General features: G+C 72.8%; 47 protein-coding genes and 2 pseudogenes (1 of these 49 only partly in view). 27 read left to right on the top strand and 22 right to left on the bottom strand.

Annotation, left to right across the window (positions count from 1 at the left end):
• On the top strand, window positions 1-696 hold the 3' portion of the coding sequence (locus NQO67_RS40675; protein WP_255955602.1) for a PAS domain-containing protein. It extends 450 nt beyond the left edge of the window; 696 of the gene's 1,146 nt are visible here — the last part of the coding sequence; the start codon falls outside the window, past its left edge; its stop codon occupies window positions 694-696.
• 101 nt (window positions 697-797) lie between these two features.
• On the opposite strand, the gene NQO67_RS40670 is transcribed toward NQO67_RS40675, so the two are convergent.
• Together NQO67_RS40670 and NQO67_RS40665 are read right to left on the bottom strand one after the other, a co-directional pair.
• The gene (locus NQO67_RS40670) at window positions 798-1,676 is read right to left on the bottom strand and encodes an RNA polymerase sigma factor SigF (protein ID WP_255955601.1); all 879 of its coding nucleotides are present in this window, start codon (window positions 1,674-1,676) and stop codon (window positions 798-800) included.
• A 239-nt stretch (window positions 1,677-1,915) separates the two neighbouring features.
• Window positions 1,916-2,086 (bottom strand): hypothetical protein, encoded by a 171-nt coding sequence (locus tag NQO67_RS40665; protein WP_255955600.1) that lies wholly within the window; start codon window positions 2,084-2,086, stop codon window positions 1,916-1,918.
• A 186-nt stretch (window positions 2,087-2,272) separates the two neighbouring features.
• Here NQO67_RS40665 and NQO67_RS40660 point away from each other — a divergent pair, with 186 nt between their 5' ends.
• The 3 genes from NQO67_RS40660 (at window position 2,273) to NQO67_RS40650 (ending at window position 3,905) form a co-directional block, all read left to right on the top strand.
• Entirely contained in the window at window positions 2,273-2,674 is a 402-nt protein-coding gene (locus NQO67_RS40660) for a DUF2795 domain-containing protein (protein WP_255955599.1), read from the top strand.
• Window positions 2,675-2,761: 87 nt separating this feature from the next.
• Window positions 2,762-3,250: a CBS domain-containing protein gene (locus NQO67_RS40655; RefSeq protein ID WP_255955597.1), complete on the top strand. Its 489-nt coding sequence runs from the start codon at window positions 2,762-2,764 to the stop codon at window positions 3,248-3,250.
• Window positions 3,251-3,362: 112 nt separating this feature from the next.
• A complete protein-coding gene (locus NQO67_RS40650; protein ID WP_255955596.1) occupies window positions 3,363-3,905 on the top strand; it encodes a type 1 glutamine amidotransferase domain-containing protein in 543 nt (180 codons plus the stop codon).
• Between the two features lie 299 nt (window positions 3,906-4,204).
• Here NQO67_RS40650 and NQO67_RS40645 read toward each other — a convergent pair whose 3' ends face one another.
• Window positions 4,205-4,468 (bottom strand): DUF6158 family protein, encoded by a 264-nt coding sequence (locus tag NQO67_RS40645; RefSeq protein ID WP_255955595.1) that lies wholly within the window; start codon window positions 4,466-4,468, stop codon window positions 4,205-4,207.
• A gap of 191 nt (window positions 4,469-4,659) precedes the next feature.
• Here NQO67_RS40645 and NQO67_RS40640 point away from each other — a divergent pair, with 191 nt between their 5' ends.
• The 3 genes and pseudogenes from NQO67_RS40640 to NQO67_RS40630 all read left to right on the top strand — a co-directional run bounded on the left by NQO67_RS40640 (window position 4,660) and on the right by NQO67_RS40630 (window position 7,548).
• Window positions 4,660-5,781 carry a baeRF2 domain-containing protein gene (locus NQO67_RS40640; RefSeq protein WP_255955594.1) on the top strand — a complete coding sequence of 374 codons (1,122 nt, stop codon included), beginning with the start codon at window positions 4,660-4,662 and terminating at the stop codon, window positions 5,779-5,781.
• Between the two features lie 154 nt (window positions 5,782-5,935).
• Window positions 5,936-6,568: pseudogene (locus NQO67_RS40635) on the top strand (phosphatase PAP2 family protein); the annotation flags it as partial.
• A 170-nt stretch (window positions 6,569-6,738) separates the two neighbouring features.
• Window positions 6,739-7,548, top strand: coding sequence for a class I SAM-dependent methyltransferase (locus tag NQO67_RS40630; protein ID WP_255955593.1), 810 nt, complete (start codon window positions 6,739-6,741; stop codon window positions 7,546-7,548).
• A 91-nt stretch (window positions 7,549-7,639) separates the two neighbouring features.
• On the opposite strand, the gene NQO67_RS40625 is transcribed toward NQO67_RS40630, so the two are convergent.
• The 3 genes from NQO67_RS40625 to NQO67_RS40615 all read right to left on the bottom strand — a co-directional run bounded on the left by NQO67_RS40625 (window position 7,640) and on the right by NQO67_RS40615 (window position 11,797).
• Window positions 7,640-8,389: a GvpL/GvpF family gas vesicle protein gene (locus NQO67_RS40625; protein ID WP_305126883.1), complete on the bottom strand. Its 750-nt coding sequence runs from the start codon at window positions 8,387-8,389 to the stop codon at window positions 7,640-7,642.
• A gap of 172 nt (window positions 8,390-8,561) precedes the next feature.
• Window positions 8,562-10,433 carry a transketolase gene (locus tag NQO67_RS40620; protein WP_374119290.1) on the bottom strand — a complete coding sequence of 624 codons (1,872 nt, stop codon included), beginning with the start codon at window positions 10,431-10,433 and terminating at the stop codon, window positions 8,562-8,564.
• Window positions 10,434-10,480: 47 nt separating this feature from the next.
• Window positions 10,481-11,797 (bottom strand): NAD(P)/FAD-dependent oxidoreductase, encoded by a 1,317-nt coding sequence (locus NQO67_RS40615; RefSeq protein ID WP_255955592.1) that lies wholly within the window; start codon window positions 11,795-11,797, stop codon window positions 10,481-10,483.
• Between the two features lie 279 nt (window positions 11,798-12,076).
• Here NQO67_RS40615 and NQO67_RS40610 point away from each other — a divergent pair, with 279 nt between their 5' ends.
• Entirely contained in the window at window positions 12,077-12,430 is a 354-nt protein-coding gene (locus tag NQO67_RS40610) for a VOC family protein (RefSeq protein WP_255955591.1), read from the top strand.
• A 242-nt stretch (window positions 12,431-12,672) separates the two neighbouring features.
• Here the strand turns inward: NQO67_RS40610 and NQO67_RS40605 are convergent, their stop codons facing one another.
• The 8 genes from NQO67_RS40605 to NQO67_RS40570 form a co-directional block, all read right to left on the bottom strand.
• Window positions 12,673-14,673: a DUF5107 domain-containing protein gene (locus tag NQO67_RS40605; protein WP_255955590.1), complete on the bottom strand. Its 2,001-nt coding sequence runs from the start codon at window positions 14,671-14,673 to the stop codon at window positions 12,673-12,675.
• Window positions 14,674-14,929: 256 nt separating this feature from the next.
• Window positions 14,930-15,478, bottom strand: a complete 549-nt coding sequence (locus NQO67_RS40600; protein WP_255955589.1) for a GNAT family N-acetyltransferase — start codon at window positions 15,476-15,478, stop codon at window positions 14,930-14,932.
• Window positions 15,479-15,649: 171 nt separating this feature from the next.
• Entirely contained in the window at window positions 15,650-16,657 is a 1,008-nt protein-coding gene (locus NQO67_RS40595; RefSeq protein ID WP_255955588.1) for a S66 peptidase family protein, read from the bottom strand.
• Window positions 16,654-18,666 carry a S9 family peptidase gene (locus NQO67_RS40590; protein WP_255955587.1) on the bottom strand — a complete coding sequence of 671 codons (2,013 nt, stop codon included), beginning with the start codon at window positions 18,664-18,666 and terminating at the stop codon, window positions 16,654-16,656. Before NQO67_RS40590 ends, NQO67_RS40595 begins: the two co-directional genes overlap by 4 nt.
• A 121-nt stretch (window positions 18,667-18,787) precedes the next feature.
• A complete protein-coding gene (locus NQO67_RS40585; protein WP_255955586.1) occupies window positions 18,788-20,212 on the bottom strand; it encodes a M20/M25/M40 family metallo-hydrolase in 1,425 nt (474 codons plus the stop codon).
• Window positions 20,205-21,041 carry a M55 family metallopeptidase gene (locus NQO67_RS40580; protein WP_255955584.1) on the bottom strand — a complete coding sequence of 279 codons (837 nt, stop codon included), beginning with the start codon at window positions 21,039-21,041 and terminating at the stop codon, window positions 20,205-20,207. The genes NQO67_RS40585 and NQO67_RS40580 overlap by 8 nt, the downstream gene beginning before the upstream one ends.
• Before the next feature lie 221 nt (window positions 21,042-21,262).
• Window positions 21,263-23,650 carry an MFS transporter gene (locus tag NQO67_RS40575; protein WP_374119289.1) on the bottom strand — a complete coding sequence of 796 codons (2,388 nt, stop codon included), beginning with the start codon at window positions 23,648-23,650 and terminating at the stop codon, window positions 21,263-21,265.
• 857 nt (window positions 23,651-24,507) lie between these two features.
• Window positions 24,508-24,951, bottom strand: coding sequence for an SRPBCC family protein (locus NQO67_RS40570; protein WP_255955583.1), 444 nt, complete (start codon window positions 24,949-24,951; stop codon window positions 24,508-24,510).
• A gap of 221 nt (window positions 24,952-25,172) precedes the next feature.
• Between NQO67_RS40570 and NQO67_RS40565 the strand changes: the two genes are divergently transcribed.
• The 3 genes from NQO67_RS40565 to NQO67_RS40555 all read left to right on the top strand — a co-directional run bounded on the left by NQO67_RS40565 (window position 25,173) and on the right by NQO67_RS40555 (window position 28,943).
• Complete coding sequence (locus tag NQO67_RS40565) at window positions 25,173-26,240, top strand: Rv2578c family radical SAM protein (RefSeq protein ID WP_255955582.1); 1,068 nt, start codon at window positions 25,173-25,175, stop codon at window positions 26,238-26,240.
• A 565-nt stretch (window positions 26,241-26,805) separates the two neighbouring features.
• Window positions 26,806-28,479 carry an alpha/beta hydrolase gene (locus NQO67_RS40560; RefSeq protein WP_255955581.1) on the top strand — a complete coding sequence of 558 codons (1,674 nt, stop codon included), beginning with the start codon at window positions 26,806-26,808 and terminating at the stop codon, window positions 28,477-28,479.
• A 62-nt stretch (window positions 28,480-28,541) separates the two neighbouring features.
• Entirely contained in the window at window positions 28,542-28,943 is a 402-nt protein-coding gene (locus NQO67_RS40555) for a RidA family protein (RefSeq protein WP_255955580.1), read from the top strand.
• 55 nt (window positions 28,944-28,998) lie between these two features.
• Here the strand turns inward: NQO67_RS40555 and NQO67_RS40550 are convergent, their stop codons facing one another.
• Window positions 28,999-29,568 (bottom strand): adenylosuccinate lyase, encoded by a 570-nt coding sequence (locus tag NQO67_RS40550; protein ID WP_255955579.1) that lies wholly within the window; start codon window positions 29,566-29,568, stop codon window positions 28,999-29,001.
• 567 nt (window positions 29,569-30,135) lie between these two features.
• Here NQO67_RS40550 and NQO67_RS40545 point away from each other — a divergent pair.
• From NQO67_RS40545 to pssA, 10 genes are all read left to right on the top strand, one after another.
• Entirely contained in the window at window positions 30,136-32,013 is a 1,878-nt protein-coding gene (locus NQO67_RS40545) for a 3-hydroxyacyl-CoA dehydrogenase family protein (protein ID WP_305126881.1), read from the top strand.
• Between the two features lie 159 nt (window positions 32,014-32,172).
• Window positions 32,173-32,982 (top strand): TetR family transcriptional regulator, encoded by an 810-nt coding sequence (locus tag NQO67_RS40540; protein WP_255955578.1) that lies wholly within the window; start codon window positions 32,173-32,175, stop codon window positions 32,980-32,982.
• Between the two features lie 154 nt (window positions 32,983-33,136).
• Window positions 33,137-35,983 carry an AAA family ATPase gene (locus tag NQO67_RS40535; RefSeq protein WP_255955577.1) on the top strand — a complete coding sequence of 949 codons (2,847 nt, stop codon included), beginning with the start codon at window positions 33,137-33,139 and terminating at the stop codon, window positions 35,981-35,983.
• 589 nt (window positions 35,984-36,572) lie between these two features.
• Window positions 36,573-37,946 carry a crotonyl-CoA carboxylase/reductase gene (ccrA, locus tag NQO67_RS40530; protein ID WP_374119288.1) on the top strand — a complete coding sequence of 458 codons (1,374 nt, stop codon included), beginning with the start codon at window positions 36,573-36,575 and terminating at the stop codon, window positions 37,944-37,946.
• Between the two features lie 13 nt (window positions 37,947-37,959).
• Window positions 37,960-40,095 carry an ethylmalonyl-CoA mutase gene (locus NQO67_RS40525; RefSeq protein WP_255955576.1) on the top strand — a complete coding sequence of 712 codons (2,136 nt, stop codon included), beginning with the start codon at window positions 37,960-37,962 and terminating at the stop codon, window positions 40,093-40,095.
• Window positions 40,092-41,078, top strand: coding sequence for an HpcH/HpaI aldolase/citrate lyase family protein (locus NQO67_RS40520; RefSeq protein ID WP_255955575.1), 987 nt, complete (start codon window positions 40,092-40,094; stop codon window positions 41,076-41,078). The genes NQO67_RS40525 and NQO67_RS40520 overlap by 4 nt, the downstream gene beginning before the upstream one ends.
• A 7-nt stretch (window positions 41,079-41,085) precedes the next feature.
• Window positions 41,086-41,649 (top strand): MaoC family dehydratase, encoded by a 564-nt coding sequence (locus tag NQO67_RS40515; protein WP_255955574.1) that lies wholly within the window; start codon window positions 41,086-41,088, stop codon window positions 41,647-41,649.
• A gap of 4 nt (window positions 41,650-41,653) precedes the next feature.
• Entirely contained in the window at window positions 41,654-42,868 is a 1,215-nt protein-coding gene (locus NQO67_RS40510; protein WP_255955573.1) for an acyl-CoA dehydrogenase family protein, read from the top strand.
• A gap of 170 nt (window positions 42,869-43,038) precedes the next feature.
• Entirely contained in the window at window positions 43,039-43,704 is a 666-nt protein-coding gene (locus NQO67_RS40505; protein WP_255955572.1) for a phosphatidylserine decarboxylase, read from the top strand.
• Window positions 43,691-44,545, top strand: a complete 855-nt coding sequence (gene pssA / locus NQO67_RS40500) for a CDP-diacylglycerol--serine O-phosphatidyltransferase (protein WP_255955571.1) — start codon at window positions 43,691-43,693, stop codon at window positions 44,543-44,545. Before NQO67_RS40505 ends, pssA begins: the two co-directional genes overlap by 14 nt.
• Before the next feature lie 69 nt (window positions 44,546-44,614).
• Here the strand turns inward: pssA and NQO67_RS40495 are convergent, their stop codons facing one another.
• The gene (locus tag NQO67_RS40495; protein ID WP_374119287.1) at window positions 44,615-45,835 is read right to left on the bottom strand and encodes a glycerate kinase; all 1,221 of its coding nucleotides are present in this window, start codon (window positions 45,833-45,835) and stop codon (window positions 44,615-44,617) included.
• A gap of 296 nt (window positions 45,836-46,131) precedes the next feature.
• Between NQO67_RS40495 and NQO67_RS40490 the strand changes: the two genes are divergently transcribed.
• Both NQO67_RS40490 and NQO67_RS40485 read left to right on the top strand, forming a co-directional pair.
• A complete protein-coding gene (locus NQO67_RS40490) occupies window positions 46,132-46,596 on the top strand; it encodes an NUDIX domain-containing protein (protein ID WP_255955609.1) in 465 nt (154 codons plus the stop codon).
• Between the two features lie 107 nt (window positions 46,597-46,703).
• Entirely contained in the window at window positions 46,704-47,429 is a 726-nt protein-coding gene (locus NQO67_RS40485) for an SIR2 family NAD-dependent protein deacylase (RefSeq protein WP_255955570.1), read from the top strand.
• A 92-nt stretch (window positions 47,430-47,521) separates the two neighbouring features.
• Here the strand turns inward: NQO67_RS40485 and NQO67_RS40480 are convergent, their stop codons facing one another.
• From NQO67_RS40480 to NQO67_RS40465, 4 genes and pseudogenes are all read right to left on the bottom strand, one after another.
• On the bottom strand, window positions 47,522-48,022 hold the full coding sequence (locus NQO67_RS40480) for a methylated-DNA--[protein]-cysteine S-methyltransferase (protein ID WP_308295743.1): 501 nt from the start codon (window positions 48,020-48,022) through the stop codon (window positions 47,522-47,524).
• Between the two features lie 131 nt (window positions 48,023-48,153).
• A pseudogene (locus NQO67_RS40475) lies at window positions 48,154-49,701 on the bottom strand (AlkA N-terminal domain-containing protein); the annotation flags it as partial.
• Window positions 49,702-49,786: 85 nt separating this feature from the next.
• Complete coding sequence (locus tag NQO67_RS40470) at window positions 49,787-50,275, bottom strand: SRPBCC family protein (RefSeq protein WP_255955568.1); 489 nt, start codon at window positions 50,273-50,275, stop codon at window positions 49,787-49,789.
• The gene (locus NQO67_RS40465; RefSeq protein WP_255955566.1) at window positions 50,272-50,685 is read right to left on the bottom strand and encodes an ArsR/SmtB family transcription factor; all 414 of its coding nucleotides are present in this window, start codon (window positions 50,683-50,685) and stop codon (window positions 50,272-50,274) included. The genes NQO67_RS40470 and NQO67_RS40465 overlap by 4 nt, the downstream gene beginning before the upstream one ends.
• Before the next feature lie 391 nt (window positions 50,686-51,076).
• Between NQO67_RS40465 and NQO67_RS44470 the strand changes: the two genes are divergently transcribed.
• On the top strand, window positions 51,077-52,018 hold the full coding sequence (locus NQO67_RS44470; protein ID WP_255955565.1) for a pentapeptide repeat-containing protein: 942 nt from the start codon (window positions 51,077-51,079) through the stop codon (window positions 52,016-52,018).
• 51 nt (window positions 52,019-52,069) lie between these two features.
• On the opposite strand, the gene NQO67_RS40455 is transcribed toward NQO67_RS44470, so the two are convergent.
• Entirely contained in the window at window positions 52,070-52,603 is a 534-nt protein-coding gene (locus NQO67_RS40455) for an O-acetyl-ADP-ribose deacetylase (protein ID WP_255955564.1), read from the bottom strand.
• Between the two features lie 74 nt (window positions 52,604-52,677).
• Window positions 52,678-53,406, bottom strand: a complete 729-nt coding sequence (locus NQO67_RS40450; RefSeq protein WP_255955563.1) for a TetR/AcrR family transcriptional regulator — start codon at window positions 53,404-53,406, stop codon at window positions 52,678-52,680.
• A 109-nt stretch (window positions 53,407-53,515) separates the two neighbouring features.
• Here NQO67_RS40450 and NQO67_RS40445 point away from each other — a divergent pair, with 109 nt between their 5' ends.
• From NQO67_RS40445 to NQO67_RS40435, 3 genes are all read left to right on the top strand, one after another.
• The gene (locus tag NQO67_RS40445; RefSeq protein ID WP_255955562.1) at window positions 53,516-54,175 is read left to right on the top strand and encodes an NADPH-dependent FMN reductase; all 660 of its coding nucleotides are present in this window, start codon (window positions 53,516-53,518) and stop codon (window positions 54,173-54,175) included.
• Window positions 54,172-55,584, top strand: coding sequence for a DHA2 family efflux MFS transporter permease subunit (locus tag NQO67_RS40440; protein ID WP_255955561.1), 1,413 nt, complete (start codon window positions 54,172-54,174; stop codon window positions 55,582-55,584). Before NQO67_RS40445 ends, NQO67_RS40440 begins: the two co-directional genes overlap by 4 nt.
• Before the next feature lie 198 nt (window positions 55,585-55,782).
• Complete coding sequence (locus NQO67_RS40435; protein ID WP_255955560.1) at window positions 55,783-56,550, top strand: D-Ala-D-Ala carboxypeptidase family metallohydrolase; 768 nt, start codon at window positions 55,783-55,785, stop codon at window positions 56,548-56,550.
• The last annotated feature ends 255 nt before the right edge of the window (window positions 56,551-56,805 follow it).

Genomic DNA, 56,805 nt, shown 5'->3' with positions numbered 1-56,805 from the left:
CAGCAGCAGGATCCCGAGGCACGGGTGCGCGCCACGCTCACGGCGCTGCGGCCCACCAACGAGCCCCGGATCGTCGTGCTGGTGGTGTTGCAGCCCGCGGACGCACGGTCGGGCGTCCTGCGGGGCGCGACGGCGGCCGACGCGGTCGGCCAGGTCCTGCCCGACCTCAGCGAGGCCACCCGGCACGCCGCGCTCACCGACCTGCTGGACGGCATGACGTCGGCCCTGCTCACCGCCCCGGCGGGCGATCCGGACGCGGTGCTGGAACGGGCCGCCCGGGTGCTGCACGGCCGCTTCGCCGACTGGGTGATCGCGGAGGCCGGCGCCGCGCACCTGCGCCGTGTCACCGTGCTGGGCGCACCGGACGGCGACGCCCTGGCCGGCTCCCTGGTCAAGCAGGACCCCGCCGGATGCCCGCTGGTCCTGGAGGCCGCCCGGGGCGGCTCCATGGCCCTCAAGGTGCGCCCTGAGGACCCGGAGGAGTTCGGACGTGACGCGTCCGGCGACCCGGTGCTGCTCCGGGCCAATGTCACCTCGCTGATCTGCGTCCCCCTCACGGACGGCCGGGACGGCACGGTGCAGGGCGTCATCACGCTGTTCCGCACGGCCGCCCGGCCGGTCTTCTCGCTGGCCGAGGCCCAGACCGTCGACCTCATGTCCCGCCATGTCGCCTTGGCGATGCGCCGGCAGGCGTAGCCCGCTCGGGCCGTCCCGTCCGAGGTCGTCGGCACGGATCGGGGCGCCCGGGCGCCGGAGCGTCCCGGGGGCCCGTCCGTGGTGCCACGATCACCGCGCCGTCACGCGGCTTGCGGCAGAGGCACCTCGTCCCGCTGCGCCGCCGTCTCGTGCCGGTGCGCTGCGGGTGTCCCCGGCGCGCCACCCGGCAGCGCCCGGTCGTGCAGGATGTCCTCCCGCAACCGCCCGCAGCTGCGGCTGATCAGCCGCGAGACGTGCATCTGGGAGATGCCCAGTTGCTCGGCGATGCGGCTCTGCGTCATGTCGCCGAAGAACCGCATGTACAGGATGGCCCGTTCCCGCTCCGGCAGCGCCCGCAGCCGCGGCTTCACGGCCTCCCGGTCCACGACGACGTCCAGCGCCGGATCCAGCGATCCGAGCGCGTCCCGCAGCGCATAGCCGTCCTCGCTCCCCGGCAGCTCGGCGTCGAGGGAGAGCGCCGTGAAGCTGTCCAGCGCCTCGAGACCGATCCGGGCGTCCTCCTCGCTCATCCCGGCCCGCTCGGCGATCTCCGGCACGCTGGGCAGCCGTCCGGAGACCGACTGGGTCAGGTCCTGGCAGGCGAACCGGACCCGATTGCGCAGGTCCTGGACGCGGCGCGGGACGTGCAGGGTCCACATGTGGTCGCGGAAGTGCCGCTTGATCTCACCGGTGATGGTGGGCACGGCGTAGCTTTCGAACGCGCAGCCACGCGCCGGGTCGTAGCGGTCGACGGCCTTCACCAGACCGAGTGCGGCGACCTGCCGCAGATCCTCGTAGGACTCGCCGCGGCCGCGGAAGCGGCCGGCGAGTCGGTCCGCCATGGGGAGCCAGGCCTCGACGATCTCGTCACGCAGGGTGTCGCGCTCGGGACCGTCGGGCATGCCGATCAGCCGCCGGAAGGCGTCCGCGGTGTCGGGGGCGTCGTCATGGGGGTGCTTCGTACGGGTGTCGGTGCGCATGAGCGTAACCACTCCCTTGAATGCCGGTGGACGGTCATCGTGGGAGTGCGTGCCGAGCGCTGACGGGCCGTACGGGACACACCCGGGGTGCGGAACACCGCTCTCCCACGGACGTGCCTCCTGTCCGAAGCACTTCACTTCCTGTGCCCTCGTGGGCCCGGCTCAAACCTGCCGGTGGCTTCCGCCGCGCCTGCGGCCATGTGCTGCGTGCCTGGTCAGACGGGTTCCCCGGGTGTGGGTCAGCCGTGTCCCGACCGGGCTCCGGCTGCCGCGGCCCCGCTGGGCACGGCCGCCGTTTCGGGTTCCTCGGGTTCATCCGACAGGGGCGGGAGCATCAGCTCCTCGTACCGGCCGAGTGCCACCAGTACCACCAACAGTCCAAGCGGGATGAACACGGCGAGGATGGCCATGGCCCTGTCCTTCTGGGGTGCGTTCCAGGGGGTGTCCAAGGGGGGTGTAGCGCTCGGGTGTCCGGGAAGGCCCTGAATAAACCGCATAAATTGGGCCGAACTCGCAAGTCGTTCCTGCACGGCCGTGTCGTCCCGGCGTCATCGGGTACGCGACGGTCGCCCGTCCCCGAATCCGAGGAGGCAGACATGCAGCGAGGCAGTGACCGGCTAAGCGTCTACCGCGACGACGAGATGAAGGCCGAGCTGCGCGGCTGGCTGCAATCAGGGCACCCCACCAGGACCGAGGAGTGGCACGATCCGGAGCCGTTCGCCGAGGACGACCCCGAGGTCGCGGCCGGTCCGGTGACTCCGCAGCGCTCCCCTGCGCCGGTCGACCGGCTGCACTACGAGCTGGCACGCAACCTGGGCCGTTCGCCGTTCCCGGCCGGGGCCCGCCGGTTGCGGTCCGCCCTGGAGGAGCGGCACGCACCGGACGCCCTCGTCGAGCGGATGCAGGACCTGCCGGCCGACGCCACGTACGGCAACGCATACGAACTCGCCGAGGCCTTGGTCCAGGAGAGTGAACGCGGCGGGGAAGCAGAGGCATAGGCACCCGTTCGATGGGTACTGCAAGCTGCGTCGTGATGCACACACCGCGCCCCTCACGCGGTAGGGAGACGCAGAAGGACCATCACCATGGCTGATTTCGTCAGGGAGATCATGACGCCAGGTGTCGTCGTGGTTCCGCCGGACGCCTCGCTTGTGGAGGCAGCACAACTGATGAGGGCCCAGGACATCGGTGACGTCCTGGTGGCCTCGGAGCGCAATGTGCTGGGCGTGCTCACGGATCGTGACATCACCCTGCGGGCGGTCGCGGACGGCGCGGACCCGCTCACCGTGAGCGCACGAGCGGTGTGCACGCCCAACCCCGTGGTGGTCGGCCCGGACGACGAACTGTCCGTGGCCGTCGGGCTGATGCGCGAGCACGCCATCCGCAGGCTGCCGGTCGTCGAGGACGGCCGGGTGGTCGGCATGGTCAGCCTGGGCGACATCGCCATGGCGCAGCAGCCGGAGTCGGCGCTGGCGGAGGTCAGCCGCGCGGACCGGCACGGACGGCATCAGGGTGTGGGGCGCCCCAGAGGCAGCGCCACCGACTTCGCCGGGCCGCACGCCGGGGGTTGGTGAGTCCGAGGACCCGTCCTGAGCCGTTCACGCGGTGCCTGCGCCGGGCCCGCACGGCCCGGCGTGCAGGCGCCCGCACCGTATCTGAATCCGATCGTGGAAAGGCGTGTCACGCATGCGTATCGCATTTCTCGTGGCCCCCGAGGGGGTTGAGCAGGTCGAGCTGACCGAGCCCTGGAAGGCCGTCAAGGACGCCGGTGACGAGCCCGTGCTGGTGTCGACCGAGGCCGGCCAGGTGCAGGCGTTCAACCATCTCGACCGGGCCGACACCTTCCCGGTGCAGGAAGTCGTCGACGACACGTCCGCCGACTCCTTCGGCGGCCTCGTGCTGCCCGGCGGCGTGGCCAATCCCGACTTCCTGCGCATGAACCCGCGCGCGGTGTCCTTCGTGCGTGACTTCTTCACGCAGGGCCGCCCGGTGGCGGCCATCTGCCACGCGGCGTGGACGATGGTGGAGGCCGACTGCGTAAGCGGGCGGGTGCTGACCTCGTGGCCGAGCCTGAAGACGGACATCACCAACGCCGGCGGCACCTGGGTCGACGAGCAGGTCCACGTGTGTGAAGCGGGGAACAACCTGCTGATCAGCAGCCGCAAGCCGGACGACCTCAAGGCGTTCTGCGAGACGTTCGTCAGGGAGTTCGGCCGAGCCGCGGTCTGACGGCGCAGACCACCGGCCGATGGTGCGGAGACGAGATCCGCGCCGGAGCCGCGCGCGGTGGCGCCGAAGGCGCACACAAGGGGCGCGGGGAACTGCGCGACCAGCCACCTTCGGCCGGTGGTCCGGACACGACAGAAACAACCCCTCCGGGCCGGTGACGACCCGCAAACAGCCCCTCCGCGCCGGTGACGACCCGCAGGGTCGCGTCGTGGCCGGTCGCGCAGTTCCCCGCGCCCCTCTTCGGCGGCTTCGCCGCCCCCCGCGGCGGAGCCGCACGATGTCCTACGGGCGCCCCGCCGTCACGAGGCGCCCGACGCCTGCGGTCGGCGTGCGGCGCCCGCGGCCTCCCGTTCCCGTGCACCGGCGCGGGTGCGCCCGGCGGCGACCGGGCGGCGCGGGTGGCGACGCAGGTACTCCCCCTCCAACTGGGCCATGCGTTCGTTGTGTGCGTGCAGGGCGTCGTTCGAGCCGTGCAGCAGGGTGTCGTGGCGGGTGCGGTGGATCGCTTCCAGCTCCTTCATGAGCTGCTGGTCGTCGAGGCGCCCCGGGTCGACTCCTGACATGTGACACTCCACTCGTTGGGTCTGGCGCTCGTCGGATGGTGGCGCCCGTCGGGCCGGGCGCGCGATCTGTCGTTCGCTGTGGCGTGTGAGGGTCCGTTGTGGCGCATGGGTCGTCGTGTTGTCGTCCAGGGTTCGGGTACCCGCCCGGGAGCGTACGACGACATGTGATGAACGGCGTCCCGGAGGCACTTATGGATCTCGCCTTTCTCCAGCCACTCTACGAACGTCCCGGCCCATGGGCCTCGGTGTACGCCGACACCTCACGGCACACCGAGAACACCGCCGTGGAGCGCTCACTGATCGCGCGGGACGTCCGGCGGCAGCTGCTGGAGCAGGGTGTCGACGAGCCGACCAGCGATGCGGTGGGCACGGCCCTGGAGGAGCTGCGGCACTCGACGGAGCCGGCCGGCCGTGCCCTGTTCGCCACGCAGGGCCAGGTGGTCCTCGACCCGCCGCTCGCCGCCGCCCCGCAGGGCACCTGGGGGACGTGGTCGGCCCTGCCGCGCACCGCGCCGCTGCTCGACCTGGCGGGCGAGGACCCGCTGTGCCTGGTGGCCTACGTGGACCGGCGCGGCGCGGAGTTGGAGCTGCGCGGCGCGCGGGGTGGCGAGGCGGCCGGAGAGATCGCGGGCAAGCAGTGGCCGGTGCACCGGACGCGGACGGCTGACTGGTCGGAAACCCACTTCCGGCTGCACGTCGAGGAGACCTGGGAACAGAACGCCGGGCAGATCGCCGAGGCGATCACGGCCACCCATGAGGAGACCCGCGCCGATCTCGTGGTGCTCGTCGGCGACGACCGGGAGCGGCGCGCGGTGCGTGACAGGCTCCCGCAGCGGGTGCGCGAGTGCACCAGCGAGACCGAGCACGGCAAGGGCAGCCGGCTGCTCCCGGACGAGCTTGCGCGGCTGCGCGCCGCGTACGTGCACGCCCGCGCGGCGGACGAGCTGGACCGCTTCCTTCAGGCCCGCGCCCCGGACGCCGAGGGCCGTTCGGGTGCCGTGGAGGGCGTTCCGCAGCTGGTCGAGGCGGCCCGGGAGCACCGCATCTCCGAGCTGCTGATCCGTCCCGACGGGCCCGACGCGCACCGCGAGGTCTGGGTGGGCGAGGACCCGGACCAGCTCGCGGTGCGGCGCACGGAGGGCAAGCCGCTGGGCGAGCCCGACCCCTGGCCGGCACGGGCCGATGACGCGCTGATGAGGTCGGCGGCGACGACCGGGGCTCAGGGTCTTTCGCTGAGCGCCGCAGGGCCCACCGAGGCACCGGCGGGGGGCCTCGGCGCGCTGCTCCGTTGGAAGGAACCGGCGGCCGGGTGATCATGCGCGATCCCCGCGGGAACCGTTCCCGCGCGCACCGGAGGACCCCCAGTCCATGACCGCCCACGGCGCCGAAGGTCGCCCCGCCGGCGGCGCGGCGCAAAGTGCCGCGTCCGAGCGGATGGCCGCCCTCAACTGCGGGTATGCGTGGGGGATGTGTGCTGACGTCGATGATTCCGATGCCCCGGCCGCCTCGATGGGACGGGCGACGCTGGGCCGGCTGCTCGCCGTGGACGTGCGGACCTTCGAGGCCCTGGCCGGACGGCACTGGCCGGGCGCCGACCGGGTCCTGCCACGGCTGAGTCGGGCGGCGAACCACGGCGTGCTCTGGTTCACGGTCGCCGCATGCATCACCGCCACCCGGACCCCGCGCTCCCGGCGCGCCGCCGCCCACGGCGTGGCGTCGCTGGCGCTGGCGTCGGCCACGATCAACACCTTCGGCAAGCGCTCGGTGCGCCGCCCGCGGCCGTTGCTGGACGCGGTGCCGCTGGTCCGGCAGTTGAAACGGCAGCCGGTCACCACGTCCTTCCCGTCCGGCCACGCGGCGTCGGCCGCCGCGTTCGCGACGGGCGTCGCGCTGGAGTCGGGGCGCTGGGGCACGGCCGTCGCCCCGCTGGCCGCCGCCGTGGCGCTGTCCCGGGTGTACACCGGCGTGCACTACCCGAGCGACGTGCTGGTGGGTGCCGCGCTCGGCGTGGGAGCCGCGTTCGCCGTCCGCGGTGTGATCGCGGTGGCCGAGAACCGCCCGCACCGGGCGGGACCGGAACCGGAGGCCGGGACGGCGCCGCAGTCGTCCGCATGAACGGCACCGCAGCCGTTCACAGAGTCGTCCATATAACAAGACAGTGGTCTCATCATGCGGTCGGATCCCGTACGGTGCTGTGCAGCGACAGGCCGGCGGCCCGCGAGGTGGCCCCGGCCGGAACGGGGCGGGGTGCCGCCCGGGAGGAGACCGGTATGCCGAAGGAGACCGCCGTCTACACGCACGGCCACCACGAGTCGGTGCTGCGCTCGCACACCTGGCGCACCGCCGCCAACTCGGCGGCCTACCTCCTCGATTCGCTCAAGCCGCACATGGCCGTCCTGGACATCGGCTGCGGTCCCGGCACCATCACCGCCGACCTGGCCGCGCTGGTGCCGGACGGCCGCGTCACCGCCGTGGACCGCGCCCCGGACGTCCTGGAGCGGGCCCGTGCCACCGTGGCCGAGCGGGACCTGACCAACGTGGACTTCGCGGTGGCCGACGTGCACGACCTGCCCTACCCGGACGACTCGTTCTGCGTGGTCCACGCCCACCAGGTCCTCCAGCACGTGTCGGACCCGGTCCAGGCGCTGCGCGAGATGCGGCGGGTGTGCCGGCCCGGCGGGTTCGTAGCGGTCCGGGACGGCGACTACGCGACGATGACCTGGTATCCGCTCACCGAGGGCATGGACGACTGGCTGGACCTGTACCGCCGGGTTGCCCGGGCCAACGGCGGCGAGCCGGACGCGGGACGCCGCCTCAAGGCGTGGGCGCTCCAGGCCGGATTCACGGACGTCCGTGCGACCGCGAGCACCTGGTGCTACACCACCGACGAGGAACGCGCCTGGTGGAGCGAGCTGTGGGCGGAGCGCACCCAAGCCCCCGCCTATGCCGACCGTGCGGTGCAGGGCGGCCATGCCGACGCCGGGCGACTGGAGCGGATCTCGGCGGCCTGGCGGCGCTGGGGAGTCGAGCCGGACGGCTGGTTCGCGATGCTGCACGGGGAGGTCCTCTGCCGGGCGTGACGCCACGGTGCCGGGCCTGACATGACGGTGGGAGGGCGCAGCCTGTGCCCCCTCGGGGCCCCGGGGCGCTCTCCCCCACCGGCAGCGCCCGTCAGTCGCCCGGCCGGCCCGGCCCCGTGGGCTCGCCCGCGTCCTGCGGCGGCGCGGAGAACGAATAGGCGGCCCACGGCCCGGAGAGTTCCACCCGCAGACCCGGCACGGTGCCCTTGACCTCGTCCACCTGTGCCACGAAGTCCCCGGCGGCCGCCCGGTCCACGAGGTACGCGGCATCGAGCACCAGGACGCCGGCCGGGCCGACCAGCTCCGGTGGCCCTGACCGGATCGACCAGGGGCGGTTCGGCGGCTCCAGCCGTGCTTCGCCCGCCGTCCGGCACAGCCGCTCGTGCAGCCGCCTGCCCAGTTCGCCGGCCTCCTCCCGGGTGCCGTCCCGTTCCGCGCGCTCCACGAAGAGCTTGACGCCCCACTCGACCTGCCCGGCGAGGCGGTCCAGGGTGCGCCGGAAGGACGCCTGGTGGGCCTCGATCAGGGTGCGCACGGCGCTGTCGTCGCGTACCACGGTCATCGGCCGCAGCGGCAGCGGACTGGTGACCGTGGTGAGCGCGGCGACGACCCGCTGGTGGGCGCGGACCGTCGTGGCCACCCAGCCGGGGTCGGCGAGCCGCGCGGCGAGCCCGGCCGGCGCGAAGTCCCTGGCCGGTACGACGCCCGTCACGGCGACCAGGCCGGCGTGCGGCAGTACCTTGACCGGGGTGTCGGCGACCCCGAGCAGCTCGGCCTGCAACGGCGCGCCGAAGGGCCGGCAGACCGCGTACACGTACCGCCGTGTGTGCACCTCGCCCATGGGTCGGCCTCCCGCTTCCCGGCTTGCGCTCCCGACGCCTCCGTGCACCCTTCTTTCCCACCCGGCCGGCCGGAATGCGTCGCCGGCGCGTCCGGGCGGGACGGGCCAGGTTCCGGGAGGGACCGTTCCGGAAGGGCCCGGGCGGGTCGGCGGGGGCGCCCGCCTCCGGGGGTCAGCCCACCATCGCGTTCTCGATCAGGAGCCGCGCGCCGGCCGCGATCGCCTCCGCGTCGATGCCGGCGGCGTGCATCTGCTGGTCGGGAGAGGCGGAGCCGGGCATCGTACGCACCGCGAGGCGCACCATGCGCGGCATCGGCCGGCCGTCGTCGAAGGCGTCCAGCACCGCGTCCCCGATGCCGCCCTCCTCGTGGTGGTCCTCCACGGTCAGCAGGCAGCCGGTGTGTTCGGCGGCCTCGCGCAGGGCGTTCTTGTCGACGGGCTTGAGGGAGTACAGGTCGATGACGCGGCAGCGTATGCCGTCCTCGGCGAGCGCGTCGGCGGCCGACAGCGCCTCGAAGACGGTCACCCCGGCGGCGACGATGGTGAGCCGGTCCTCGCTGCTGGAGCGCAGCAGCTTGCTGCCGCCGACCGGGAACGTCTCGTCGGGCCCGTAGATCACCGGGGTGGCGCCGCGGGTGGTGCGCAGGTAGCCGATGCCGGGGCGGTCGGCGAGCTGGGCGACGAGGTGCCCGGTCTGGTTGGCGTCGCACGGGTACAGGACGGTGGAGCCGTGCAGCCCGCGGAACATGGCCAGGTCCTCCAGGCCCATCTGGGAGGGCCCGTCCTGCCCGATCGCGACACCCGCGTGCGAACCGGCGACGTTGATGTCGACGCCGCTGACCGACGCCATCCGCAGGAAGTCGTGGGCGCGGGTCAGGAACGCGGCGAACGTCGACGCGTACGGCAGCCAGCCGCGCGCGGCCATGCCCACCGCGGACGCCACCAGCTGCTGTTCGGCGATGTAGCACTCGAAGTAGCGATCCGGGTGCTCCTTGGCGAAGAACTCGGCACGGGTGGAGTCGCCGACCTCGCCGTCCAGCACGACCACGTCGCCCCGTGCGGTGCCCAGCGCGGTCACCGCGGCACCGAAGGCGTTGCGGGTGGCGACCTGGTCGCCCTTGTCGTACGTGGGCAGCTCCAGGTGGCCGCTACGGGCCACGTGCCGCTGGTGCACCGCGGGCGGCGGCTGCACCGAGACGTGCAGGTCGCGCATCCCGCCGAGCTCCTCGATGGCCTCGGCGGCGTCGGGCAGCGGCTTGCCGTGCATGCCCTCGCGGTTCTCCACCGAGGCGACGCCCTTGCCCTTCAGGGTGCGGGCGAGGATCACGGTGGGCTGGCCGACCGTCGAGGTCGCCTCCGTGTAGGCGAGGTCGATGGCGTCGGCGTCATGCCCGTCGACCTCGATGGTGTGCCAGTCGAACGCGGCGAACCGGCGTGCGTAGGCGTCCAGGTCGTGGCCGTGCCGGGTGGGGCCGCGCTGGCCGAGGCGGTTGACGTCCACGATCGCGATGAGGTTGTCCAGGTGCTCGTACCCGGCGTGCTCGGCCGCCTCCCAGATGGAGCCCTCGGCCATCTCGCTGTCGCCGCACAGCGCCCACACCCGGTAGTCGGCGTGGTCGAGGCGCTTGCCCGCGAGGGCCTCCCCGACGGCGGTGGGCAGGCCCTGACCGAGCGATCCGGTGGCCACCTCCACCCACGGCAACCGGGGCGTGGGGTGGCCTTCGAGCCGGCTGCCCTCCTTGCGGAAGGTCAGCAGCTCCGCCTCGCTGATCGCGCCGGCGGCCTTGTACGCCGCGTACAGCAGCGGTGAGGCGTGGCCCTTGGAGAGGATGAAACGATCGTTGCCGGGGTGCTCGGGGCGGTCGAAGTCATAGCGCAGATGGCGGGCGAGCAGCACGGCCATCAGGTCGGCGGCGGACATCGAGGAGGTGGGGTGCCCGGAGCCGGCCGCGTCGGCTTCGCGCACGCTGTCCACCCGCAGTTGCTGCCCGAGGTCGAACAGTTCGTGCATGGTCAGGTCATGGGTGAGGCCGAGGGTGGTCATATCAATCATCCTTCGGGTCGGTCGCTCGAATCCGGTGGTCCTTCGGGTCAGTCACTCGGTCCGCCGGGTACCCGGGCCAGCTCCGGCGAGGCCGACTCCAGCGGCACGGAACCCGATCGCACCAGGCCCAACTGGACGCCCTGGCGCGGCAGCACCGCGTCCAGCAACCAGTCGGCGGCGACCCGGACGCGGTTGCCCGGCATCGCGGCGAGGTGGTAGCCGCGGGTGATGGCCCCGGCCAGCGGACCCGACAGGGTCACGCCGAACGGGTTGGCGACGCCCAGGGCGCCGCCCAGGTCGACGGTGAAGCCCAGGTCGCGGTGCCGGTACGGGACCCGGGTGCCGTGGCCCAGCGAGGCGGCGACGTTGCGTGCCGCGGTCTTCCCCTGCCGCCAGGCGTGCTGGGCCGTCATCGGGGCGGCCCGGTCCGGGTGGTTGGGGTCCGGCACGGCGGCCGCGTCGCCGCAGGCGAACACCTCCGGATGGCCGGGCACGTTCAGGAACTGGTCCACCACCAGGCGGCCCCGCTCCAGCGGCCGGTGCAAGCCCTCCATGAGCGGATCGGGCCGCACGCCGACACACCAGATCAGGGACCTGGTGTCCACGAACTCGCCGCTGTCCAGCAGCACACCGTCGGCGGTGGCCTCCTTCACCGAGGTGCCGGGGCGCACGTCCACGCCCCGCTTGCGCAGCACCCGGTCGGCGGACTGAGACATGCGCTCGTCCATCTCGGGCAGCACGCGCGGCGCGATGTCGAGCAGCAGCCAGCGGGGGCGTATGCCCTTGCGCAGCGGGTTGTCGCGCACCAGCGCGTCGGTGAGCATCGCGCCCTGCGCGGCGACCTCGGTACCGGTGTAGCCGGCGCCCACGACCACGAAGGTGCAGCGTGCGGTGCACATCGCGGGGTCGTCGGCGGCGGCCGCCAGCTCGATCTGCCGGGTCACGTGATCGCGCAGGTAGAGGGCCTCCGGCAGGCCGCGGAAGCCGTGGGCGTGCTCGGCCACGCCCGGGATCGGCAGCAGCTTGTTCACGCTGCCCACGGCCAGTACCAGCCGGTCGTACGGCAGCTCGCCGCTGCCGCCCTCGAGGTCGGCGTAGCGCACGACGTGCCGCTCCAGGTCGACCCCGTCGGCCTCGCCCAGCACATGCCGGACGTGCGGCAGGGTGCCGGCGAGCGACACGGTGGTCCTGCGCGGTTCCAGCACGCCGGCGGCCACCTGCGGCAGCAGCGGCAGGTAGAGGAAGTAGTCGGTGGGATTCAGCAGGGTGATGTCCGCCCTGCCCCTGGCCTGCCTGCTCAGGCAGCGGGCGGCACGGTAGCCGGCGAAACCGGCTCCGACGATCACGATGCGGGATCGGCTCACGATTCGCCTCCGGCACGGGTAGAAGCCACGGCGCCGCCGGGCACCGGCCCAGGGCGTTTCGAGCCTTGCGGCACCCACGCCCTGGGCCGCGGCGCCCGGCAGACTTTCCGCGTAACCCCTCCTACGGCGCCCAAACGTCGCCCGCCGCTACGGGACCCGTCGTCTCCCCGACCGCCGGGCGGGCCCCGCCCCCGCCTCGTCCGCCTCGCCGGACCATGTGACGCGATCGTCCTACCGGAAACGATCACGCCGGGCCGGCGTCGCAACTAGGCTCCGGCTATGGACATCCTGGGAACCACGCTCCGGATCTGCGTCGAGGACCTGGAGGCCTCGGTAGCGTTCTACGAGCGGCTGGCGGGCAGCAAGGCACTGAGGTTCGAGCGCGGCGGTGTGTCGGTCGCCGCGGTCGGCTGTTTCCTGCTGATGAGCGGGCCCGAGCAGGAGCTCGAAGTGCTGCGCAAGGTCACCGCGACGATCGCCGTCAAGGACGTCGACGAGGCCCGCGACATACTCGCCGCCTCCGGCGCCCACATCGTCGCCGGCCCCCTGCCGTCCCCCGCGGGCCGCAACCTGATCGCCATGCACCCTGACGGCTCCGTCTTCGAGTACGCGGACCGCCGCGCAGTGGTCTGAGACCACGGCGCGAACGTGACGTGACGGTTGGGGTGCCCCCCGGCTCCCTAGGGGCGCGGGGAACTGCGCGACCAGCCCCGACGAGACCGTCGGATCGTCACCGACCGAAAGGGGCAGATCCTGTCGCGCCCGGACCACCGGCCGGTGGATGGTTGCGCGCGCAGTTCCCCGCGCCCCTAAGGGAGCCGGGGGCACCCCCGGGACGCCACGCGAGGTACCCCTGAAGCAGGGCAAGCCCGGCGTCAGCCGGCGCCCATGCGGAAGTCGTACCGGGCCGGCAGCGGCGCGTCGCCGACCCGGCTCCACATCTCGCCGAGCACCTCGTCGCCCTCCCGCAGGTCGGCCACCTCGAATCCGGCGTCGAAGACGGCTCGCGCCTCCTCGGCGCGGCCCTCGGCGGTCAGGAGCTCCACCTCGATCAGGCGGAACCTGCCGCGGGCCCGTGTCGTCTCGTCCAGCCGTTCCCACACGGCACGGGCCCGCCCGGTGCGTCCCGCGGCGAGCAGCGCGGCGATCGCCTCGCGGGCCAGCGCCGCACCGACCACGGTCCACCCGGCGCCCTCCTGCCCCTCGCCGCGCTCGCCGCCGCCGGCGGGACGGTGCGCGTGCAGGTCGTCGAAGGCCTCGTCGTAACGGTCCGCCGCGCGCTCCGCGTGGCCTGACGTGGCGTCGGCGACGGCCAGGCAGCGCAGCAGCGGCCAGCGGGTGCCGGCCGCCGCAAGGCCCCGCTCCCAGCTGCGCACCGCCTGCGCGCGGTCGCCCGCGTGCCATTGGGCGATGCCGAGGTGGTACTCGGTCAGCGGGGTGGCGGGCGCGGTCTCCAGCATGTCCCGCCAGTGCGGGGAGACCAGGGCCGGGCCGGGGTGGCCGCCCACCGGCTCCGCGGTGGGGAACGCACCGGCCTCCAGCAGCCGCTGCCACGGCTCCTGCTCGGCGCCGAGGGTGTCCTCGTCGAAGGGGGTGCCGGGCAGCTTGAAGCGGCCGCGCAGCACTTCGAGGGCGCCCCAACCCGAGCCGGTGGCCAGCCGCTCCCCCGGCTCGGTGTCGGCGCACGTCCGCCACGCGTCGTACGCGGCGTCGACCTCGGTGCGCGGCAGCGCGGCGGACAGCCGGTCGACGACCTCGGCGCGGGCTCCCGCCCAGTCGGTGCCGTGCACCGCCGCGGGATCGGCGGACAGCGGGCCGTACGCCTCCAGCCAGGCGAACTCGCTCGCCGGTTCCAGGCGCAGGTGCTCCAGCTGGGTGCGGGCGAGCCCGGCCTGGATCTCGGCGTAGCCGCCGGTGCCGGGCTCGGTCAGCCACTGCTGCCAGCGCCGTCCCCCGCGGCTCGTACCCCAGACGAAGAGCTTGCGCCCGCGCAGCAGGTCCGTGGAGGTCTGGACGAGGCCGTGGCCCTCGGCGTCGAGTGCGGCGATCCAGCGGCGCTGCCCGTCCGGCACGTCGTAGAAGAAGTCGGCGGAGTGCTCGCTGTGCAGCGGATAGCTGCGGTCGACACCGTCGAGCACGGGGACCGGGACGCGGCGCAGGGTGCGCTCGTAGCCGAAGTTGTAGGCCTCCTCGGCGGGTGCGAGGACGCGGTGCCACTCGGGGACGGCGATGTTCGACCACCAGTAGGTGGGCACCGGTCGCTCGTGCGGGTTGCGGATGCGGACACCGGCGTACAGGAAGTCGGAGCCCTCCGGGAGCCACAGGTCGACCTGGAAGGGCAGGTCCCGCAGTCGCTCCCACTCCCACAGCCGCAGCATCTCCCCGCCGTCGGGCGCCGGCACCCGCGCGGCGTGCAGCGGGGCGACGGAGAGCGTGCCGTGGCCGGTGGCGCCGATGTTCCACTCGATGCCGCCGGAGAACCAGGCGTCATTCAACGCGAAGTTGGCGGGTTGGAGCACCGGGTTGCGGTAGAGCAGGGCACGGCCGGTGGGCTTGTGGACCATCGAGTGGACTCGGCCGCCGAGGCCGGGCAGTACGGTGACGCACAGCCGGTCGTTCTCCAGGACGATGGCCGGCAACGCGGTCTCGGTGCGGGTGCGTCCGTAGCCGTCGCGCAGCGGCGTGGGCAGCACTCCGCGCAGCGGCTCGTAGCGCAGTTGGCGTGCCATGTCACGCGGGAGGCCGGTGAGCGACCGGGTGTCGATCCTGTGCAGCTCGGCCCGCGGGCGCAGCGGCGGCAGCGGGTTGGGCGGGCCGGGCGGCGCCGCCGGCAGGGTCAGGGCCGAACAGCGGATCGTCGTGGCGGTCGTCGGCACGTGGCCTCCCCTTGTCGTTCACTCGGACTGTCCGCGCCGATCACCCGGTTGGCCTGCTTTCCCGGCTGGGGGTCCGGGGGTCGTCCCCCGGGAGAACGCAGTACCTGTGTGGCCGGTTCGCCTGCGGGCGCACGGCGCGCCCGCCGTCACCCGGATGACCATGACAGCAGGGTGCATGCGGTCCTGACCAGGGGATCCGGAGACATGGGTGGGTCAGGATTGCGCAAAAGCACGGCCTGGACCTGCGGGGTGGGCGTCAGCTCGGCCGGGGCATCTCGGCGGTGAGCGCCCACCGCTCGTGGTCCCGCCACGCCCCGTCGACGTAGAGGAACTGCGGCGAGTAGCCCTCCAGGCGGAACCCGGCGCTGCGGGCCAGCGCGATGGAGGCGGTGTTGGCCGGCTGGGCGTTGATCTCCAGCCGGTGCAGGCCCAGGGTGCCGAAGGCGTGCTCGACGACGAGTCGCAGGCCGTCCCGCATCAGCCCGCGGCCCGCGGCGTGCGCGAAGGCGCCGTAGCCCATGGCGCCGCTCCAGAAAGCGCCTTCGACGACGTTGTTGATGTTGATGAAGCCGGCGAGGTCGCCGGTGGCGCGTTCGCAGATGAGGAAGCCGTGCCTGGTCGGGTCGTCGATGAGCCGGCTCGCGTAGGCGGCGTAGGCGTCGAGGGTGCTCGGCGGGTACAGCCAGGGTCGGTGCAGTGTCGTGCTCTCCCGTACCCGGGCGGTGAACTCCGGGCCGTCGGCGGGGCGGAAGTGCCGTATGCCCACGTGGGTGGTCTCGGCGAGGTAGCTGGGGTGCGGGGGCATGTGATCACGGTACGCGGTGCGGTGGGGCGTACCGTGCAGCGGCACCGGCCGGACGGGACGGTCCGCCCCCGTCCGCCCCGGTCCGGTCCGATCCGGTCTCGCCGGTGTCCCGGTGCCGGAAGGGCGCTCTTCGGGCCCGTCCCCCGGTACCCCGGGACGGGCCCGTCCGGTTCAGACGAGTGCCGGCTCCTCCAGGGTCAGTGTCACGCCCGCACCCTCGGCCCCGGCACCGTCGGCCGGGTCCGCAGTGTCCGCCGCGTCCGCGCGCAGCTCCGCACGCATCCCGAACGCGACGGTGACCGCCCCCTCGCAGTGGCCCATGCCGAAGTCGGTGACGACCGGTACGCCGAGGGGGGCGAGCCGGTCGGTGAAGAGGGCGTCGACTTCCGCGCGCGGTCCGCAGTCCTTCCAGGAGCCGAGCACGATCGCCGCCACACCGTCGAACCAGCCGGCGCGCAGCAGTTGGGTGAGGTACCGGTCCAGACGGTATGCCTCCTCACCGACGTCCTCCAGGAAGAGCACCCCGCCACGCGCCGACGGCCGGGCCCACGGTGTGCCGAGGTCGGACACCAGCAGCGAGAGGCAGCCGCCGAGGGTGACACCGGTGGCGCGGCCCGGCACCAGCACCCGGCCGCGCGCGGTGGTGCGGACCGTCTCCGGTGCGAAGAGGGTGGACTTCAGGTGCTCCTGGGACCGGGTGTTCTTGATGAAGTCGATGCCCGCCGCCATCGGGCCGTGCAGGGTGACCAGCCCCATCCGGGTGGCGAAGGCTTCGTGGAGCGCGGTGATGTCGCTGAAACCGAGGAACACCTTGGGGCCCGCGGCCCTCAGCGCGTCCCAGTCGAGCAGGTCCACCATGCGCTGCACGCCGTAGCCACCGCGGGCGCACACCACCGCGTCGATCGCCGGATCGCACCAGGCCCGCTGGAAGTCGGCCACACGGTCGGCGTCGGTGCCGGCCAGGTACCCGAACTCGGGGTGCACGTCGAGCACATGGCGGCCGACGACGGGGTCCAGGTCCCAGCCGCGCAGCACGTCGAGGCCGGCCTCCAGGCGCTCCTCGGGGACCGGTCCGCTGGGCGCCACCACGGCCACCCGGGCACCCGGACGCAACCGGGGCGGCCGGGTCAGCGGGGTCAGGGCGGCCGGCTGCGGTGCGGCGGTCTCGTGGGACGTCATTTGGTGAGCTCCAGGGTGGGGATGCCGGGCGGACGGAGACCGAAGACCTGGGCGTACAGGGAGAGCTCGGCCTCCAGGGCACGGATCATCGTGTCCGCGCGCCGGAAGCCGTGCTGCTCCCCTTCGAAGGCGATGTACGCGTGCGGCAGGCCCCGGCCGGCCAGCCGGGCGAGCAGGCGCTCGCACTGCGCCGGCGGGCAGATCACGTCGTCGAGCCCCTGGAGCAGCAGGAACGGCGCGTTGATCTGCTCGGCATGGCGGACCGGCGACCGCTGCGCGTAGCGCTCCGGCACCTCGGCGAGGGGTCCGACGAGCGACTCCAGGTACTGCGACTCGAAGTCGTGGGTCTCGCCGGTGCCCCAGCCGGTGAGGTCGAGGATCGGGTAGATGATCGTCCCGCAGGCGTAGACGTCGGTGGCGACCAGCGAGGCGGCGGCGGTCCAGCCGCCCGCGCTGCCGCCGCGGATGGCGAGCCTGGCGGGGTCCGCGGTGCCCTCCGCGGCCAGCGCCCGGGCCACCGCGGCGCAGTCCTCGACGTCGACGACGCCCCACTGCTCGCGCAGCCGGTTGCGGTAGGCACGGCCGTGCCCGGTGGAGCCGCCGTAGTTCACCTCGGCGACGCCGATGCCGCGCGAGGTGAAGTAGCCGATCTCCAGGTCGAGCACGAGCGGGGCGCGGTTGGTGGGTCCGCCGTGCACCCACACCACGTACGGCGGCAGCTCGCCGTCGGGCGCCGCGTGCTGCGGGTGGTGCGGCGGGTAGATGTGGGCGTGGATGTCGCGGCCGCCGGGTCCGGTGAAGGTGCGGATCTGCGGCTCCGGGTAGTACACCGGGTCGACCGGGTCGTGGTGCGCGAAGCCGATGACGCGGGTGGTGCCGGCGTCGGCGTCCAGCTCGACGACCTCGTAGCCGCTGCGCGGGCTCGCCGCCACACCGACCACCCGGGCGCCGTGCGCGTCCAGCGACCACGCCCATTCGGTCCAGGGGCCCGATGCGTCGACGACTCCGCCGCTGGCCGGGTCGAGGATGCCGAGCGTGGTGGCGCCCCTGCCGTGCACGACGGCGATCGCGCCGCCGGGCAGCGGGGCGAACCAGCGCAGCCCGATCCGCCACAGCGGCCCGGCGAACTCCTCTTCGCGCGGGCAGAGCGGTATGGCCTCCGAAGGCGTGCCGGCGGCGCCGGGCTCGGCCCGGTACAGGTTCCACCAGCCGGTGCGGTCGCTGCTGAACAGCAACCGCCCCTCGGCGTCCCACTCGACCTGCGCGACGGCCTCGTCGGGGCCGCCGGCGAAGGGCTTCGGCGAGCCGAAGCGGCCGTCCCCGTCGACGTCGGCGAGCATGATCTGGGTACCGTCCCAGGGCATCAGCGGATGGTCCCAGGCCAGCCAGGCGGCCCGGGTGCCGTCCGGCGACAGCTTGGCTGCGGTGATGAACCGGTGGCGGTCGTCGGTGAGTTCGCGCACCGCGCCGCGGTCGTCGGCGGCCGAGCCGTCCAGCGGTACGGCCGCCAGCAGCCGTCGCACGTCGGTGGGTGCCGGGCCGGTGAACTCCTCCAGGACGCACCACACCTCGCCGCGGTCCAGGTGCACGGTCGGCTCGGCCCAGCGCAGCCCGTCGCCCACCCGGCCCACCGGTGTGAGCGGCCGGGGCTCGGCACCGGGCACGTCCGGCTCGTAGGCGTACAGGCGCTGGTCGGCGAAGTCGGTGAAGACCACCAGGGGGCCCTGGTCGCCGGGCCGCTCGGCGCCGGCCCAGGGGATGCCGCCGTACTCGATGACGCGGGTGCGCACGTTCCACGGCGCCGGCAGCACCGACTCCGGCGTGCCGGTCCCTTCGGCGGTGTCCGGGCGGCGCCGCACCAGGGCGCGCCGGCCGCCCTCCGCCGGCCGCGGTTCGGTCCACCAGATCTCGGCTCCGACGAAGCCCACGTACTCGGGGCGCCCGTCGTGCGCGGCGGCGAGCCGCGCATCGATCGGAGACGGCCACGATCCATACGGCAGAGTCCGCATCATCTCCCCTTTTTCCGGCCCTGCCCGGCCCTTCCGGGCATCGACCGGTACGTGTGCTGTCGGTGCGTCGGGCGCGTCGCCCGCATCGTCGGCGGGACGGCCGACGCCGCCGGGTGCGCGCTCACGCGGTGCGCAGGAAGCGGTCGAGCACCCGGACGCCGAAGTGCAGTGCCTCGATCGGTACCCGCTCGTCGACGCCGTGGAACAAGGCGTGGTAGTCGAAGCCCTCGGGGAGCTTCAGCGGCGTGAAGCCGTAGCCGGTGATGCCGAGGCGGGAGAACTGCTTGGCGTCGGTGCCGCCGGACATGCAGTACGGCACGACGTCCCCCTCGGGCGCGAACTCCTCCAGCGCGGCGCGCATCCGGGCGAACGTGGGCGTGTCCACCGGGGCCTGGAGGGCGACCTCGCGGTGGGCGAACTCCCAGTCGACGTCGGGACCGGTGAGCCGGTCGAGGGTGGCGCGGAACTCGTCCTCGCCACCCGGCAGGTACCTGCCGTCGACGAACGCGACGGCCTCCCCCGGGATGACGTTGACCTTGTAGCCGGCCTCCAGCATCGTCGGGTTGGCGCTGTTTCGGGTGGTCGCGGCGACCAGCGCGCCGAGCGGGCCGAGCTGGGCCAGCAGCGCGTCGACGGCGTCGCCGAGCCCCTCGGGGCCCTCGGCGCCCTGCGGATCACCGGGGTCGCCCAGGTCCGCCTTGATGTCGTACAGCGCGGCCAGTTCGGTGAGGGCGGCGCGGACCGTGGGGGTGAGCCGGACGGGCCAGCGGTGCTCCCCGATGCGGGTGACCGCGGCGGCGAGCCGGGTGACCGCGTTGTCCCGGTTGACTCGGGAGCCGTGTCCGGCGCGGCCACGTGCCGTCAGCTTCAGCCAGGCGGTGCCGCGTTCACCGGCCGCGACGGGGTAGATCTGCCGGCCCCGCCCGTCGTGCACGGTGAAGGCGCCGGACTCGCTGATGCCTTCCGTGCAGCCTTCGAAGAGGGCGCCGTGCTGCTCGGCGAGGAAGCCGGAGCCGTCCGCCGCGCTGGCCTCCTCGTCGGCGGTGAACGCGATGACGATGTCGCGGCGTGGCCGCAGTCCGGCGCGCGACCAGTAGCGGGCCACCGCGAGGATCATCGCGTCCATGTTCTTCATGTCGATGGCGCCGCGTCCCCAGACGACGTCGTCGTCGATCTCGCCGGAGAACGGGGGCACGCTCCAGTCCTCGGCCTTCGCCGGCACCACGTCGAGGTGGCCGTGCACCAGCAGGGCCGGGGCGCCGGGGTCGCTGCCGGGGATACGGGCGACCACGTTGGCGCGGCCCGGGGTGCGCTCCAGCAGCGTCGACTCCAGGCCCGCGCCGGCCAGTCGTGCGGCGGCGTACTCGGCTGCGGGCCGCTCCTGGCAGGAACCGCCGCCGTAGTTGGAGGTGTCGATCCGGATCAGCTCGGAGGTGAAGCGCACCACCTCGTCGAGCGCCTGCTGATCGACGGCGGGCGCCGGGCCGCCCTGGGTGGGCCCGGCCTGCTCGCCGGTGGTGCCGCTCGTCACGGGCTGGTCAGCCATACTGCTCCTCCACGGCAGCCGAGGCGATCGTGGTGACCGCCTTGAAGGTACGGATGCCTTCGTACATGGTGGGACTGGTGTAGGCGGTGCGCCGCTCGCCGGTTCGGGTGACACCGGGGACCACGGTGACGGCCGCCGCCAGGTGCTCGGCGTCGAACTCCAGCTCCACCGTGTACGGGCCGGCGTCCCGCGCGGGCTCCCGGCGCACCGCGAGCGCCGCCGCCTGCTTGGCCGCCGCGTGGATGTCGGCGGCGGTACGGGCCGGGGTGCGGCACACCGCGGCGTACCGCGAGACGTAGTCCTTGACGGCGACCTTGAGCGCCTCGGGCGCGTACCCGATGGCGTCCTCGCAGGTCAGGTCGTCTCCGGTGACGAGCACGACGGGGACCCCGTACTCGGCGACCAGGGCGGAGTTCAGCACGCCCTCGCTGGCGCGCACGCCGTTCAGCCAGACGCCGGTGATGGAGTTGGCGAGGTAGGTGTGGGCGAGCACGCCCTCCGTGCCGGCGCCGGTGTGGTAGCCGACGAACGCGATCCCGTCGACGTCGCCGTGCTGGACGCCCTCCACCATGGACAGCGACTTGTGCCGGCCGGTGAGCATCTGGGCACGCTCGTCGAGGTTCTCCAGGAGCAGGTTCCGCATCGACCAGTGCGCCTCGTTGATGAGCACCTCGTCGGCTCCGCCGTCGTAGAACCCGCGGACGGCGGCGTCGACGTCGGAGGTGAACAGGGCCCGGCAGCGCTCCCACTGCGGTGTGCCGGGCAGCACGTCGGCGGGCCAGGTCACGCCCGTCGCGCCTTCCATGTCGGCGCTGATGAGGATCTTCACGCGGCCCATCCTCCCGGTCCGGGCCGAATCGGCCCGCTGGCATCCGCCCTGTGGTCCAGATGCCAGTGTGGTCTAGACGTCAGTAGTGTCTATCCGAGTAGATCACTGATCCGGTGCCGATCTCCAGGCCCCCGGAGCAGACCACTCGCCGCGTCGTGGTGCCGGCGTGCGGGGGCAGCGTAGGGAGCCGTTTCGGGACGGGTCCCGACCCGGTCGCGTGCTCAGTCCTCGTGTCCCAGGTGCAGGTCCCGTTCCGTGCGGTCGCCGCCCGCCACCTGGAGCACCGTGGCCACCGGTGGGTACCCGGCGGCGATCACCGTGTACTCCCCGGACGCCAGGTCCACGAACCGGAACGTACCGTCGTCCCCGGTGGTGAGCGTGTCGACGGCGGTGCCCCCGGCGTCCAGCAGCGTCACCCGCGCCTCGGCGACGGGCCGGCCGCCCGAGGCGCGCACCGTGCCGCGCAGCACCGCGCCGCCGGCCAGTTCGATGTCCTGCCGGGTCGCGCGGCCGGCCTGCACGGTGATGGGCAGGGCGGTGGGCCGGAAGGCGGGGGCGCTGGCGGCCAGCGTGTACTCGCCCGCCACGAGGTCGGTCATCAGGTAGCCGCCGTCCCGCTCGCTGCGGGTGCCGGCGACGACCTCGCCGTGCACGTTCGTCAGCGTGACGACGGCATCGCGGACCGGGACGGCGTCGGGCGTCAGCACGCTGCCGGCGAGCCGGCCGGCGCCGCCGAGGACGATGTCGAGCTCGACGGGACGTTCGCCGACGGTGACGGAGACGGCCCGCGGCTGGTGGCCGCCGGCGGCGGCGATCAGCACGTAGGCGCCGGCGCCCGGGGTGGACAGCACGTATCGCCCGTCGTCGCCGCTGGCGCCCCGGCCGGTCTGCCGGCCTGCGCCGTCGAGCAGGGTCAGCGCGGCGCGCGGCACCACGCTGCCGTCGGCGTGCCGCACCGCACCGGACAGCGGCGCGCCGGCCGGGTGCGGCGCACGCGAGCCCGGCACGGCCGCCTCTGCGCTGCTCCCGTGGGCGGGATCGGCACCGTTCCAGGACGCGACGCCCCGGACGGGCGGGGCGGCGGCGGGCGTGCCGAGCGGGGCGCTGGGGGATGCGGCGCTGGACATCAGGGGGGTCTCCTTGAGGAAGAAGGCGATGAGCAGGCCGAGCACGAGCATCGGCACGAGGTAGAGGAAGATCCGCGGCATGGCGTCGGCGTAGGCACGGACGTAGCCGTCGCGCAACGGGGCGGGCAGGGCGTGGACGAGCTGCGGCGTGAGCGAGTCGACGGCGGGCGCGGCGCCGTGGTGCACGCCCGAGCCGGCGGGCGCCGGACCACCCGCCGCACCCGGTGCCGGACGTCGCCCGGCGAGGGCGCGTGCCAGCCGGTCGGCGAGCAGGGTCCCGAAGACGGCGGCGCCGAGGCTGCCGCCGATCTGCCGGAAGTAGGTCGCGGCGGCGGTGGCCACGCCGAGGTCGGCGGGGCGTACCGCGTTCTGCACGGCCAGGACCAGCACCGGCATGACGAGGCCGAGCCCCAGGCCGAGCAGCGCCAGCCAGGCGCTGTAGGTGAGCCGGCCGGTGTCCGGACCGATCCGGGACAGCAGCCATATGCCGGTACTGGAGAGGATGCCGCCGAGGATCGGGTACGGGCGGTAGCGGCCGGTGCGGCTGATGAGCTGTCCGGTGACGACGGAGGCGCTGACGATGCCCGCGGTCAGCGGCAGCATCAGCAGCCCTGAGTCGGTGGCTCCGGCGCCGTCGGCCATCTGGAAGAACGTCGGCAGATAGCCGGCGGTGGCGAAGAGGGCGGCGCCGGTGATCAGGGCGAGGAGCGCGGCAGCGGCGAAGGTCGGATCGCGCAGCAGCCGCAGCGGAATCAGCGGTTGGGCGGCGAACCGTTCGACGACGAGGAAGAGCAGCACCGCGCCGCCGCCGGTGGCGGCGAGCACGAGCACGGGCCGCGAGTCCCAGGCGTACCGCGTGCCGCCCCAGCTGGACAGCAGCACCAGACACCCCGAGGCGATGGTGAGCAGCACCGCGCCCGCACCGTCGAACGCTCCCCTGTCCCGGGGCTTCTCCAGACGCAGGACGAGCCCGACGACGGCCAGGGTGATCAGGCCGAAGGGCACGTTGACGTAGAAGCACCAACGCCAGGACATGTGATCGGTGAAGAAGCCGCCGAGCAGCGGACCGGCGACGGAGGCGATGCCGAAGGCGGCGCCGACCACCCCCATGACGCGCCCCCGGGCCCGAGGCGGCACCAGGTCGGCGACGATCGCCTGCACCCCGATCATCAGACCGCCGGCGCCGATGCCCTGCACCGCGCGAAAGACGATCAACTGGTCCATGGTCCGTGCGGCGCCGGCGAGCCCCGAACCGGCCACGAAGACCGCGACGGCGCACAGGAAGACGCTCTTGCGGCCGACGAGGTCGCCGAGCCGGCCGTAGAGGGGGAGGGTGACGGTGGAGGTGAGCAGGTAGGCGGTGATCGCCCAGGACATCCGGTCGACCCCGTGCAGCTCTCCGACGATCTTCGGCAGCGCGGTCGCGACGATCATCTGGTCGAGGGCGGCAAGCAGCAGGGCGAGCAGCAGACCGAAGAGCACGAGGCCCAGCCGCCGGGGCGCCGGCCGGGGCGGGCCGGCCGGGCCTGGTTCGCTCTGCGGTGGGGAAGGTTCCGGGCGGGCGGTTTCCGATCGGGTGGCTGCCGGCCGGGAGGGGGTGGACCCGGCGGGCCCGAGCGGGACGAACGGGTCGAAGCGGGCGAGCGGGGCGACCTCCGGCCGGGGAACCTGTGGCCCGTCGACTCTCAGCGTGTCGGCCTCTGGCCCGTCGGTCCCTGGCCCGTCGACTCTCAGCCTGTCGGCCTCTGGCCCGTCGGTCCCTGGCCCGTCGACTCTCAGCCTGTCGGCCTCTGGCCCGTCGGTCCCTGGCCCGTTGGCCTCCGGTCCGGCGGCCTTCGGCCTGGCGACATTCCGCCCGGTGGCCTGCCCTCCGGTTGCTCTCCGCCCGGTTGCCACCTGCCCGGTGCCGATGTCCGGCGGAACGGTGCCCGGCGGCGTCCGGCCGGTCCGCTCCGGGTTCGCGATCGGGTTCGTGATCGGGCTCGTGGCCGGGCTCGTGGCCGGGCTCGTGAACGATGTCGTGCGGCTGACCGGCGTTGTGCGACCCACGTCGTGCTCCCCTCCTCGCGCCTGCGCCGCCCATTTCTGGCAGTGCGCGACAACAGGAGCAAGTGGGGGTAAGCACGACGAACGGTGTGCTGGCGGGGTGGCGGCGGGCGTCCGTCCCGGTCGGACCCGCTCCGGGCCGCCACCCGTGCGCTGCGGGAAACCACTCGAACCGGTGACCTTGCGGACCCGGGCAAGGCAACCCCCCGCCTCGACAGCTGCGGGACCGCCCTACTGAGGGTGGCCCCGCACCTCCGCCCGGCCCATCCGGACCATCGGGTCCATCCGGACCGTCAGGACTCCATCCGCGCGGCGAGCTTGGCAAGGACGCCGTCGTAGATCCGGGCGAGACCCTTCGGCGCAAAGGTCTTCTCGAAGAAGCCACCGATGCCGCCGGCTCCGTTCCACACCGTGGTGACGGAGACCCGCGCCTTGCCCTCGCCCGCGGGGGTGACCCGCCAGGTCGTCACCATCGACGAGTTGCGGTCCTTCTCGACGAGCTCACCGTCGGTGGGCTCGGACACCTCCAGCAGGCAGTCACGCACCCGCTTGCTGGTGGCCTGGAGCTTCCAGTGCACCAGCGTGCCCTCGCCGTCGCCGCCCTCGCGGACCTCGTACTCGCTGAAGGGCTCGGTCAGCACCGACTCCCGGGTGCCGCTGTAGTCGGCCAGCGCGTCGAAGACGTCGTCCGGCTGAGCCGCGATGATCCGTTCGGTGGCGGCCTCGACCTGCGCCATGGCACTTCCTCCAGCAGTCGTATGCACGTGTTCTCACATGTCGGTACGGACGTGCCCCAGCCAACCACCCGTCCCCACCGGCTCCCAAATCGGGGGACACGGCCGCGTCCGCCACCCGGGGGGACCGCCGCGGCACGCCGGTGGGCGTGCCGCGCACGATCAAGGGAACATGTGTTCTATTGTGGGTCGAGTGCCACCGCCGAACGCATCGAGGAGGCGTCATGCGCTGGGAGAACCTCAGGGACCAACCCACCCGGACCGCGGACGGCAACCCGAGGCGGGACGCCGCGCTGTTCGGGGCGGACGCGGTGACGACGCGCACGTTCGACACGCCTGAGTTCCGCGGCATCACGTTCCACGAGGTCCGCGCCCGGACGATCGTGAACCGGGTGCCAGGCGCGTCCCGGATGCCGTTCGAGTGGACGATCAACCCGTATCGCGGCTGTTCGCACGCCTGCGTCTACTGTTTCGCGCGCAAGACGCACAGTTATCTGGACCTGGACACCGGCCTCGGCTTCGACTCGCAGATCGTGGTGAAGGTCAACGCCCCGGAGGTGCTCCGCCGCCAGCTGGCGTCGCCGCGCTGGCACGGCGAGCACATAGCCATGGGCACCAATGTGGACTGCTACCAGCGCGCCGAGGGCCGCTACCAGCTGATGCCGGGCATCATCGCCGCGCTGCGGGACCACGCGAACCCGTTCTCGATCCTGACCAAGGGGACGCTGATCCTGCGCGACGTGGACCTGCTGGCACAGGCGGCCGAGGTCACCGACGTCGGCGTCGCGGTGTCGGTGGGCTTCACCGACCAGGAGCTGTGGCGCACCGTCGAGCCGGGCACCCCTGCGCCGCAGCGCCGGCTGGACGTGGTGCGCGCGCTCACTGCACGCGGCATGGGCTGCGGGGTGCTGATGGCACCGGTGATCCCGTTCCTCAGCGACCACCCGGACCAGCTCCGCGCCACCGTGCGCGAGATCGCCGCGGCCGGCGCGACCTCGGTGACCCCGCTGGTGTTGCACCTGCGGCCGGGCGCCCGCGAGTGGTTCATGACCTGGCTGGGCCAGCACCACCCGCATCTCGTCCGGCGCTACGAGCGGCTGTACGCGGCCGGGGCGTACGCCCCCAAGTGGTACCAACGCCGGGTCACCCGGCAGGTTCACGAACTGGCGAGGGAGTACGGCGTCGGCCCGTCCCGCGCAGGCCTGACCCGACGCATCCGACCACGGGACCCGGAACCCGACGTGGGCAACCACGAGCCTTCCCCGGAGCCCACCCAGCTGACCCTGCTCTGACTCTGAGCCCCCGTTTCCGAGGGGGGCGCGAAGCAGCCCCAAACCTGAGCCCACCCGAAATGGGGCGCGAAGCCGCCCAAAAAGGGGCGCGGGGAACTGCGCCCCCCAGCCACCACGAGCCCGCACCCCCACCACCACAAAGCGGCTACACGCCGGGACGGGGCGCGAAGCCGCCCAAAAAGGGGCGCGGGGAACTGCGCCCCCCAGCCACCACGAAACCGCCAGACCGCCACCACCACAAAGGGCCACCCCCTTCCGCACCCGGCCCACGGGGCCACGGGGGCACCGGCCCACCTGGCCACCGGGGTCACCGGGGTCACCGGGGTCACCGGGGCCACCAGGCCACCGGCCACCAGGCCACCAGGCCACCGGGGTCACCGGGGTCACCGGGGCCACCCGGGACCCCCGGCCGACCAACCCACCGGGCCCCGGGCCCCACCCCGGGGCCCGACGGCCTCCGTTCGGGTCACCCCCGGCCAAGGCTCCCCACTCCTGACGCCCTTTCAGAGACGATGCCCTTGGACCGCACCCGCGGCCCAAGGAACCGCATCGCCCGGGAGCCCAAGTGAACAGACGCGCCGTCGCCCTGTGCGGCATCGCCGCAGCGGTGGCCGGGACGGTGTCGGCCGTCCCGTACTCCACGACCGCCACAGCCGTGGCCCCCGCCTCCGCCCCCGCCCTTCGGGCGACCGCGATCTCCACACCCACCACAGGCCCCCGCGCGGCAGCCGCCCCCGGCCCGGCCGCCCAGGCCGCTCCCGGTACGACCACGCTCACCTGGCGGAAGTGCCCCACCGACAGCTATCCGACCTTGCAGTGCGCCTCCGTACGGGTGCCGCTGGACCACGACCACCCGGGTGGGCGGCAGATCACCCTGGCCCTGTCGCGCGTGCCGCACACCGCTCCGGCCTCCTCGTTCCAGGGTCCGCTGCTGGTCAACCCGGGTGGTCCGGGCGGCAGCGGGCTGCGGCTCGCCGGGTTCGTGGCGGCTGCGCTGCCGAAGGACGTCGCGGCGCGCTATGACGTGATCGGGTTCGACCCGCGCGGCGTCGGCAAGAGCACGCCGGCGCTCGACTGCCGTGCGGGCCACTTCGCGCCGGTCCGCCCGCCGAGCGTCCCCGACGGCACCGCCGTCGAAGAGGCCAACCTCACCCGGGCACGGGACTTCGCCCGGGCGTGCGGCGCGAAGTACGCCGATGTGCTGCCGTACCTGGACACCACCAGCGCCGCCCGGGACATGGACGTCATCCGGCGGGCCCTGGGCGCGCCGAAGATCAACTACTTCGGCTACTCGTACGGCACCTACCTGGGCGCCGTGTACGGCAAGCTGTACCCGCACCGGGTGCGCCGTATGGTCCTGGACTCGATGGTCGACCCCACGGGCGTCTGGTACACCGACAACCTCGCACAGGACTACGCCTTCAACGCCCGCCAGGAGGCGTTCTTCGCCTGGGTCGCCAAGAACGCCACGACGTACCGGCTGGGCACCGACCCCGCGAAGGTGGCCGCCGCGTGGTATGCGATGCGGGATGCGGTGCGCCGGGCCCCGGCCGGCGGGAAGGTGGGCGCCGCGGAACTGGAGGACACCTTCCTGCCGGGCGGCTACTACAACGGCTACTGGCCCGACCTGGCCGCCGCCTTCGCCGCGTACGTCGTCGACCGGAACCCGCAGCCGCTGGTCACCGCCTTTTCCGAGCTGGGTGCCGTGGACGCGGCCGGCGACAACGGCTACAGCGTCTACACGGCGGTGCAGTGCCGTGACGCCGCCTGGCCGCGCGACTGGCAGACCTGGCGCGACGACAACGGTCGGGCGCACGCCAAGGCACCGTTCTCCACCTGGAACAACGCCTGGTACAACGCCCCGTGCGCGTTCTGGCCGGTGCCGGCCGCAGGGCCCGTGGACATCGCCACCGACGCACTCCCCCCGGTGCTGCTCTTCCAGGCCACCGACGACGCGGCCACCCCGTACGAGGGCGGCATCACCGTGCACGGCAAGCTGGGCGCCTCACGCCTGGTCGTCGAGCAGGGCGGCGGCAACCACGGGGTGACCCTGAGCGGCAACACCTGCCTCGACTCGCACCTGACGGCGTATCTGGCGTCCGGGAAGCTGCCGCGGGCCAGGACCGGGGCCACCGTCGACGCGGTGTGCCCGCGGCTGCCCGACCCGGAGCCGCAGAGCACCAAGAGCACCTCGGCACGCGGCGCCGCACTGCACCGGATGCTCGGCTTCCGGCCCTGACCGGGCGGCCGGGGAAGGAGTGACCGGTGAGCGCCGCGGGACCGGTGCGCACAATGGCCGCCATGAACAGCAGCCTCACCCACATCCCCGCACCCGAAGGCGTCGCCCCCTCCACCGCCTACACCCACGTCGTCCTGGGCACCGGCCGTTTCGTGGCCGTCTCCGGTCAGCTCGCCCTGGACGAGCAGGGCCGACTGGTCGGCGAGGGCGATGCGGCGGCCCAGGCACGGCAGGTCTTCGAGAACCTGCGCCGCTGCCTGGCCGCCGCAGGCGCCGGTTTCGACGACGTCGTGAAGCTGACCTACTTCGTGACGGACATGGCCCACATGCCCGCGATACGGCAGGCCCGGGACGCCTTCATGGACCCCGCGCGACTGCCCGCCAGCTCTGCGGTGCAGGTCGCGGCGCTGGTGCGCCCGGAGTTCCTGATGGAGGTCGAGGCCTTCGCGATCCTGCCGGAGTGAATCCGTCGCCGCCGGCCGCCGGGACGACATCCCTTCCCGGCGGCCGGCGGCGTCCTCACCCCGGCAGCCGGGCCAGCGCTGCGGCCGCCGCCGCTGCCAGCTGCGGATGGGCGGTGGCCTCGGTGAGGACCGCGCCGGCCCGTGCGTCACCCAGCGCTCCCAGCCCTTCGACGCAGGCCAAGGCCACCTTCGTGAAGGGGTCGTGGGGGGTGAGACGGCGGCGGAGGGTGGTGATGAGGGCGGGCACGGACTCGGGTGCCCGCAGTTCGATGAGCAGTCTGACGGGGTGCAGGGCGTAGGCGACGCGCAGCTCGTTGGTGGCGAGCGCGGCAGCGGCGCGTGCCGTGCGCGGGTCGCCGAGCCGGGCCAGGGCGCGGGCGGCGGTGGCGCAGCGCGGTGGGTCGCGGTGGTTGAGCAACAGCACGAGCGTTTCGAACGCGCGCCGGTCACCTGCGCTGCCGAGCCGGAAGGCGGCCAACTCGCGGGCCCACAGCGGGCGGCCCGGCGCGGTCAGCACGGCCGCGAGCTCGTCGTGGTCACGCGTGGTGGCCAGGCGCTCGAGGTCGGGCGCCCCTTCGGACTCGCGGCGTAAGCGTTCCGTGAGCACGCGCAACTCCTCGTCCATGATCCGACCTTAACCGGGACGCAGATCACAGCGACAGGGCGCAAGAAAGCACACGGAGCCCCTGGCGCGCTCGTTACTCGCCAGTTAAGCTCATACGAGCGAGCCTCTCGGCAGCCTGGTGACGCAGCCGCCGTACGGGTTCGCGGTTCGGCATCCGCACGATCGATGCCGTCCTGGCCACATCGGCCGCGGACGGCCCGTCAGGCGGGCTTTTCGGTGGCACGGCTGTGCGTGCCACCTCAGCGGTACGGCAGGTTCCGGGACAGAACCGGCCGGCTCTCTCCACACCCCTCTCCTCAGCCGTAGCCGTGGTGACGCGGCGGTCGGCCGGCGCCGGTGTGCTCGTCGGTGCGTCGGGCGTGGCCGCCCCTCACCCGCGGGCGTACGCCGCGCGCCGGCCGCCCGCATCCGCCGGCGTACGCCCAACACCGCACGGCCGCCCACCCCGTAGCGGTGTCCGCGAGCGCCCGCAGCCACACGCGTGACCTCGCGTGCGTGACCTCGCACCCCTGCGCACGCCGGCCGTCGCCCCTTCCCTCATCCTGTCCCGCACCCTGGAGTTCCCCGATGGTCGCTCCCCTGTCCCTCCCCTCATCGGCCCGGCCGGCCCCGTCCACCGCGGCCGAAGCGCCCGCCGAAGCCCCCCGGCTCCCCGCCACCGCGCGCGAGGTGCGCACGATCGCCGTCGTCGGCCTCGGCACGATGGGCACCGGCATCGTCGAGCTGCTGGCCCGCAGCGGACGCGAGGTCATCGGCATCGACCTCAGCGACGCCGCCGCGACCCGGGCCACCGCCGCGCTGGACGCCGCGACCGAGCACGCGGTGCGCCGTGGCCGGCTCACCGCTGACGAGCGGTGCGAGACGCTGGCCCGGCTGCGCACCTTCACCGACTACGCGGCCGCCGCCGACGCCGATCTGGTGATCGAGGTGACCCCGGAGTCATACGAGACGAAACAGCAGGTCATCCGGGCGCTGGACGCGATCGTGCGCCCCACGGCCGTGATCGCGACGGGAACCAACGCGCTGTCCGTGACCCGGCTCGCGGCCGCCTCGGCGCACCCGGAGCGGGTGCTGGGGCTGCACTTCTTCCATCCGGCGCCGGTGATGCGACTGGTCGAGGTGGTCTCCTCGGTGCTGACCGCGCCGGACGCCATCGGTGCCGTCACCGATCTCGCGATCGAGCTCGGCAAGGAGCCGGTGGCGGTCGGCGACCGGCCCGGGTTCGTGGCCGACGGGCTGCTGTTCGGCTACCTCAACCAGGCCGCCGCGATGTACGAGGCCCGCTATGCCTCCCGTGCGGACATCGACGCGGCGATGCGGCTCGGCTGCGGGCTGCCGATGGGGCCGCTGGCGCTGCTCGACCTCGTCGGCATCGACACCGCCGTCACCGTTCTGGAAGCGCTGTACGCCGAGTCCCACGACCGGCTGCACGCCCCCGCGTCGGTGTTGCGCCAGCTCGCCGAGGCGGGCCTGACGGGCCGTAAGGCGGGCCGCGGCTTCTACACCTACGAGGCCCCGGGCAGCGCCACCGTGCTTCCCGACGCGCTGACCCCGCGACCGGAGACGCGGGCCACCGGCGCAGGGCGGCCGGTCCGCTCGGTCGGGGTGGCCGGTTCGGGCACCATGGCGTGCGGCATCGTCGAGGTGTTCGCCAAGAGCGGCTACGACGTGCTGCTGGCCGCACGCAGCCTGGACAAGGCGACGGCGGCGAAGTCCCGGATCGGCGGCTCGCTGGCACGCGCGGCCGCCAAGGGCCGGCTCACGCCCGAGGCGGCGGACGCGGCGCTCGCCCGCATCACGCCGGTGGGCGGTTACGAGGCGCTCGCGGACGTCGATCTCGCCGTGGAGGCGGTGGCGGAGGACCTCCAGGTCAAGCGGGAGCTGTTCGCAGCGCTCGACAAGGTCTGCAAGCCGGGTGCCGTGCTCGCCACCACCACCTCCTCGCTGCCCGTGATCGCCTGCGCCCGCGCCACCGACCGGCCGCGTGACGTGCTCGGCATGCACTTCTTCAACCCGGCCCCGGCCATGAAACTGGTCGAGGTGGTGCGCACCGTGCTCACCGGCGACGAGGCGCACGCCACCGCCCACGAGGTGTGCGCCACGCTCGGCAAGCACGCGGTGGACTGCGGCGACCGCGCCGGGTTCATCGTCAACGCGCTGCTGTTCCCGTATCTCAACAACGCGATCAAGATGGTGCAGGAGCACTACGCGACACCCGACGACATCGACGCGGCGATGCGGCTCGGTGGCGGCTATCCGATGGGTCCCTTCGAGCTGCTGGACGTGGTCGGGCTCGATGTGTCCCTCGCGATCGAGCAGGTGCTGCACCGGGAGTTCCGCGAGCCGGGCCTGGCGCCGGCGCCCCTGCTGGAGCGGCTGGTCGCCGCGGGGTGCCTCGGGCGGAAGACCGGGCGGGGCTTCCGGGAACATGCGCGGCGTGCCTGACCGTCGCGCGGCACGGCCCCGCGTCCCCCGGCCCGGGGTACGCGCCCTTCGGCGGCACCGTCCGCGGCCGGCCCGGCCTGGCCACGGACGGTGCCCGGGACGAACGGGGCAAGGCCGGTGACTGCGCGCCGGACAGGTCCGATGCAGTACGTTCGGGGCATGTCCCAGCCCGCCAAGTCCATGCGCCGCCAAGCCCCGTCCGACCCCCTGGAACGCACCGCCGGCTCCCGCGCCGCCGCGCAACGGCTCAAGATGCGCCGGGAGCTCGCCGCCGCCGCCATGGAGCTGTTCGCCACGAAAGGGTACGAGGCGACGACGGTCGACGAGATCGCGGCCGCGGCCGGCGTCGCCCGCCGTACCTTCTTCCGGCACTTCCGCTCCAAGGAGGAGGCGATCTTCCCGGACCACGACGACACGCTGGTCCGTGCGGAGGCGGTACTGAACGCGGCACCCCCGCACGAGCACCCGCTCGACACGGTCTGCCGCGGCATCAAGGAAGTCATGAAGATGTACGCGGCGCGCCCGGAGATCTCCGTCGCCCGCTACAAGCTCACCCGTGAGGTCCCCACCCTGCGCGAGGCGGAGATCGCCTCCGTCGCCCGCTACGAGCGCCTGTTCACCCGCTACCTGCTGGGCCACTTCGACGAGCACGCCCACCACGACGCCGCCAACGACGATCCGTTGCTCGCCGAGGTCGCCGCGTCCGCCGTGGTCACCGCGCACAACCACGTCCTGCGGCGCTGGCTGCGGGCCGACGGCAAGGGGGACGTGGAGGCTCAGCTGGACCACGCCTTCGCCATCGTCCGCAGGACCTTCGGCACCGGTATCGGCGCCGGGCGCACCCCGCAAGCCGGCGCTCCCCATGCGACCGCGGCCACCTCCGGCGACGTCCTGGTGACGGTGGCCCGCACGGACGCGCCCCTGGACGAGATCATGCGGACCATCCAGGGGGCGCTCCAGGAGCAGTGAGCCGCTTGCGCGGGAGGACGCCGTGACCCGTGCGCTCCGGTGCGGACCGGCGGGCGACGGGTGCACTCCGGCGTACTCGGGTGCTCTCCTGAACACCGCTCGGGGATCAACTGGAGATAGGCTCTGCCCGGGCTGAAGCGCGACTGTCGGGGGTGTGCCGGTGCCGGGCGAGGCGGCTGCGAACAACTCCTTCAGCGGACGCGCAGAGGCACCGGTCATCCAGGCACAGCACATAGAGACGGTCTACCTGGCGTCCGCGCCCACGCCGCAGCGGCCGGCCTGGACACTGCCGGCGCGACCGGCGGGCCTGGTCGGACGTGACCGTGAGCGGACCGGACTGCTGGCCCTGCTGGACCCGGCGCGCCGTGCGGCGGCACCCGGCGTCGTCTGCCTCACCGGCCCCGGCGGGGTGGGCAAGACCGCTCTCGCGCTGGACACCGCCTATGACGTGCGCGCCCGGGGCTGGTATCCCGGACCGGCCCTCTACGTGGACGCACGGGCCCACCGGAGCGACCGGATCGACGGGGCCGAGGCCCTGCTCGGCGCGCTGCTGCGGCAGCTCGGCCTGCCCGGTGACCAGCTCGATCGGCACCGGGCAGGCCTGGAGGGCCAGTTGCGGGGCACGCTCGCGGCCGAGCCCCAGGGCTGTCTGATCGTCGTGGACGACCTGGCCGACGCGGATCTGCTGGGCTCGGTGATCCCCGCGGACGGCAGGCACCGGTTGCTGGTGACCTTGCGCGGCAGCCCGGGCCGCGACGACGTGAGCGAGGTGCGCCTGCCAGGGCTTGGGCCCGACGCTGCCCGGCTGTTGCTGGCCGATCTCTCGGGGCGGGCGGCCGACGACCCCCTGGTGGCGGAGGTCGCCGGGCTCTGCGGCGAACTTCCGCACGCCCTCCGGCTCGCGGCGAGCCGGCTGGCCGAACCGGACGACGCCGTCCAGAACTTCCTGGCGATACTGCGGCAACCCGAGGAACGCCCCGCCGAGCTCGGTCTCGTTCCGCTGTATGACGCCTCGTTGGCGCTGCTCGACGCCGCCGACGCACGGATGCTGCACCTGCTGACCCTGCACCCGGGCACCGAGGTGGACACCGCGGCGGCCGCGGCGCTGGCCGGGTGCACGGTGCCCGAGGCAGGGCGCAGGCTGCGCCAATTGTGCGCGTCCCATCTGCTGGAGCAGAGCGGCACCCCGGACCGGGTGCGCTGCCACGACCTGCTGTGGCAGTACGCGCGATCGCGTTGCACCGCGGTGGAGAGCCCGGCGGAGGTCACCGCGGCCGAGCACCGGCTCGTCCAGCACTACGCGGCGCACGCACCGGACGCGGACGACGGCTGGCTGGAGCGGGAGTGGCGCACCCTGGTCCTGGTGGTGGCGATGGCGGCCCGGCTGGGCCGGTGTGACGTCGTCTCGGCGCTGGCCGCCGGGCTGATCGACCACCTGACCGGCCAGGCCCGGACCGTCGACGCGCTCAGCGTGCTCGGGCACGCCGTCACCGCGGCGCACCAGCGCGGCGAGCACGGCCGGGAGGCCGCGTTGCTGACCGAGATGAGCCGGCAGTACCACGGTGTGCAGCGGGCTCGGGAGGCGGCCGTCTGCGCCGAGGCCGGCCACCTGGTCCACATCCGGATGGGGGTGCTGTCACCGGACATGGACGACGCCCTGGCGGAGCACGCAGCGGCGCAGGGGGACGCCCACGCCGCCGTCCACCACCGGGACCGCGCGGCACGCGGCTGGCGGCGCCGGGGCCACCTGGCACGGTACGCGGTCTCGCTGTACGGGCTGGGGTGCGGCTGGGACGACCTGGGCGAGCCGGGCCGGGCGGCACGGGCGTACGCCCGCTCCCTGGCGGCGGCCGAAGCCGCCCGTGACGTGCGCGCCGCCGCCCGCGCCTGCCATGCGCTCGCCGCCGGCGCCGCCGCCCGCGACGCCCACGACGAGGCCGCCGACCATCTGACCCGCGGGCTCGACCTGGCCCGGCGCACCGACGACGTGCGCACCACGGTCGCGCTGCTGAACCGGCTCGCCCGGGCCCGGCTGGACGCCCGGCGCACCGACGACGCGGTGGAGTTGCTGGACACGGCGTTGCGGCTCACCGACGCGTACCGGCTGCGCCAGTTGCGGACCAGCGTGCTGGACCTGGAGGCGGACCTGCTCAAGTCGCTGGCCACGGCCGCCGACCGGGCCGCCGAGGCATGCGAGCGGGACGCCGAGACGGCGGTGGAAGAGCACGTCGTGCGCTGCGAGCGGGAGTGGTTCGGGCGACCACGCGGGGCCGGACGGACAGCGCAGGTGGGTACGTCGGAGCGGGAGGGCGACGCCACCACGGAGGGGGCCGCCCCGGACACGTCCGACGATCCCTCCGAGCCGGCGTGGTGGGAGGTCGGTGCCGCCTCCTCCGACAGACCCGATCACAGGGCCTGGGTCCGGGAGGCCGAGCGCAGCCCTGCCGTGGTGGCCAAGCGGGACGCGGCGGCCCGGCTGCGCCGGCAGACGGACGGGTTGCTGGCCAGGGCGGCGAAGGCCGAGGAGGAGCGTGGCCGGCGGCGCCAGGAGGAGGGTGCCGAGCATGTCCCCGAGCCTCCGGTGCTGCGGCCCAACCACCACCTGCGGTCGGTCTTCGCCCGGACCACGGCGCTGCCCGGCTGCGCCCTGCTGTGGAGCATGGCCTGGGTGGTGCACGACTGGTTCCAGGACGCCCGGCGGCCCGTCACGGCGCTGCTGTATCTGGGCTTGACGGTCGCCGCGGTGTGGGCCGGGCGGCGGGTGTGGCAGCGCAGCCGGGGGACCCACGCCGGGGATGTGCTCGCGCTGTGCGTGCACCGGTGCCATCCGGCCGCCGGTGCGGCACTGCTGGCGTACGCGGCAGCGCTGACGGGTGCTCGGCTCACCGTGCTGGGCGCTGCGGTGCTGCTGGCCGCCCAGACGGCGTGGGACCTGTGGCCCGTGGTGCGCCACCGGATGCGGCCACCCGCAGGCGTCGGTGCGGTCCGGCCGTCGTCGTAGTCGTGGGCACGACGTGCGGGCCCGACCCGGCCACGCCCTGCCTCGCCTCACCTCGCCCGGCACGACGGGTAGCGCCGGCCCGCACGGCAACCGGTGCAGCGGCCCGCACACCACCCCGGACGCCACGTGCCCCACCGGCCCCGCCCGAAGTCCCGGGACGGACAACAACGATCGATCATCGCTCATTTGACCAGCTCAGGCGACAGATGAGGCAAATTCTTGGCACGCAGTGCCTTGTCTTCTGACACGCGGTGCCATACGTTGAAGGAGTCCGGGCGGACGGCCTGCGGGAACCCCGTGGCCGCCTGTCCCCGCCTGCCCTCGGGTGGGCGCGCCCGGACGCCTGCGTCACAGGCACATCGAGCACATCGAGCACGCCCACGGGCCGCCACAGCACGGCCACCGTGCCGCCTTCGCCGAACCGACGGCACCCCGCACCGGGCACCCCCGGCCGGCACACCAACTCCGGCCCCGTCCGGAAAGGAACCACCCCACGTCCCCGCCAGCGTCCCCGTGACGCTTTCCCCGCGCTCCGGGCCACGCCCGCGAACGCAGCGGGGGGAGACAACCCATCGCCGGAGGCACCACCGTGAAGGAAATCCTGGACGCGATCCTCGCGCAGTCGACCCAGCAGACGTCGCCGGGCGGCACCGCGCCCGGCACGGCCGCGGACTTCGCGGCCCTGCCCCTGCCCGACTCGTACCGCGCCGTGACGGTGCACAAGGACGAGACGGAGATGTTCGAGGGGCTCACCACCCGTGACAAGGACCCCCGCAAGTCGCTCCACCTGGACGAGGTGCCGGTGCCCGAGCTCGGCCCGGGCGAGGCGCTCGTCGCCGTGATGGCCTCGTCGGTCAACTACAACTCCGTGTGGACCTCGATCTTCGAACCGCTGCCCACCTTCGCGTTCCTGGAGCGCTACGGCCGCCAGGGCGAGCTGGGCCGGCGCCACGACCTGCCGTACCACATCATCGGCTCCGACCTGGCGGGCGTCGTGCTGCGCACCGGCGCCGGCGTGAACGCCTGGCAGCCGGGCGACGAGGTGGTGGCGCACTGCCTGTCCGTCGAGCTGGAGTCCGCTGACGGGCACAACGACACGATGCTCGACCCGGAGCAGCGGATCTGGGGGTTCGAGACGAACTTCGGCGGCCTCGCCGAGATCGCCCTGGTCAAGTCCAACCAGCTGATGCCCAAGCCGCGCCATCTGACCTGGGAGGAGGCCGCATCCCCCGGTCTGGTCAACTCCACCGCCTACCGCCAGCTGGTGTCCGGCAACGGCGCCGGAATGAAGCAGGGCGACAACGTCCTGATCTGGGGCGCGAGCGGCGGACTCGGCAGTTACGCCACCCAGTTCGCGCTGGCCGGCGGCGCCACCCCGGTCTGTGTCGTGAGCAGCGAGCAGAAGGCGGAGGTGTGTCGCGCGATGGGCGCCGAGGCGGTCATCGACCGCAGTGCCGAGGGCTACGCCTTCTGGGGGGAGGACGGGGAGCAGGACCCGCGCGAGTGGAAGCGGTTCGGCAAGCGGATCCGGGAGCTGACCGGCGGTGAGGACGTCGACATCGTCTTCGAGCACCCGGGCCGGGAGACCTTCGGCGCGTCCGTCTACGTGACCCGCAAGGGCGGCACCATCGTGACCTGCGCCTCCACCTCCGGTTACAAGCATGAGTACGACAACCGCTACCTGTGGATGTCGTTGAAGCGGATCGTCGGCTCGCACTTCGCCAACTACCGGGAGGCCTGGGAGGCCAACCGGCTCATCGCCAAGGGCCGCATCCATCCGACGCTGTCGAAGGTCTACGCGCTCGAGGAGACCGGGCAGGCCGCGTACGACGTGCACCACAACCTGCACCAGGGCAAGGTGGGCGTCCTGGCGCTGGCGCCCCGTGAAGGGCTCGGCGTGCGCGACAGCGAGCTGCGTGCGCGGCACATCGACGCCATCAACCGCTTCCGCAGCGCCGCCTGAGGGGCCGTCCGCCATGACACTGCCGCACACGACGCACGCGGAGCGGGCCGGGGCGGGCCCGGAGCAGGCCGATGCGCCCGCCGAGCAGGCCGGCGCCGACCCGGCCCAGGCGGCCCCGCGTCAGAAGGACCGGCCCTGGCTGATGCGGACCTACGCGGGCCATTCGTCGGCCGAGGCGTCCAACGCGCTCTACCGCCGCAACCTCGCCAAGGGCCAGACCGGCCTGTCCGTCGCCTTCGACCTGCCCACCCAGACCGGCTACGACCCCGACCACGTGCTGGCGCGCGGCGAGGTCGGCCGGGTGGGGGTGCCGGTCTCCCACCTGGGCGACATGCGCCGGCTCTTCCAGGACATCCCGCTGGAGCGCACCAACACCTCGATGACCATCAACGCCACCGCCATGTGGCTGCTGGCGCTGTACCAGGTGGTCGCCGAGGAACAGGGCCTGGACCCCGACGCCCTCGCGCGGCTGACCGGGACCACGCAGAACGACATCGTCAAGGAGTACCTCTCCCGCGGGACCCATGTCTTCCCACCGGGCCCGTCGCTGCGGCTGACCACGGACCTGATCGCGTACACCGTGCACGCGATGCCGTCCTGGAACCCGATCAACATCTGTAGCTACCACCTCCAGGAAGCCGGTGCCACCCCCGTCCAGGAGATCGCGTACGCGCTGTCCACCGCCGTCTCGGTGCTCGACGCGGTCTTCGCCTCCGGGCAGATCCCCGAGGACCGCCGCGGCGATGTGGTGGGTCGGATCTCGTTCTTCGTCAACGCGGGCGTCCGGTTCGTCGAGGAGATGTGCAAGATGCGGGCCTTCGGCCGCCTGTGGGACCGCATCACCCGCGAGCGCTACGGCATCGAGGACCCCCGCCAGCGCCGCTTCCGCTACGGCGTGCAGGTCAACTCCCTCGGCCTGACCGAGTCGCAGCCGGAGAACAACGTGCAGCGGATCGTGCTGGAGATGCTCGCGGTCACGCTCTCCAAGGACGCCCGCGCCCGTGCGGTGCAACTGCCCGCATGGAACGAGGCGCTGGGCCTGCCCAGGCCCTGGGACCAGCAGTGGTCGCTGCGCATCCAGCAGGTGCTCGCCCACGAGAGCGATCTGCTGGAGTACGACGACATCTTCGCCGGATCGCATGTCATCGAGGCCGAGGTCGGGTCGCTGATGGAGCGCGCCACCGCCGAGATGGCGCGGATCGAGGAGATGGGCGGGGCGCTCGCCGCCGTCGAGTCCGGCTACCTCAAGGCCCGGCTGGTCTCCTCGCACGCGGCGCGCCGGGCCCGTATCGAGTCCGGCGAGGAGAAGATCGTCGGCGTCAACTGCTACGAGTCGACCGAGCCGAGCCCGCTGACCGCGGACCTCACCACCGCCGTGCAGAGCGTCGACCCGGCCGTGGAGGCCCGGGTCGTGCAGGGGCTCGAGGACTGGCGCGAGACCCGCCGCCAGCCCCCGTACAACCACCCGTGCCCCCGCAAGGCGCTGCACCGCCTGAAGGAGGCAGCGGCCGGCACGGAGAACCTGATGGAGGCCACCCTGGAGTGCGCCCGTTCGGGGGTGACGACGGGCGAGTGGGCGGGTGCGCTGCGCGAGGTCTTCGGCGAGTACCGGGCGCCCACGGGGGTCTCCTCGGCACCGCTGGCCGTGCCCGCCGAGGAGGGCAGCCCGCTGGCCGCGGTGCGCTCAGCGGTGCAGCGCACCGCCACGGAACTGGGCTCCGGGCGTCTCAGGCTGCTGGTCGGCAAGCCGGGGCTCGACGGGCACTCCAACGGTGCCGAGCAGATCGCGCTGCGCGCCAGGGACGCCGGATTCGAGGTCGTCTACCAGGGCATCCGGCTCACCCCCGAGCAGATCGTGACGGCCGCGCTCGCCGAGGACGTGCACTGCGTCGGCCTGTCGATCCTGTCCGGATCGCACGGTGAGCTGGTCCCCGACGTGCTGCGGCGGCTGTCCGCGGCGGGCGCGGCCGACATCCCGGTGATCGTCGGCGGCATCATCCCCAGCGACGACGCCGAGGCGCTCCGCAGCGCCGGCGCGGCCGCCGTGTTCACCCCGAAGGACTTCGGCATCACCGAGATCATCGGCCGTATCGTCGATCAGATCCGGCTCGCGAACAAGCTCGACCCCCTGGAGGTCCCCGCATCATGACGTCGCACGCCAGCGCCACCGACGCCGCCCCCGACACCCCCCGCCCACGTCGCTCCTGTCTCGCGGTGCCCGGCTCGAACCCGCGCTTCCTGGAGAAGGCCCAGGGGCTCGACGCGGACCAGGTCTTCCTCGACCTGGAGGACGCCTGCGCGCCGCTCGCCAAGTCGGACGCCCGGCACACCATCGTCAAGTTCCTCAACGAGGGGGACTGGTCCGGCAAGACGCGTGTCGTGCGGGTCAACGACTGGACGACCGAGTGGACGTACCGCGATGTCGTGACCGTCGTCGAGGGCGCGGGCCAGAACCTCGACTGCATCATGCTGCCGAAGGTCCAGACGGCCGACCAGGTCGTCGCCCTCGACCTGCTGCTCACCCAGATCGAGAGGACGATGGGCCTGCCGGTCGGCCGGATCGGCATCGAGGCGCAGATCGAGAACGCCAAGGGCCTCAACAACGTCAATGCGATCGCCGAGGCCTCCCCGCGCGTCGAGACGATCATCTTCGGGCCGGCCGACTTCATGGCGTCCATCAACATGAAGTCCCTGGTCGTGGGCGAGCAGCCGCCCGGCTACGGCGCGGACGCCTACCACTACATCCTGATGAAGATCCTGATGGCCGCCCGCGCCAACGACCTCCAGGCGATCGACGGTCCCTACCTCCAGATCAAGAACGTGGACGGCTTCCGCGATGTCGCGCAGCGCGCCGCGGCGCTCGGCTTCGACGGCAAGTGGGTCCTGCACCCCGGCCAGGTCGAGGCGGCCAACGAGGTCTTCTCCCCCTCCCAGGAGGACTTCGACCACGCCGAGCTGATCCTCGACGCGTACGAGTACTACACGTCCGAAGCGGGCGGCAAGAAGGGCTCCGCGATGCTCGGCGACGAGATGATCGACGAGGCCAGCCGCAAGATGGCGCTCGTCATCTCCGGCAAGGGCCGTGCCGCCGGCATGCGGCGCACCAGCACGTTCGAAGCCCCGGAGGCGTGAGACAGCCATGCAGTTCGGACGCACTTTCGAGGAGTTCGAGGTCGGCGCGGTGTACAAGCACTGGCCCGGCAAGACGATCACGGAGTACGACGACCACCTCTTCTGCCTGCTGACGATGAACCACCATCCGCTGCACCTCGACGCGCACTACGCCGAGCAGACGACGGACTTCAAGAAGAACGTCGTGGTGGGCAACTACGTCTACTCGCTGCTGCTCGGCATGTCGGTACCCGACGTGTCGGGCAAGGCGATCGCCAACCTCGAGGTCGAGTCGCTGAAGCACGTGGCCCCGACCTTCCACGGCGACACCCTCTACGGCGAGACGACGGTGCTCGGCAAGACCCCGTCCAGGTCCCGCCCGGACCGCGGCGTCGTCCAGGTCGAGACCCGCGGCCACAACCAGCACGGCACGCTCGTCTGCGTGTTCCGGCGCAAGGTGATGGTGCCGACCGAGGCCTACGTCCAGGAGCGCGGCGGGGAGCAGCCCGGCCGGCCCGCACCCCAGTCCGACCCGCAGTCGAACGCACGACCGAGTACGCGGCCGAGCTCGCGGCAAGACAAGGAGAACTGACCCGATGAGCCGACTCGCCCAGACCCACGGCCTGACCGAGATCCAGGCCGAGATCATCTCCACGGTCCGCGACTTCGTCGACAAAGAGATCATTCCGGTCGCCACGGAGCTCGAGCACCGGGACGAGTACCCGCAGGAGATCGTCGACGGCCTGAAGGAGCTGGGCCTGTTCGGCCTGATGATCCCCGAGGAGTACGGGGGTCTCGGCGAGTCACTGCTCACCTACGCCCTGTGCGTGGAGGAGATCGCGCGCGGCTGGATGTCGGTGTCCGGCATCATCAACACCCACTTCATCGTCGCGTACCTGCTCAAGCAGCACGGCACCGACGAGCAGAAGGAGTACTTCCTGCCGCGCATGGCGGCCGGCGGGGTACGCGGCGCCTTCTCGATGTCGGAGCCCGGACTGGGCTCGGATGTGTCCGCGATCACGTCGAAGGCGGTGCGGGAGGATGACACCTTCGTATTGACCGGGCAGAAGATGTGGCTGACCAACGGGGGCACGTCCTCGCTGGTGGCGGTGTTGTGCCGGACGGACACCGACGACACGGCAGGCGCCGACGGCGGCGCACCGCACCGTTCGATGACGACCTTCCTGGTCGAGAAGGAGCCCGGCTTCGGTGCCGTGCGCCCCGGGCTCACCATCCCCGGCAAGATCGAGAAGATGGGCTACAAGGGTGTCGACACCACCGAAATGATCATGGACGGGCTGCGCATCCCGGCAAATCGCGTGCTCGGCGGCAGGACCGGGCGAGGTTTTTACCAGATGATGGACGGGGTGGAGGTCGGGCGCGTGAACGTCGCGGCGCGTGGCTGCGGTGTCGCGCAGCGTGCGTTCGAGCTGGGTGTCGCCTACGCCCAGCAGCGGCACACCTTCGGCAAGCCGATCGCCCAGCACCAGGCGATCCAGTTCAAGCTCGCCGAGATGGCTACCAAGGTCGAGGCCGCTCATGCCATGATGGTGAACGCAGCACGCAAAAAGGACTCCGGGGAGCGAAACGACCTGGAGGCGGGGATGGCGAAATACCTCGCCTCCGAGTACTGCAAGGAGGTCGTCGAGGACTCCTTCCGGATCCACGGCGGCTACGGCTTCTCCAAGGAGTACGAGATCGAGCGCCTCTACCGGGAGGCTCCGATGCTGCTGATCGGCGAAGGCACCGCGGAAATCCAGAAGATGATCATCGGCAGGCGACTGCTCGAAGAGTATCGGTATCTGGGATAGGCCCCGGGGCCGTGAGGGGGTGTCGGCGAGAAGAACGTCACACGCGGTCAACATGTCCCGGTAGCCGACTCGGCTTGCTCGCTTGCCGAGTTACACCCTGCAACCGATACGATCGCTGAAAGCCGCCGTCCCCCTTATGTGCGCGGCATCATCCGCTACGAAGGTCATCCATGCCCCACAGCCAAACCTCTGCACCACGTGACGGCGTACGCTTCCCGGTACGCCTTGCTCGCGGAGCATCGCCGTGGCTGCTGCCGACCGCCGCTGTCGCAGCCCTGTCGCTGGCCCGCGCCCTGCGGTCCCCACGGTCGGCCGCGACCGTGCTCGCCGTGCCCACCACCGCTCTCACGGCCGGCATGCTGTGGTTCTTCCGCGACCCGGAGCGCGAGATCCCCGAGGGCCGGGTGCTGTCACCCGCCGACGGCGTGGTGCAGAGCATCATGCCCTGGAAGGACGGCCGCACCCGCGTCGCGATCTTCATGAGCCCGCTGAACGTCCATGTGAACCGTGCCCCGCTGCCCGGCACCGTGACGTCCGTGGAGCACGTCCCCGGTGGTTTCGTCCCCGCTTTCAACAAGGAGAGCGAGAACAACGAACGTGTCATCTGGCACTTCGACACCGAGCTCGGCGACATAGAGATGATCCAGATCGCCGGCGCCGTGGCCCGACGCATCGTGCCGTACCTCCCCACCGGCAGCAAGGTCGAGCAGGGCGACCGGATCGGGCTGATCCGTTTCGGTTCGCGAGTCGACCTCTACCTTCCGCGTGGCGTCGAGGTCGCGGTCGAGGTCGGCCAGAACACCGTGGCTGGGGTGACACGCCTTGACCGTGATTGATCCCGACACGCAGGCCGGCTGGGTGCCGGAGACGGAGCCGGACGAGGACGGCGAGGAGATGCCGCTGTCGCTGCGCCTGTCGATAGCGGACACGCTCACGCTGGGCAACGCCACCTGCGGCTTCATGGCCGTCTACTTCACCACCACCGGCATCCTGATCCCGCACCTCACGGGCAGCGACGAGTCGGGCATGGCCCGGCACTCGGCCGCCACCGCGGTGATCCTGATGCTGTGCGCCGCCGTCTTCGACCTCTGCGACGGGCTGGTGGCGCGCAAGCTGCGCAGCTCCCCGATGGGCGCCGAGCTGGACAACCTCTCCGACCTGATCAGCTTCGGCCTGGCACCCGCGTACTTCGTGCTGGTCTACGGCATGGTCGCGGACGACGCGCACCAGCGGGTGGCGGCGGTCGGTGCGATCGTGGTGCTGCTCGCAGTCGTGCTCAGACTCGCCAGATTCTCCTGCGTCACGTTGAAGGACGGCATGTTCCAGGGCATGCCGAGCCCCTTCGGGGCGCTCACGGTCGTCTCGATCGTGCTGCTCGAGCTGCCGTTCGTGGCCACCCTGATGGCGATCATCGGGACCGCGTGGCTGATGGTGAGCCGGGTGGAGTACCCCAAGCCGCGTGGCCGGCTGGCGGGCGCCGTCTTCGGCTGGATCGTGCTCAGCATCGGCCTGCTCGCGGCATGGGCCTTCGACGCCCCCGGCGGCCAGCTGCTGTTGCAGACCGGCTGCTCGCTCCAGCTGGTGATGGGTGCCGTCATCCCGTTGTTCGCCACGGCACGGCGGGTACACAACTTCCGCGACCACCGGCGAGAGGCTCGGGCGGCACAGCTGCCGTAGCAGTACTCCGGTGCCGGTGCCGGCACGCACGAACGTGGGCCGGGTCCTCCATGGGCCCGGCCCACGGCGTTACCCGTCCGAAAGGGGCTTCCCGGCTCGCGCGTGCCCCCGGGACTCCACCAGCAGGTCCCGGGCGATGCGCTCGCCCAGGTTCTCCAGGAGGGGACCAGCCAGGGCCATGCAGCGCGCCGGATCGGGCTCCACGTCCGTCAGGGCGTAGGCGCGGCGGATGCCCGCGCCGCGCAGCGCGTCGGCCGACAGCGCGAGGCGCCCGCACACCGCGATGACGTCCTTGCCCGCGTCACCGGCCGCCGCCGCGACGCCCGCGGGGGCCTTGCCGTGCAGGGTCTGCTCGTCCAGCGAGCCCTCCCCGGTGATGACGAGCGTGGCACGCTCCAGCGCTGCCGCGAACCCGAGCACGTCGAGCATCACCTCGATCCCCGACCGGAAGCGCGCCCCGAGCCCGACGAGCGCCCCGTAACCGATGCCGCCCGCGGCGCCGGCGCCCGGCGCCCGGGCGTACTCCGCGGCGCGTGCGCCCACGGCGGCCTCCCACACTTCCGCGTAGTGGGCCAGCGCCGCGTCCAGGACGGCGACGTCGTCGGCGCTCGCCCCCTTCTGCGGCCCGTACACGGCGGCGGCACCCTTCGGGCCGGTCAGCGGGTTGTCGACGTCGCTGGCGAGGACCACGTCCAGGTCGGCCAGGCGTGGATCGAGACCGGAGAGGTCCGCGCTGGCCAGGTCGCGCAGTGCCGCACCACCGGGCGCCACCGGCGCTCCCCCGGCGTCCAGGAACCGTGCGCCGAGCGCGGTCAGCATGCCCGCCCCTCCGTCGGTGGTGGCACTGCCGCCGACACCGAAGACGACGCTGCGCGCCCCCGCGTCAAGGGCGGCACGCAGCAGCTCCCCGGCGCCGTGGGTGGTCGCCGTGCGCGGCGCGAAGACACCGGGTGGCAGCAGGTGCAGCCCGGCGGCCTCGGCCATCTCCACGACGGCGGTGTCGCCGCGCAGCGCGTACGCCGCGCGCACCGGCGCCCCCAGCGGCCCGGTGACCTCGGCCTCGTGCCGCTCGAAGCCGGCCGCGACCGCCGCGCTCACCGTTCCGTCGCCACCGTCGGCGACCGGCAGGGCCTCGACGTCCAGCCCCGGGACCACCCGGCGCAGCCCCGCCGTGACGCACTCGGCGACCTGTACGGCGGTGAGCGAGCCCTTGAATTTGTCAGCGGCGATCAGCACTCTCGGGGTGCCGTCCCCCGCCGTCGCCTGCGCCGTCGCGTTCCGCGGGATCACCTTCGCACTCCCCTTGCTGTTCGGGCCCTGCGCACGTCAAGCACGTCGCGCACGTCAAGGCAGCCGCGCCGCTGTGACCTTAACCGGAGGGTGCACTCCCTGCACAGAGCAGCCGCCTCGCACACCCGCCGGCGCACACGCCCAACCGCGGCCGGGCCGCACTGACTACCCTGTGCGGCGTGACTGCTGACGATCAAGAAGCTGCTGCCTCTGCCGAGCCCGCGGCTCCCGCCGCCCCGGCGCCGCCGGCGCCGGACACCCCAACCCCCGCCACCGACCCCGCGTTCGCCGCCTACATCGCGACCCTGCCGCGGGTACTCGTGGGCGCCGCCGTGCTGTTCAGGAACGCCGACGGCCACGTCCTGCTGGTCGAACCGAACTACCGCGAGGGCTGGGGCCTGCCCGGCGGCACCGTGGAGTCCGACAGCGGGGAGACACCCCGCGAGGGTGCCCGGCGGGAGACCGTCGAGGAGATCGGCCTCGACGTGCCGCCCGGCCGGCTCCTCGCGGTGGACTGGGTGCGCGGCCCCGGACGACCACCGCTGGTCGCCTACCTCTACGACGGTGGGGTGCTCACGCCCGAGCAACTGGCCTCGATCAGGCTCCAGGAAGAGGAGTTGCTGTCCTGGCGCCTGGTGGCCCCCGACGAGGTGCCGGGCCATCTCTCGGCCACGTCGAGCCGTCGGGTGCTCGCCGCGCTCGAGGGCCTGGAGACCGGCGAGGGCCCCATCGAGCTGGAGGACGGCCACCGGGCGCACTGACACCGGGACGGCGCCTCGACCGGCGGCACCCACCGGGAGCGGAGCACGGTCGGCACAACCGCCTGATCCCGTTTCCCACGGGTGGCCGGCCGGCCTACCCTCGAGCCATGGACCAGCCTCTCGTCGCCATCCTCAGTGGCGCAGGTATCTCCACCGACTCCGGCATCCCCGACTACCGCGGTCCGGCGGGTGTCTGGACCCGCGACCCGGAGGCGCAGAAGCTCGTCACGTTCGAGTACTACATGAACGACCCGGACATCCGCCGCCGGTCCTGGCAGCTGCGCCGCAAGAACCGCACGCTCCAGGCCGAGCCGAACGCGGCGCACCGCGCCGTGGTGGAGCTGGAGCGTTCGGGGGTGCCGGTACGGGTCATCACGCAGAACGTGGACGGCCTGCACCAGCGCGCCGGGATGCCTACCCGCAAGGTCGTCGAACTGCACGGCACCGCACGGTCCGTGGTGTGCATGACGTGCCGGGCCCGCTCCGACATGGCCCAGGCGCTGGCCCGGGTCGAGGCGGGCGAGGCCGATCCGGACTGCGTGGAGTGCGGCGGCATCCTGAAGTCCGCGACGGTGATGTTCGGCGAGTCGCTCGATCCTGATGTGCTGACCGAGGCGGTCGCGATCACCAAGGCCTGCGATGTGTTCATCGCGGTCGGGACCAGCCTCCAGGTGCAGCCCGCCGCCGGACTCGCCGGAATCGCCGCCGACCACGACGCGCGGCTCGTCATCGTCAACGCCGAGCCGACGCCGTACGACGACATCGCCGACGAGGTGGTGCGGGAGCCGATCGGCACCGCCCTGCCGCGACTGTTGGGACAGTTGGTGCCGTAGCGGCGCGACGCCCGACGGCCACCCGGGGGGTGACCGTCGGCCCGGCCAGAGGTCATACGTCGCAGGTCAGAACAGTCCGGGATCGGAACGGTTCAGAACAGTGCCGTCCCCCGTTCGAAGTCCAGCAGCTGCTTCTTGCGCTCCAGGCCGCCGCCGTAGCCGGTCAGGTTGCCGTTGGCGCCGATGACGCGGTGGCACGGGACGATGATGCCGATCGGGTTCTTGCCGTTGGCGAGGCCCACGGCACGCGACGCCTTCGGGTTGCCGAGCGCGTCGGCCAGCTTGCCGTAGGACCAGGTCTCGCCGTACGGGATGCGCTGGAGCTGCTGCCAGACACGCTGCTGGAACGGTGTGCCGGCCAGCTTCAGCGGCAGGTCGAACTCCTTGAGGTCGCCGGCGAAGTACGCCGACAGCTGGTCGACGACCGTGCGGAACGGTGCGTCACCGGGGTCGCCGCGGTCGCCGAAGTCCTCGTCGGCGGGACGATGGCGCTGGTCGGTCATGTAGAGACCGGAGAGCACGCTGTCGGTGGCCACCAGGGTCAGCGGCCCGTAAGGGCTGTCGATCACGGTGTGCGTGGTGGGGTGGTTCACGAGAGTCACCTGTTTCACATGGTCACGTGGGTCTTGGCCGCGGGCTCCGCGACCGTACGGGCCGTGGCCGGAGCCACCGCCCGCGCGGTGCGGCGGGTCCTGTCCGCGGTGCCGGGGTCCGAGTTGGACGTCGGCAGGAGGTTGATGGGGTGGTCGTCCGTGGCCCACAGGTACTGGACGGCGTAGGCCCGCCAGGGGCGCCAGGCGGCGGCGTGCGCGGTGAGCGCCGCCGGGCTGCCGGGCAGGCCCAGGTGCTCGGCCGCGCGGCGCATGCCGAGGTCGGTCGGGAGGAAGGCGTCCGGGTCGCCCAGCGCCCGCATCGCGATCACTTCGACCGTCCACGGTCCGAAGCCGGGCAGCGCGCTGAGCCGGTCGCGCGCCTCGGCCCAGTCGCTCTCCGCGCCGAGCCGCAGGCTGCCGTCGGCGAGCAGTCCGACGAGGTGGATGAGCGTGTTGCGCCGGCTGCGCGGCAACGCGAGTCGCTCCGGGTCCAGCGCGGCGAGCGCCTGGGGAGTCGGGAAGAGATGGGTGAGTCCGCCCTCCGGGTCGTCGATCGGCTCACCGTGCGCGAGCACGAGACGGGCCGCGTGGGTGCGGGCGGCGGCCGTGGAGACCTGCTGGCCGAGCACCGCACGGACCGCGAACTCGGCCTCGTCGACGGTGCGCGGCACCCGGCGGCCCGGCGCCTTCTCGACGAGCGGTGCCAGCAGCTCGTCGGCACGCAGCCGGTCGTCCACCGCGACGGGGTCGGCGTCCAGGTCCAGCATGCGACGGCACCGGCTGATGGCCACGGGGAGGTCCCGCAGGTCGGTGAGGGTGAGCCGGCAGTCGATGTGGGTGGGGCGCGGGCTGAGGGCGACGATGCCGTGCCCGTAGGGCAACCGCAGGGTGCGGCGGAGCGCGCCGTCGCGCCACTCCTCCACGCCGGGCACGGCCGTGGCGGCGAGGTGCCCGAAGAGGTTGTCGGGGTTGAGCGGGGCACGGAACGGCAACCGCAGGGAGAGCGCGCCGCCGGTCCCGGAGGCACCGGGTCTGGGGGCGGCCCCGCCGGAACCGGAACCGGCCCCGCCGGGGATCGCCGCGGTGGTGGCGGTGGCCGCGGTACGGGCGGTCGCCTTCGGGACGCGGGCCCGTAGCTCGCTCGGGGACAGCCCGAAGACCTCGCGCACCGTCTCGTTGAAGGTGCGGATCGAGGCGAAGCCGGCGGCGAAGGCGATCTCGGAGATGGGCAGCGCGGTGGTCTCGATCAGCAGCCGGGCGGTCTGCGCGCGCTGGGCGCGGGCCAGTGCCAGCGGCCCGGCGCCCAGCTCGGCGAGCAGCTGCCGCTCGATCTGCCGGGCGCTGTAGCCGAGCCGGGCGGCCAGGCCCGGCACGCCGTCCCGGTCGACGACCCCGTCGGCGATCAAGCGCATGGCGCGGGCGACGAGGTCGGCCCGCTCGTTCCACTCGGGTGAGCCGGGTGTGGCGTCCGGGCGGCAGCGCTTGCAGGCGCGGAACCCGGCCTGCTGGCAGGCGGCGGCACTCGGATAGAACCGCATGTTCTCGGGCTTGGGCGGCACGACCGGGCAGCTCGGCCGGCAGTAGATGCCGGTGGTCACCACGGCCGTGAAGAACCAGCCGTCGAACCGTGCGTCCTTCGACTGGACGGCGCGTACACAGCGCTCGATGTCGGTGTGCATGCTCTCCAGGATGGCCCACCCCGGACCCCGGAACTGGCGAGAATCCGACATCAGCCTCGCTCTGCCAGGACCTGGTCTGTAGCGATCATGTGTGCGCGGGGGCGTCGAACACGGTGGCCAGCGCGGTCAGCCACTCCGCCGTGCCCTGCTCGCGCCAGTCGGGGTGCTCCCGGCCGTCGAGGAACGTGCCCTGTTCGGTGAGGACGAGACGGGTGCCGTCGCCCTCGGCGCTGAACTCCACCGTGGTCAGGGACACGGTCGCCAGCTCGTCGTCGGCGCTGAGGGTGGACGTGTAGACGATGCGCTCGTCGGGGTCGATGTGCTGGTACACCGACACGACCGCCAGGTCGGGGCCGGCGTCGGGTCGGCGTCGGCAGTGAACCGTCTCCCGGCCGCCGACCCGGAAGTCCAACGCGTGCTCGACGCCGGCGCCGGCGAACCACGTGGCCTTCTCCGCGGGGTCGGACCAGGCCGCGAACACCCGGGACGGTGGAGCCGGATAGCGGCGTTCCAGGGTGAAGGTGGAGTGCAGGACGGAGTGGTCGGAGTCGGAGGGGTCGCTCGTGGGGGTCATCGGGGTTCCCTTTCGGAGGCGGGATACGAGGACGTGTCCGGGTCGGAGGGTGGGTCGGAGGGTGGGTCGGACGCAGCGCCGAGGTGGTCGCCCAGCCGGTCGAGACGGCTCTCCCAGGCGGTGCGCTGCCGCCCCAGCCAGTCCTCGGCCGTGCGCAGCCCCTGGGGCTCGATCCGGCAGGTGCGCACCCGGCCGGTCTTCTCGGTCCTGACCAGAGCGCTGTCCTCCAGGACATGCAGATGCTGGACGACCGCGGCCAGCGATATCGCCAGTGGCCCGGCGAGCTCGCCGACCGACGCCGGCCCGCGCGTCAGCCGCTCGACCATGGCACGCCGGTTGGGGTCGGCGAGCGCATGGAACACCCGGCTCAGGGATGCGGCGGACGCGCCCTCGTCATCTTTGTTAAGCACCTACTTAAGTATACGCGCCTGAGCGCAATAGTAAAGCAGATGCTTAAGTGTGGACCTCACGCACGGCGCCGCGCGAGGCCGGCGGGCCACGCGGCGCGCTTCAACCTCCCCGGCGCAGAGTCGTCAGACAGCGCGCCCCTGGCCCCGTCAGGGGCGTCGGGGGGCGGGGGCGTTCGGGGGCGTCAATGCGACGAGACGCCACATCTAGCCAACTCGCGTATGGATGCGCTGAAATACCGGTATGCCGCCTTCGCCTGGCGGCCGGCGCTCGCGCCGACCGCCCCGACTCCGTACCGGTGCCATGCCCGGGTCGAGGACGGCCCGCGGGCGGCGATTCCGAGCCGGTGCACGGTCCACAGGCGGCCTGGACTGGGCCCGCCGCGTCGAACTGGTGTCGGTCGCCATCGCCTCCCTCGTGGCGGTGGGTGGACTGTGGTACTCCAACGCCCAGACGAAGGACGCCCGGGACGAGGCCAGGCAGGCCAACTCCCAGGCCCAGCAGGATCGAGCACTCAGCAAGGAAGGACAGATCACCGACCGGTACACCGCGGCCGTGAACAACCTTGGCGACGACAAGATGGAAGTGCGGTTGGGCGGCATCTACGCCTTACAGCGCATCATGCAGGACTCTCACCGCGACCAGCCCACGATCGCCAACGTGCTCGCCGCCTACCTCCGAAGCCACGCGAGCGGACCGCCACCCAAAGGGAACTCCAGCCCGGCCGACGTCCTCGCCGCTTTCTCCGTACTGGCCACCCGCAATCCGCGGTATGACGACTCCCTGACTCTCAACCTCGCCGCAATCTGGGTGACGAACAGCAAGCGCGTACCCGTCTCCATGTCACACGACGAGAAACTGGAACCCTGCCGGCTGACCTCGAAGCCGGCCCAACTGGCCAACGTGGACTTCAGCAGCGCCCACCTGAGCAACGTGATGTTGAACCACGCGGACATGGATCACGCAATCCTCGTCGGAGCGGACCTGGCGAATTCGAACCTGAGCGGCGTAGACCTCACCCGGGCGGAACTCCCCTTCGTCGACTTACGGCACGCGTCTCTCAACGACGCGCAGTTGCGGGAATCATCCCTAGTGGCAGCGGACATGAGCGATGCAATCCTGTTCAGGGCAGATCTGAGCGGCACCTCCATGGACCATGCGGTCTTGCGCGACGCTCGCATGGGCGGGGCGGACTTGCGTGGCGCCGATCTGCGGGGAGCGGACCTACGTGGCGCCGACCTCATGGGGGCGGACCTGCGGGGTGCGAATCTGCACGGCGCGAAGCTGAAAGGCGCTCGGATCTCCGCGGACCAGCTGCGTTCAGCCGACCGCTGAGGGCACCGAGACCCGGTTGCGGGCACCGTCATGCCGCGTCGCCGGCCGCGACTATCCCTGCCCGCCGTCGCCCTCCCCCAGCGCCGCCTCGAAGGCCCCGTACGCCCGCTCGTCGAAGAGCACGAACCGCACTTCCTCGATGCCGGCGCCGGCCGTCTCGCGCACCGTGCGGATGGCGATCCGGGCGCCGTCGTCCATGGGCCAGCCGTACACACCGGTCGAGACGGCGGGGAAGGCGACGGTGCGGGCGCCGAGTTCGGCGGCGACCCGCAGGGACTGGCGATAGCAGGAGGCGAGCAGGTCGGAGCGGTCCTCGGTGGCGGACCAGACGGGTCCCACGGTGTGGATCACATGGCCGGCCGGCAGCCGGCCCGCCGTGGTGGCGACGGCCTCGCCGGTCGGCAGACCCTTGCCGTACCGGCCGGCGCGCAGCTCACGGCAGGCGGCGAGGATCAGCGGGCCGCCCCGCCGGTGAATCGCACCGTCGACACCACCCCCACCGAGCAACGACGAGTTCGCCGCGTTGACCACGGCGTCGACCGCCTGCTCGGTGATGTCTCCGCGGACCAGCGTGAGGATCGTCATGACGGCATCGTAGGAAGCCGGCCCTCGAGTGGCGACTCCTTACCCTCGGCAGGTCCCGTCCGCGCCGATCGCCGTCAGCGGCGTGCCGGACCGTACGCCCGCAGGAACGCCCGCACGCCGGCCGTCGCCGTCTGCTCCACCTGCTCCGGGGGGAGCGGAATGACGCCCCAGTAGGACCGCTGCACGACCTCCGTCGAGGTCAACGTCATGAAGTGGGTGGTGGCCTGAGCCGCGTCGCCGTGCACGTCGAGCAGGCCGCGGTCGTGGAACGCCGTCAGGATCGCGGCCAGCTCACGGCGGACGGCGCGCGGTCCGGCGTCCTGCCAGGCGTCCAGGACGTCGGCCGGGATGTGGCCTGCCTCCCCCTGGATGTGCCGCACCAGCGCGAAGTGCTCGCGAAAGTCGGTGAGCAGGCCGAGCCAGGCGTGCGCCAGGGCGAGCAGGTCGCGCTCCAGGTCGTCGGGGTGCGGCGGGCGCTCCGGGTCCAGGCATCTGCGGAGCTGGACCAGCTGCTCGTCCCTGACCCGCGCGGAGCTCCACAGCATCACCGTACGGAACAGCTCCGCCTTGCCGCCCGGGAAGTGGTTGTAGATGGTGCGTGTCGAGACGCCGGCCTCCGCGGCGATGGTGTCGACGCCGGCGCGGGCGTAACCGTCCCGCCCGAAGACCCCGCAGGCGGCATGCGTGATCGCCGCCGCCTTCTCGGCCCGCCGCCGCGGCGACCGGGCGGCCCGCGCCGCGCCCGCTGAGCCGGCCGAACCCTCGGAGGGTCCCGTCGTGTGCATGGAGGCTGCGCCGCTCATCGCCTGTTCTCCCTCTCCGCTCCTGATTACAACCGCCATTGTACTTACTACAACGACCGTTGTACCTTAGCGACACAGACCGACAAGGCCGACCCACAAGGGGGACCTCATGTCCGACGCCGTGTCCGACACCACTTCGGCAGCCGTAACCGATGCCACCCAGGCCACGGACCCGCACTCCGCGCTGCGGGTCGGCGTCATCATCGGAAGCGTCCGAGGGGGTCGCGTCGGCGGGGCGGTCACCGCCTGGTTCACCGACCACGTGAGTGACCGCACCGACGTCGAGTTGGACGTCATCGACGTGGCCGACCTGGACCTGCCGATGGCCATGCCCGGCCGGGACGGACTGCCCGCCCCCGCTCCGGAGACCCTGGCGGCCCTCGCCGACGTGAGCCCCCGGCTGGGCGCCGCCGACGCCTTCGTCGTCATCACGCCCGAGTACAACCACAGCTTCCCGGCCGCGCTGAAGAACCTCATCGACTGGCACCGCGTCGAGTGGCAGGCCAAGCCGGTCGGCTTCGTCTCCTACGGGGGCGTGAGCGGCGGCCTGCGCGCCGTCGAGCAACTCCGGCAGGTCTTCGCCGAACTGCACGCCATGAGCGTGCGCGACAGCGTCAGCCTGCACGGGCCCTGGTCCTTCCTGGGCGAGGACGGCGCGCCGCGTGACGCGGCGATATGCGCCAGTGCCGCCAAGAACATGCTGGACCAGTTGGTGTGGTGGGGGCGGGCGCTGCGCACCGCCCGCGCCGAGCACCCGTACGGCGCATGAGAAGCCTGCCCGCCGCCGGCACCGTACCCGCCGCCGGGCACGCACCGGGGCTGGCCCGGACGCTCACCGTCGTCGTCATCGGCTCGGTCATGGCCGTGCTCGACGTGACGATCGTGAACGTCGCGCTGCATCCGCTGGCCGCCGTGTTCCGGGCGCCGCTGGCGACCGTCCAGTGGGTGGCGACGGGTTACACGCTCGCGCTGGCCGCGGTGATCCCGGTGGCCGCCTGGGCGATGGCACGCTACGGCGCCAAACGCACCTACCTGACCGCCCTGACGCTGTTCACCTGCGGTTCGGCGGCCGCGGCGATGTCCTGGAACATCGGCACCCTGGTGCTGTTCCGGGTGGTGCAGGGGCTCGGCGGCGGGTTGCTGATGCCGGTGGGCATGGCCATGGTCGTGCAGGCCGCGGACCGGGAGCGGATGGGGCGGGCCATGGCGGTGCTCGGCATCCCCGTCCTGGTCGGCCCGGTGACCGGGCCCGTGCTGGGGGGCTGGCTGATCGACGCCGCCTCCTGGCACTGGATCTTCCTGGTCAACCTGCCGGTCGGGGTGGTGGCGGTGGTCCTCGCAGCGGTGCTGCTGCCCGGTACGGGACCGCGGCACGCCCGGCTGCTGGACGTGCCGGGCCTGCTGACGCTCGCGCCGGGCCTGGCCGCGCTGGTCTACGGCCTGTCCACGGGCGGTGCGCGGGGCGACCTCACGGCGCCGGGCGCGCTGCTGCCCACGGTCGCGGGGGCCGTCCTGATCGCCGGGTTCGTGGCCCGCGCACTGACCGCCCGTCATCCGCTGCTGCACCTGCAGCTACTGCGGGAACGTCACTTCGCCGCCGGCATCGCCACGATGACGCTGTTCCCGGCCGGCTACTTCGGCTCGATGCTGCTGACGCCGATGTACTACCAGGGCGTCCGGGGGCTCGGCGCGACCGAGTCCGGGCTGCTGGGCGTGCCGCTCGCCGTCGCCGTCGGCACGTCGATGCAGATCGCCACCCGGCGGATCGACCGGGCCTCGCCGCGCCGTGTGGTGGTGTCCGGGATCGCTGTCGCCGCGCTCGGGCTCGCGCTGTTCGCCGCTCAGCTCGGGGCCGGCACGCCCTACTGGCGGTTGTGCGCGGCGCTGCTGGTGACCGGTGCCGGCGTCGGGATGGTGATGATGCCGGTCAACACGACGGCGACCCGCATGCTGGACCCCGTCGACGTCCCGTCCGGCAGCACCGTTCTCGCCATCGTCTCCCAGTTCGGCGCATCGGCCGGGACCGCGCTGGTGTCGGTGGTCCTGGCCGCGCACACGGCCGGTGCAGCGGACGCGGGGCAGCAGGCCGCCGCTTTCCGGCACACCTACTGGTGGGCGACGGCGCTCCTGCTCGCGGCCGCCGTCCCCGCGCTGCTGCTGCCGCACCGCACGAAGTGACCGTCCAAGGTTGCCGCTTTCGGCCATCCGACGGCTGGTTCCACCTCCCCACGGAGGGAACGTTCCCGGTGCGGGGGACGCCGTCGATGGGACCAAGCCAATTCACGCTGGCATCTTCCGCCTCACGCGCATGTCCATGACACTGTCGCAGTCCACGTCGTTCCGCTGCACTTCGACAGATTCCGTGAAAGGACGAAGATGACCTCTTCCCATCCTCTTTCCCGTCGCCTCGCCGGCTCCTTCGACCGCCGGACGGCGCTGCGGGGCGCCCTGGCCGCCGGGGCCGGCGCCGTCGTCGGGCCGGTCCTGCTGTCGTCGTCCGCCCAGGCGTACTCCTGGACGCGCACCCTGAAGGAGGGGGACACCGGGGCCGACGTGACCGAGCTTCAGATCAGAGTCGCCGGCTGGGCCGCGGACAGCGCCAGCCAGTCCCTGGTGGGCATCGACGGCGACTTCGGGCCCATCACGGCGGCTGCGGTACGCCGGTTCCAGACGGCCTACGGCGTCACCGCCGACGGTGTCGTCGCGGCCTCGACGCAGACGCAGCTCAACGCCCTGGAGCAGTCGGACGGCTCGACCCTGCACTTCAACTGGAGCGAGTTCACGGACCGGGTGAGCGGCACCTTCGCCGGCGGCAAGGTGACCACCGCCCAGGCCAAGGAGAACGCCCGCCGTCTGATGTACAAGCTGGAGGCGCTGCGCAAGAAGCTCGGCAACGTCCCCCTCACCGTCAACTCCGGCTTCCGCAGCATCGCCCACAACGCGGACGTCGGCGGCGCCAGCGACAGCATGCACCTGTACGGCAACGCGGCCGACCTGGGTGCCTCGGTGTCCAACAAGACGATCTACCAGAAGGCGGAGACCTGCGGATTCTCCGGCCTGGAGACATACACCGAGGACCACCAGCACGTGGACAGCCGGGCGGACATGGGGCGTGCCTGGTGGTGGCAGGACGGCAAGATCTAGCGGGCCCCGGACGGGCTGGGGGCGCCCGTCCGGGGGGTGCGGGGCCACGGGTCCTCGTTGCCTGCCGTGGTGCAACCCGCCACCGGGTCGGTGGTCCGGACACGACGGGGATGGTCGCCTTGGGTCGGTGACGATCCGACGGTCTCGTCGGGGCCGGTGGCGCCCACGCGGCGGGAGCCGCAGCCCCGCGCCCCTTGGATGTGGGCACTTCGTGCCCAACACGGGGCCCCAAGGGGGGCGCCACGCGCCCACCCC

Origin of the sequence: Streptomyces odontomachi, assembly GCF_024435355.1 — a bacterium.
In the GTDB taxonomy this organism is placed as follows: Bacteria; Actinomycetota; Actinomycetes; order Streptomycetales; family Streptomycetaceae; genus Streptomyces; species Streptomyces odontomachi.
The sequence above is the reverse complement of the archived record's forward strand: the minus strand, read 5'-3'. Positions and strand labels throughout refer to the sequence as shown.

What these genes read in the sequence shown, in the direction of transcription:
- NQO67_RS40670 (WP_255955601.1), bottom strand. Translation starts at nt 1,676, where the DNA reads ATGCGCACCGACACCCGTACGAAGCACCCCCATGACGACGCCCCCGAC.
- NQO67_RS40665 (WP_255955600.1), bottom strand. Translation starts at nt 2,086, where the DNA reads ATGGCCATCCTCGCCGTGTTCATCCCGCTTGGACTGTTGGTGGTACTG.
- NQO67_RS40660 (WP_255955599.1), top strand. Translation starts at nt 2,273, where the DNA reads ATGCAGCGAGGCAGTGACCGGCTAAGCGTCTACCGCGACGACGAGATG.
- NQO67_RS40655 (WP_255955597.1), top strand. Translation starts at nt 2,762, where the DNA reads ATGGCTGATTTCGTCAGGGAGATCATGACGCCAGGTGTCGTCGTGGTT.
- NQO67_RS40650 (WP_255955596.1), top strand. Translation starts at nt 3,363, where the DNA reads ATGCGTATCGCATTTCTCGTGGCCCCCGAGGGGGTTGAGCAGGTCGAG.
- NQO67_RS40645 (WP_255955595.1), bottom strand. Translation starts at nt 4,468, where the DNA reads ATGTCAGGAGTCGACCCGGGGCGCCTCGACGACCAGCAGCTCATGAAG.
- NQO67_RS40640 (WP_255955594.1), top strand. Translation starts at nt 4,660, where the DNA reads ATGGATCTCGCCTTTCTCCAGCCACTCTACGAACGTCCCGGCCCATGG.
- NQO67_RS40630 (WP_255955593.1), top strand. Translation starts at nt 6,739, where the DNA reads ATGCCGAAGGAGACCGCCGTCTACACGCACGGCCACCACGAGTCGGTG.
- NQO67_RS40625 (WP_305126883.1), bottom strand. Translation starts at nt 8,389, where the DNA reads ATGGGCGAGGTGCACACACGGCGGTACGTGTACGCGGTCTGCCGGCCC.
- NQO67_RS40620 (WP_374119290.1), bottom strand. Translation starts at nt 10,433, where the DNA reads ATGACCACCCTCGGCCTCACCCATGACCTGACCATGCACGAACTGTTC.
- NQO67_RS40610 (WP_255955591.1), top strand. Translation starts at nt 12,077, where the DNA reads ATGGACATCCTGGGAACCACGCTCCGGATCTGCGTCGAGGACCTGGAG.
- NQO67_RS40600 (WP_255955589.1), bottom strand. Translation starts at nt 15,478, where the DNA reads ATGCCCCCGCACCCCAGCTACCTCGCCGAGACCACCCACGTGGGCATA.
- NQO67_RS40595 (WP_255955588.1), bottom strand. Translation starts at nt 16,657, where the DNA reads ATGACGTCCCACGAGACCGCCGCACCGCAGCCGGCCGCCCTGACCCCG.
- NQO67_RS40590 (WP_255955587.1), bottom strand. Translation starts at nt 18,666, where the DNA reads ATGCGGACTCTGCCGTATGGATCGTGGCCGTCTCCGATCGATGCGCGG.
- NQO67_RS40585 (WP_255955586.1), bottom strand. Translation starts at nt 20,212, where the DNA reads ATGGCTGACCAGCCCGTGACGAGCGGCACCACCGGCGAGCAGGCCGGG.
- NQO67_RS40570 (WP_255955583.1), bottom strand. Translation starts at nt 24,951, where the DNA reads ATGGCGCAGGTCGAGGCCGCCACCGAACGGATCATCGCGGCTCAGCCG.
- NQO67_RS40565 (WP_255955582.1), top strand. Translation starts at nt 25,173, where the DNA reads ATGCGCTGGGAGAACCTCAGGGACCAACCCACCCGGACCGCGGACGGC.
- NQO67_RS40555 (WP_255955580.1), top strand. Translation starts at nt 28,542, where the DNA reads ATGAACAGCAGCCTCACCCACATCCCCGCACCCGAAGGCGTCGCCCCC.
- NQO67_RS40550 (WP_255955579.1), bottom strand. Translation starts at nt 29,568, where the DNA reads ATGGACGAGGAGTTGCGCGTGCTCACGGAACGCTTACGCCGCGAGTCC.
- NQO67_RS40545 (WP_305126881.1), top strand. Translation starts at nt 30,136, where the DNA reads ATGGTCGCTCCCCTGTCCCTCCCCTCATCGGCCCGGCCGGCCCCGTCC.
- NQO67_RS40540 (WP_255955578.1), top strand. Translation starts at nt 32,173, where the DNA reads ATGTCCCAGCCCGCCAAGTCCATGCGCCGCCAAGCCCCGTCCGACCCC.
- NQO67_RS40525 (WP_255955576.1), top strand. Translation starts at nt 37,960, where the DNA reads ATGACACTGCCGCACACGACGCACGCGGAGCGGGCCGGGGCGGGCCCG.
- NQO67_RS40520 (WP_255955575.1), top strand. Translation starts at nt 40,092, where the DNA reads ATGACGTCGCACGCCAGCGCCACCGACGCCGCCCCCGACACCCCCCGC.
- NQO67_RS40515 (WP_255955574.1), top strand. Translation starts at nt 41,086, where the DNA reads ATGCAGTTCGGACGCACTTTCGAGGAGTTCGAGGTCGGCGCGGTGTAC.
- NQO67_RS40510 (WP_255955573.1), top strand. Translation starts at nt 41,654, where the DNA reads ATGAGCCGACTCGCCCAGACCCACGGCCTGACCGAGATCCAGGCCGAG.
- NQO67_RS40505 (WP_255955572.1), top strand. Translation starts at nt 43,039, where the DNA reads ATGCCCCACAGCCAAACCTCTGCACCACGTGACGGCGTACGCTTCCCG.
- NQO67_RS40485 (WP_255955570.1), top strand. Translation starts at nt 46,704, where the DNA reads ATGGACCAGCCTCTCGTCGCCATCCTCAGTGGCGCAGGTATCTCCACC.
- NQO67_RS40470 (WP_255955568.1), bottom strand. Translation starts at nt 50,275, where the DNA reads ATGACCCCCACGAGCGACCCCTCCGACTCCGACCACTCCGTCCTGCAC.
- NQO67_RS40455 (WP_255955564.1), bottom strand. Translation starts at nt 52,603, where the DNA reads ATGACGATCCTCACGCTGGTCCGCGGAGACATCACCGAGCAGGCGGTC.
- NQO67_RS40450 (WP_255955563.1), bottom strand. Translation starts at nt 53,406, where the DNA reads ATGAGCGGCGCAGCCTCCATGCACACGACGGGACCCTCCGAGGGTTCG.
- NQO67_RS40445 (WP_255955562.1), top strand. Translation starts at nt 53,516, where the DNA reads ATGTCCGACGCCGTGTCCGACACCACTTCGGCAGCCGTAACCGATGCC.
- NQO67_RS40440 (WP_255955561.1), top strand. Translation starts at nt 54,172, where the DNA reads ATGAGAAGCCTGCCCGCCGCCGGCACCGTACCCGCCGCCGGGCACGCA.
- NQO67_RS40435 (WP_255955560.1), top strand. Translation starts at nt 55,783, where the DNA reads ATGACCTCTTCCCATCCTCTTTCCCGTCGCCTCGCCGGCTCCTTCGAC.